The 57,671-nt window shown below is 68.4% G+C and carries 50 protein-coding genes, 3 tRNA genes and 1 pseudogene (1 of these 54 running past the window's edge); 39 read left to right on the top strand and 15 right to left on the bottom strand.

The window, feature by feature from the left end:
• Window positions 1-93, top strand: partial view of a DoxX family membrane protein gene (locus FHR84_RS23435; protein WP_179537374.1) — the final stretch only. The gene continues 663 nt to the left of window position 1, outside the view; 93 of the gene's 756 nt are visible here — the last part of the coding sequence; its start codon lies off the left edge, out of view; the stop codon is at window positions 91-93.
• Between the two features lie 49 nt (window positions 94-142).
• Here the strand turns inward: FHR84_RS23435 and ilvD are convergent, their stop codons facing one another.
• Window positions 143-1,987, bottom strand: coding sequence for a dihydroxy-acid dehydratase (gene ilvD / locus FHR84_RS21550; protein WP_179537373.1), 1,845 nt, complete (start codon window positions 1,985-1,987; stop codon window positions 143-145).
• A gap of 187 nt (window positions 1,988-2,174) precedes the next feature.
• Window positions 2,175-2,813, bottom strand: a complete 639-nt coding sequence (locus FHR84_RS23430; protein ID WP_179537372.1) for a PH domain-containing protein — start codon at window positions 2,811-2,813, stop codon at window positions 2,175-2,177.
• Window positions 2,814-3,122: 309 nt separating this feature from the next.
• Between FHR84_RS23430 and FHR84_RS21540 the strand changes: the two genes are divergently transcribed.
• The 8 genes from FHR84_RS21540 to FHR84_RS21505 all read left to right on the top strand — a co-directional run bounded on the left by FHR84_RS21540 (window position 3,123) and on the right by FHR84_RS21505 (window position 12,984).
• Window positions 3,123-4,955: an acetolactate synthase large subunit gene (locus tag FHR84_RS21540; protein WP_179537371.1), complete on the top strand. Its 1,833-nt coding sequence runs from the start codon at window positions 3,123-3,125 to the stop codon at window positions 4,953-4,955.
• Between the two features lie 8 nt (window positions 4,956-4,963).
• Complete coding sequence (gene ilvN / locus FHR84_RS21535; RefSeq protein ID WP_017973965.1) at window positions 4,964-5,470, top strand: acetolactate synthase small subunit; 507 nt, start codon at window positions 4,964-4,966, stop codon at window positions 5,468-5,470.
• A 42-nt stretch (window positions 5,471-5,512) separates the two neighbouring features.
• A complete protein-coding gene (gene ilvC / locus FHR84_RS21530; RefSeq protein ID WP_179537370.1) occupies window positions 5,513-6,508 on the top strand; it encodes a ketol-acid reductoisomerase in 996 nt (331 codons plus the stop codon).
• 232 nt (window positions 6,509-6,740) lie between these two features.
• On the top strand, window positions 6,741-6,986 hold the full coding sequence (locus FHR84_RS23425) for a DUF397 domain-containing protein (protein ID WP_017973967.1): 246 nt from the start codon (window positions 6,741-6,743) through the stop codon (window positions 6,984-6,986).
• Between the two features lie 240 nt (window positions 6,987-7,226).
• Window positions 7,227-8,822, top strand: coding sequence for a phosphoglycerate dehydrogenase (serA, locus tag FHR84_RS21520; RefSeq protein ID WP_179537369.1), 1,596 nt, complete (start codon window positions 7,227-7,229; stop codon window positions 8,820-8,822).
• A gap of 300 nt (window positions 8,823-9,122) precedes the next feature.
• Window positions 9,123-10,166, top strand: a complete 1,044-nt coding sequence (locus FHR84_RS21515; RefSeq protein WP_142075850.1) for a 3-isopropylmalate dehydrogenase — start codon at window positions 9,123-9,125, stop codon at window positions 10,164-10,166.
• Between the two features lie 280 nt (window positions 10,167-10,446).
• Window positions 10,447-12,135 (top strand): citramalate synthase, encoded by a 1,689-nt coding sequence (cimA, locus tag FHR84_RS21510; RefSeq protein WP_179537368.1) that lies wholly within the window; start codon window positions 10,447-10,449, stop codon window positions 12,133-12,135.
• Between the two features lie 66 nt (window positions 12,136-12,201).
• Window positions 12,202-12,984 carry a fumarylacetoacetate hydrolase family protein gene (locus tag FHR84_RS21505; RefSeq protein WP_142075854.1) on the top strand — a complete coding sequence of 261 codons (783 nt, stop codon included), beginning with the start codon at window positions 12,202-12,204 and terminating at the stop codon, window positions 12,982-12,984.
• Between the two features lie 282 nt (window positions 12,985-13,266).
• Here the strand turns inward: FHR84_RS21505 and FHR84_RS21500 are convergent, their stop codons facing one another.
• On the bottom strand, window positions 13,267-14,499 hold the full coding sequence (locus tag FHR84_RS21500; protein WP_179537367.1) for an FAD-dependent oxidoreductase: 1,233 nt from the start codon (window positions 14,497-14,499) through the stop codon (window positions 13,267-13,269).
• A 104-nt stretch (window positions 14,500-14,603) separates the two neighbouring features.
• Between FHR84_RS21500 and gltX the strand changes: the two genes are divergently transcribed.
• The 6 genes and pseudogenes from gltX to FHR84_RS21470 all read left to right on the top strand — a co-directional run.
• Window positions 14,604-16,118, top strand: coding sequence for a glutamate--tRNA ligase (gltX, locus tag FHR84_RS21495; RefSeq protein ID WP_179537366.1), 1,515 nt, complete (start codon window positions 14,604-14,606; stop codon window positions 16,116-16,118).
• A gap of 187 nt (window positions 16,119-16,305) precedes the next feature.
• Window positions 16,306-17,097: an HAD-IA family hydrolase gene (locus FHR84_RS21490; RefSeq protein ID WP_179537365.1), complete on the top strand. Its 792-nt coding sequence runs from the start codon at window positions 16,306-16,308 to the stop codon at window positions 17,095-17,097.
• Between the two features lie 202 nt (window positions 17,098-17,299).
• Window positions 17,300-17,371 (top strand) — tRNA-Gln (locus FHR84_RS21485).
• A gap of 41 nt (window positions 17,372-17,412) precedes the next feature.
• Window positions 17,413-17,485 (top strand) — tRNA-Glu (locus tag FHR84_RS21480).
• A 97-nt stretch (window positions 17,486-17,582) separates the two neighbouring features.
• A tRNA-Glu gene (locus tag FHR84_RS21475) sits at window positions 17,583-17,655 on the top strand.
• Between the two features lie 461 nt (window positions 17,656-18,116).
• Window positions 18,117-18,965 (top strand): annotated as a pseudogene (locus FHR84_RS21470) (glycine/sarcosine N-methyltransferase); the annotation flags it as partial.
• A 355-nt stretch (window positions 18,966-19,320) separates the two neighbouring features.
• Here FHR84_RS21470 and FHR84_RS21465 read toward each other — a convergent pair.
• On the bottom strand, window positions 19,321-20,100 hold the full coding sequence (locus tag FHR84_RS21465) for an IclR family transcriptional regulator domain-containing protein (protein ID WP_179537363.1): 780 nt from the start codon (window positions 20,098-20,100) through the stop codon (window positions 19,321-19,323).
• A 200-nt stretch (window positions 20,101-20,300) separates the two neighbouring features.
• The gene (locus tag FHR84_RS21460; RefSeq protein ID WP_169336088.1) at window positions 20,301-21,002 is read right to left on the bottom strand and encodes an IclR family transcriptional regulator domain-containing protein; all 702 of its coding nucleotides are present in this window, start codon (window positions 21,000-21,002) and stop codon (window positions 20,301-20,303) included.
• 86 nt (window positions 21,003-21,088) lie between these two features.
• On the opposite strand from FHR84_RS21460, the gene leuC reads away from it, so the two are divergent.
• The 3 genes from leuC (at window position 21,089) to FHR84_RS23035 (ending at window position 24,699) form a co-directional block, all read left to right on the top strand.
• Window positions 21,089-22,489: a 3-isopropylmalate dehydratase large subunit gene (gene leuC / locus FHR84_RS21455; RefSeq protein ID WP_179537362.1), complete on the top strand. Its 1,401-nt coding sequence runs from the start codon at window positions 21,089-21,091 to the stop codon at window positions 22,487-22,489.
• Window positions 22,490-22,790: 301 nt separating this feature from the next.
• Window positions 22,791-23,393 (top strand): 3-isopropylmalate dehydratase small subunit, encoded by a 603-nt coding sequence (gene leuD / locus FHR84_RS21450; RefSeq protein ID WP_179537361.1) that lies wholly within the window; start codon window positions 22,791-22,793, stop codon window positions 23,391-23,393.
• 214 nt (window positions 23,394-23,607) lie between these two features.
• A complete protein-coding gene (locus FHR84_RS23035; RefSeq protein ID WP_179537360.1) occupies window positions 23,608-24,699 on the top strand; it encodes an HU family DNA-binding protein in 1,092 nt (363 codons plus the stop codon).
• A gap of 101 nt (window positions 24,700-24,800) precedes the next feature.
• Here the strand turns inward: FHR84_RS23035 and FHR84_RS21440 are convergent, their stop codons facing one another.
• From FHR84_RS21440 to cofC, 3 genes are all read right to left on the bottom strand, one after another.
• Window positions 24,801-25,868, bottom strand: coding sequence for an NUDIX hydrolase (locus tag FHR84_RS21440; RefSeq protein WP_179537359.1), 1,068 nt, complete (start codon window positions 25,866-25,868; stop codon window positions 24,801-24,803).
• Window positions 25,869-25,874: 6 nt separating this feature from the next.
• Window positions 25,875-28,190 (bottom strand): RNA degradosome polyphosphate kinase, encoded by a 2,316-nt coding sequence (locus FHR84_RS21435; protein ID WP_218863628.1) that lies wholly within the window; start codon window positions 28,188-28,190, stop codon window positions 25,875-25,877.
• A gap of 252 nt (window positions 28,191-28,442) precedes the next feature.
• Window positions 28,443-29,099, bottom strand: coding sequence for a 2-phospho-L-lactate guanylyltransferase (cofC, locus tag FHR84_RS21430; RefSeq protein ID WP_179537357.1), 657 nt, complete (start codon window positions 29,097-29,099; stop codon window positions 28,443-28,445).
• A gap of 109 nt (window positions 29,100-29,208) precedes the next feature.
• Here cofC and FHR84_RS21425 point away from each other — a divergent pair, with 109 nt between their 5' ends.
• The 4 genes from FHR84_RS21425 (at window position 29,209) to FHR84_RS21410 (ending at window position 33,038) form a co-directional block, all read left to right on the top strand.
• Window positions 29,209-29,988, top strand: a complete 780-nt coding sequence (locus tag FHR84_RS21425; RefSeq protein ID WP_179537356.1) for a 1-acyl-sn-glycerol-3-phosphate acyltransferase — start codon at window positions 29,209-29,211, stop codon at window positions 29,986-29,988.
• The gene (locus FHR84_RS21420; RefSeq protein WP_179537355.1) at window positions 29,981-31,018 is read left to right on the top strand and encodes an NAD(P)H-dependent glycerol-3-phosphate dehydrogenase; all 1,038 of its coding nucleotides are present in this window, start codon (window positions 29,981-29,983) and stop codon (window positions 31,016-31,018) included. The genes FHR84_RS21425 and FHR84_RS21420 overlap by 8 nt, the downstream gene beginning before the upstream one ends.
• Window positions 31,019-31,152: 134 nt before the next feature.
• Entirely contained in the window at window positions 31,153-32,253 is a 1,101-nt protein-coding gene (locus FHR84_RS21415) for a cystathionine gamma-lyase (RefSeq protein ID WP_179537354.1), read from the top strand.
• 347 nt (window positions 32,254-32,600) lie between these two features.
• The gene (locus FHR84_RS21410; RefSeq protein WP_343075373.1) at window positions 32,601-33,038 is read left to right on the top strand and encodes a cysteine dioxygenase; all 438 of its coding nucleotides are present in this window, start codon (window positions 32,601-32,603) and stop codon (window positions 33,036-33,038) included.
• A gap of 87 nt (window positions 33,039-33,125) precedes the next feature.
• On the opposite strand, the gene FHR84_RS21405 is transcribed toward FHR84_RS21410, so the two are convergent.
• Window positions 33,126-33,323 carry a hypothetical protein gene (locus FHR84_RS21405; RefSeq protein WP_179537352.1) on the bottom strand — a complete coding sequence of 66 codons (198 nt, stop codon included), beginning with the start codon at window positions 33,321-33,323 and terminating at the stop codon, window positions 33,126-33,128.
• A gap of 71 nt (window positions 33,324-33,394) precedes the next feature.
• Complete coding sequence (locus tag FHR84_RS21400; protein ID WP_179537351.1) at window positions 33,395-33,817, bottom strand: GNAT family N-acetyltransferase; 423 nt, start codon at window positions 33,815-33,817, stop codon at window positions 33,395-33,397.
• A 166-nt stretch (window positions 33,818-33,983) separates the two neighbouring features.
• Here FHR84_RS21400 and FHR84_RS21395 point away from each other — a divergent pair, with 166 nt between their 5' ends.
• The gene (locus tag FHR84_RS21395; RefSeq protein ID WP_179537350.1) at window positions 33,984-35,396 is read left to right on the top strand and encodes an aminotransferase-like domain-containing protein; all 1,413 of its coding nucleotides are present in this window, start codon (window positions 33,984-33,986) and stop codon (window positions 35,394-35,396) included.
• A 46-nt stretch (window positions 35,397-35,442) separates the two neighbouring features.
• Entirely contained in the window at window positions 35,443-36,534 is a 1,092-nt protein-coding gene (locus FHR84_RS21390) for a D-alanine--D-alanine ligase family protein (protein WP_179537349.1), read from the top strand.
• Window positions 36,535-36,704: 170 nt separating this feature from the next.
• On the opposite strand, the gene FHR84_RS21385 is transcribed toward FHR84_RS21390, so the two are convergent.
• On the bottom strand, window positions 36,705-37,295 hold the full coding sequence (locus tag FHR84_RS21385) for a DUF3515 domain-containing protein (RefSeq protein WP_343075372.1): 591 nt from the start codon (window positions 37,293-37,295) through the stop codon (window positions 36,705-36,707).
• A gap of 91 nt (window positions 37,296-37,386) precedes the next feature.
• Window positions 37,387-37,620, bottom strand: a complete 234-nt coding sequence (locus FHR84_RS21380) for an Lrp/AsnC ligand binding domain-containing protein (RefSeq protein ID WP_017973992.1) — start codon at window positions 37,618-37,620, stop codon at window positions 37,387-37,389.
• A 100-nt stretch (window positions 37,621-37,720) separates the two neighbouring features.
• On the opposite strand from FHR84_RS21380, the gene FHR84_RS21375 reads away from it, so the two are divergent.
• Both FHR84_RS21375 and FHR84_RS21370 read left to right on the top strand, forming a co-directional pair.
• Window positions 37,721-38,686: a thiamine-phosphate kinase gene (locus tag FHR84_RS21375; RefSeq protein WP_179537348.1), complete on the top strand. Its 966-nt coding sequence runs from the start codon at window positions 37,721-37,723 to the stop codon at window positions 38,684-38,686.
• Window positions 38,687-38,784: 98 nt separating this feature from the next.
• Window positions 38,785-39,462: a uracil-DNA glycosylase gene (locus tag FHR84_RS21370; protein WP_179537347.1), complete on the top strand. Its 678-nt coding sequence runs from the start codon at window positions 38,785-38,787 to the stop codon at window positions 39,460-39,462.
• Between the two features lie 176 nt (window positions 39,463-39,638).
• Here FHR84_RS21370 and rpmB read toward each other — a convergent pair whose 3' ends face one another.
• Window positions 39,639-39,830 carry a 50S ribosomal protein L28 gene (gene rpmB / locus FHR84_RS21365; protein ID WP_017973995.1) on the bottom strand — a complete coding sequence of 64 codons (192 nt, stop codon included), beginning with the start codon at window positions 39,828-39,830 and terminating at the stop codon, window positions 39,639-39,641.
• Between the two features lie 330 nt (window positions 39,831-40,160).
• Between rpmB and FHR84_RS21360 the strand changes: the two genes are divergently transcribed.
• The 8 genes from FHR84_RS21360 to FHR84_RS21330 all read left to right on the top strand — a co-directional run bounded on the left by FHR84_RS21360 (window position 40,161) and on the right by FHR84_RS21330 (window position 50,718).
• Window positions 40,161-41,801, top strand: coding sequence for a DAK2 domain-containing protein (locus FHR84_RS21360; RefSeq protein WP_179537346.1), 1,641 nt, complete (start codon window positions 40,161-40,163; stop codon window positions 41,799-41,801).
• A gap of 226 nt (window positions 41,802-42,027) precedes the next feature.
• Window positions 42,028-44,217, top strand: coding sequence for an ATP-dependent DNA helicase RecG (recG, locus tag FHR84_RS21355; protein WP_179537345.1), 2,190 nt, complete (start codon window positions 42,028-42,030; stop codon window positions 44,215-44,217).
• 372 nt (window positions 44,218-44,589) lie between these two features.
• Complete coding sequence (locus tag FHR84_RS21350) at window positions 44,590-44,757, top strand: hypothetical protein (protein WP_179537344.1); 168 nt, start codon at window positions 44,590-44,592, stop codon at window positions 44,755-44,757.
• Between the two features lie 273 nt (window positions 44,758-45,030).
• Window positions 45,031-48,408, top strand: a complete 3,378-nt coding sequence (locus FHR84_RS21345) for a pyruvate carboxylase (protein WP_179537343.1) — start codon at window positions 45,031-45,033, stop codon at window positions 48,406-48,408.
• A 186-nt stretch (window positions 48,409-48,594) separates the two neighbouring features.
• Window positions 48,595-49,158 carry a 16S rRNA (guanine(966)-N(2))-methyltransferase RsmD gene (gene rsmD / locus FHR84_RS21340; RefSeq protein ID WP_179537342.1) on the top strand — a complete coding sequence of 188 codons (564 nt, stop codon included), beginning with the start codon at window positions 48,595-48,597 and terminating at the stop codon, window positions 49,156-49,158.
• A 128-nt stretch (window positions 49,159-49,286) separates the two neighbouring features.
• Window positions 49,287-49,772: a pantetheine-phosphate adenylyltransferase gene (gene coaD / locus FHR84_RS21335; RefSeq protein ID WP_026152207.1), complete on the top strand. Its 486-nt coding sequence runs from the start codon at window positions 49,287-49,289 to the stop codon at window positions 49,770-49,772.
• Between the two features lie 68 nt (window positions 49,773-49,840).
• Entirely contained in the window at window positions 49,841-49,972 is a 132-nt protein-coding gene (locus FHR84_RS23030; protein ID WP_281361449.1) for a hypothetical protein, read from the top strand.
• A 302-nt stretch (window positions 49,973-50,274) separates the two neighbouring features.
• Window positions 50,275-50,718, top strand: a complete 444-nt coding sequence (locus tag FHR84_RS21330) for a guanyl-specific ribonuclease (RefSeq protein ID WP_179537341.1) — start codon at window positions 50,275-50,277, stop codon at window positions 50,716-50,718.
• 80 nt (window positions 50,719-50,798) lie between these two features.
• On the opposite strand, the gene FHR84_RS21325 is transcribed toward FHR84_RS21330, so the two are convergent.
• Window positions 50,799-51,839: a potassium channel family protein gene (locus FHR84_RS21325; RefSeq protein WP_179537340.1), complete on the bottom strand. Its 1,041-nt coding sequence runs from the start codon at window positions 51,837-51,839 to the stop codon at window positions 50,799-50,801.
• 300 nt (window positions 51,840-52,139) lie between these two features.
• Here FHR84_RS21325 and FHR84_RS21320 point away from each other — a divergent pair, with 300 nt between their 5' ends.
• The 5 genes from FHR84_RS21320 (at window position 52,140) to mutM (ending at window position 55,647) form a co-directional block, all read left to right on the top strand.
• On the top strand, window positions 52,140-52,883 hold the full coding sequence (locus FHR84_RS21320; protein ID WP_179537339.1) for a DivIVA domain-containing protein: 744 nt from the start codon (window positions 52,140-52,142) through the stop codon (window positions 52,881-52,883).
• A 305-nt stretch (window positions 52,884-53,188) separates the two neighbouring features.
• Complete coding sequence (locus tag FHR84_RS21315; protein ID WP_343075371.1) at window positions 53,189-53,716, top strand: YceD family protein; 528 nt, start codon at window positions 53,189-53,191, stop codon at window positions 53,714-53,716.
• 2 nt (window positions 53,717-53,718) lie between these two features.
• Entirely contained in the window at window positions 53,719-53,901 is a 183-nt protein-coding gene (rpmF, locus tag FHR84_RS21310) for a 50S ribosomal protein L32 (RefSeq protein ID WP_092523022.1), read from the top strand.
• Window positions 53,902-53,913: 12 nt separating this feature from the next.
• Entirely contained in the window at window positions 53,914-54,678 is a 765-nt protein-coding gene (rnc, locus tag FHR84_RS21305) for a ribonuclease III (protein WP_179537337.1), read from the top strand.
• 54 nt (window positions 54,679-54,732) lie between these two features.
• Window positions 54,733-55,647, top strand: coding sequence for a bifunctional DNA-formamidopyrimidine glycosylase/DNA-(apurinic or apyrimidinic site) lyase (gene mutM, locus FHR84_RS21300; protein ID WP_179537336.1), 915 nt, complete (start codon window positions 54,733-54,735; stop codon window positions 55,645-55,647).
• 62 nt (window positions 55,648-55,709) lie between these two features.
• On the opposite strand, the gene asnB is transcribed toward mutM, so the two are convergent.
• Entirely contained in the window at window positions 55,710-57,548 is a 1,839-nt protein-coding gene (gene asnB, locus FHR84_RS21295; RefSeq protein ID WP_179537335.1) for an asparagine synthase (glutamine-hydrolyzing), read from the bottom strand.
• Window positions 57,549-57,671 lie beyond the last annotated feature (123 nt).

Below are 57,671 nucleotides of genomic sequence, written 5' to 3'. Positions count from 1 at the left end.
AGGGCGTGGTTCCGGCGCCCGGTTCTCAGCGCGAGCATCGGACTGCTGATCGCCGTGGCCGCTTCCGCGGTGGTGTTGCTGGGCATGCGTTGACAAGTCCGCGTTCCGCGGGTGCCGCGGCACCCGCGGAACGCGGACCCGATCAGTTCCCGAGAGCGCGTACCGCGCCGAACGAGGCCGAGGTCGCCAGGCTCGCGTAAGCGCGCAGAGCGGTGCTCACCTCCCGGCCCCTGGCGTTCGGCTGCCACGGGTGTTCGGAGCTTTCCATCTCGGCGCGCCGCTCGGCCAACGTCTCCTCGTCGACGAGGAGCTCCAGCTTGCGCTCGGCGACGTCGACGAGAATCCCGTCGCCGTCGTGCACCAGGCCGATGGTTCCGCCGTTGGCGGCCTCGGGGGAGATGTGCCCGATGGACAGACCCGAGGTTCCTCCGGAGAACCTCCCGTCGGTGATCAGTGCGCACTCCCGGTCCATCCCGGCGCCCTTCAGGAACGCCGTGGGGTGCAGCATCTCCTGCATACCCGGACCCCCCGAGGGGCCTTCGTAGCGGATGACCAGCACGTCACCGGAACGGATCTCCCTGTTGAGGATGGCGGAGACGGCCTGCTCCTGGCTTTCCAGCACTCGTGCGGTTCCGTGGAAGCGCTGGAGCTCCTCGTCCACGCCCGCCGTTTTGACGACAGCTCCGTCCGTGGCGAGGTTGCCCCGGAGCACGGCCAGACCACCGTCGGCCGTGTAGGCGTGCGGGACGGCGCGGATGCACCCTCCCTCGGAATCCGTGTCCAGGCCGGACCAGCGGTTGTCGGTGGAGAACGCCTCCGTGGTGCGAACTCCTCCGGGGGCGGCGTGGAAGAGCTCGACGGCGTGCGGAGCCGGATCGGCACCACGAACGTCCCATTCGGACAACCAGGAGGACAGGCTCGTGCTGTGCACCGGGCGAACCTCGCGGTGCAGCAGACCGCCCCGGTCGAGTTCGCCGAGGATCGCCGTGATTCCGCCCGCTCGGTGGACGTCCTCCATGTGGTACGAGGAGTTCGGGCTGACCTTGGCCAGGCAGGGAACCTTCCTGCTGATCTCCTCGATGTCGGAGAGCGTGAAGTCGATCTCCCCCTCGCGGGCCGCGGCGAGGGTGTGCAGCACGGTGTTCGTGGATCCGCCCATGGCCACGTCGAGGGCGAGCGCGTTCTCGAAGGCTTTTCTGCCGGCTATCGAGCGTGGCAGCGCCGTGGGATCGTCGTGCTCGTACCAGCGCTGTGCCAGCTGGACGACCGTGCGCCCCGCCCTTTCGAACAGTTCCCTGCGCTTGCGGTGGGTGGCCAGCGTCGAGCCGTTGCCCGGCAGCGCCAGTCCCAGCGCCTCCGTCAGGCAGTTCATCGAGTTCGCGGTGAACATTCCCGAGCACGAGCCGCAGGTGGGGCACGCCGAGCGTTCCACCTCGTTCAGCCCGTCCTCGTCGACCAGGGAGCTCGCCGAAGCGGCGATCGTGGTGACCAGGTCGGTGGGAGCGTGGGCCACACCGTCGACCACCACGGCCTTGCCCGCCTCCATCGGTCCGCCCGAGACGAACACGGTCGGGATGTTGAGCCGCATGGCCGCGTTGAGCATCCCCGGGGTGATCTTGTCGCAGTTCGACAGGCACACCAGCGCGTCCGCCCGGTGGCCGTTGACCATGTACTCCACCGAGTCCGCGATGAGCTCACGCGAGGGGAGCGAGTACAGCATCCCGTGGTGGCCCATCGCGATGCCGTCGTCGATCGCGACGGTGTGGAACTCGCGTGGGACGCCGCCTTCGGCTCGAACGGTGTCCGCGATCACCTCGCCCAGGTCGCGCAGGTGAACATGTCCCGGCACGAACTGGGTGTAGGAGTTGGCGATGGCCACGATCGGCTTGCCGAAGTCGCTGTCGGTCATGCCGGTGGCGCGCCACAGCGAGCGGGCGCCCGCGGCGTTGCGACCGTGCGTCGTGGTTCGGGAGCGCAACTCGGGCATGATTGTAAGCTCTCACTTCGTGGGATACCGCCTGAGGCGGAGAACGGGCCGCGCCTTGTGGACGCCGGGCATCAGCGGTGAACACGAGCCTACTCCGGCCTTCGTGTGGATATGGAGCGGCCTCCGCCGGGTTTGTTCCCACTTGGTGAGATAAAAGCGGACGATCTCGGGCGGGGCCCGGTAGGGGTCACTCCCGGGCGTGCTCTCCGTCGTTGTCGGTCGGAGCGAGCGGGTCGCGCAACCGTCCTCCGCTCGTGGCGGCCAGCCGTGGCACGTCCCGGACCCGGACGACGGGGAGGGGGATCTCCCGGCCCGAGTGCGTGATCGCGCGGACCCAGCGGCGCTCGTCGAGCCGCAGCGCCTTGATCTCCGTCCATTCCAGGGATTCGGTCCGGAACAGCGAACGGGTGGTCAGTCCGGAGGGGCCCGCGACCGTCCGCATGCGGATCACCCAGTAGAGCAGGCCGAGCGGAACCAGGTACAGCAGCGAGAGCCAGGGGATCGACGCGGCGACCGGGCTGATGCAGATCGCCACGATCAGGAGCACGAGCAGGCTCACGCGGGTGAAGCGGAAAACCAGCCGCGGTGCTCGCGCGGTGCCGCCGTCCGCACGGCTCTCCTCGGAGGGGCCTTCCCCGGAGGGGGTGTCCTCCGGGGTACCCGTTGGCGGGGTCGGGTCGGATGCCTCGACCGCGGGCCCCTCCCGTGAGTCGGCGGGCGCGGTACCGGTTTCGCCTCCCGAGGAGGAGGTCTGCTCGTCCGCCGTGCGGCTTCCGGAGGAAGTCGCGGTGTCCGGTTCCGTGGTCTCATCGCGGGTCTCACTCACCCCTCGATGGTCTCACCTGCGCAGCCGATGTTCTCACCGGAGCGTGCGCGGCAGCGCTCGCGCCGCGCGACCGGGGAGTCCCGTTCCCTCGTGGTCCACGATGCGGGAGAGCTTTCCCGTTGGTTTGACTTCCGTGCCCGGTGGGACTAATCTCCGAACCATGCTGCGCATCAACGACATTCTCGTACTTCCCGGGCGCGTCGACGCCTGAGAAGTACGCAGCGTCGACGCGCCAACCCTCGTTCGGCTATGTAGCCGGCGGGGGTTTTTTCGTGCCCGGCCCCATTCATCGACCGCGAGGCAGAATCGATGACCAGCGCCAATACCAGGCAGAACCCGGCCCCGGAAGCGTCCCCGGGGCAACGTCCGAAGCCGGCCCCGCCCAACGGCGCCCCGGTAAGAGCGACCGGCGCCCAAGCATTGGTCCGCTCGCTGGAAGCCGTGGGCTGCGAGGTGGTCTTCGGCATACCGGGCGGAACGATTCTTCCCACCTACGACCCACTCCTGGACTCGACCAAGGTGCGCCACGTGCTCGTTCGGCACGAGCAGGCCGCCGGTCACGCGGCGGCCGGATACGCGCAGGTCACGGGAAGTACCGGAGTCTGCATGGCCACCTCGGGGCCGGGGGCGACCAACCTGGTCACCGCGCTGGCCGACGCGCACATGGACTCGGTTCCGGTGGTGGCGATCACGGGGCAGCAGAGCACCGGCCTGATCGGTACCGACGCCTTCCAGGAAGCCGACATCTGCGGCATCACACTGCCCGTGACCAAGCACAACTTCCTGGTCACCGATCCGGCCGAGATCCCGCGCACCATCGCCGAGGCGTTCTACATCGCATCCAGCGGTCGTCCGGGACCGGTGCTGGTGGACATTCCCAAGGACGTCCAGCAGCTGACCATGTCCTTCTCCTGGCCACCGGAACAACGGTTGCCCGGCTACCGGCCCGTCGGCAAACCGCACGGCAAGCAGGTTCGCGAAGCGGCGCGGCTGATGAGCGAGGCCGAGCGTCCGGTGCTCTACGTCGGCGGCGGGGTGCTCAAGGCCGAGGCGTCCGCGGAACTGGCCAGGCTCGCCGAGCACACCGGGATCCCGGTGGTCACCACGCTGATGGCCCGGGGCGCGTTCCCCGACTCGCACCCTCTGCACCTGGGGATGCCGGGCATGCACGGGACGGTTCCCGCGGTGGCCGCGATGCAGCGGTCCGATCTGCTGATCGCGCTGGGGACCCGCTTCGACGACAGGGTCACCGGGCAGCTGTCGGGTTTCGCACCGGAGGCCAAGGTCGTGCACGCCGACATCGATCCGGCCGAGATCTCCAAGAACAGGGTCGCCGACGTGCCGATCGTGGGGGACTGCAAGGAGGTCCTGGCCGAGCTCCTCGAAGCCGTGGACAGCGCCTCCACCGAGCGGGGTCGCGGTGACCTGTCCGAGTGGTGGGAGCAGCTGGAGGACTGGCGCAGCCGCTTCCCCCTCGGCTACGACTGGCCGGCCGACGGCACGCTCTCGCCCGAGTACGTGATCGAGCGGATCGGGCAGCTCGCGGGACCGGAGGCGGTCTACAGCGCGGGAGTGGGGCAGCACCAGATGTGGGCGGCCCAGTTCATCGAGTACCAACGTCCGGGCAGCTGGCTCAACTCCGGTGGGCTCGGAACGATGGGCTACGCCGTTCCCGCGGCGATGGGCGCCAAGGCAGGGGCCCCCGACCGGCAGGTCTGGGCCATCGACGGGGACGGCTGTTTCCAGATGACCAACCAGGAACTGGCCACCTGCGCCATCGAGGGGCTGCCGATCAAGGTGGCGGTCATCAACAACGGCAACCTCGGTATGGTCCGGCAGTGGCAGAACCTCTTCTACGCCGAGCGTTACTCACAAAGTGATCTCGGCACCCACGGACACCGCATCCCCGATTTCTCGCTGCTGGCCGAGGCGCTCGGAGGCGTGGGGATGAGGTGCGAGTCCGCTGCCGACGTGGACAGCGTCATCGAGCGGGCGATGGAGATCGACGACCGACCCGTGGTCATCGATTTCGTGGTGGGCAAGGACGCGCAAGTGTGGCCGATGGTGGCCGCCGGAACCGGAAACGACGAAATCATGGCGGCGCGCGGAATCCGCCCGCTGTTCGACGACGACGAGGGGTGAGCGCGTCGATGAGCCGACACACACTCAGCGTGCTGGTGGAGAACGTTCCCGGTGTGCTCGCCAGGGTGTCGGGGTTGTTCTCCCGGCGCAGCTTCAACATCGAATCCCTGGCCGTCGGGCCGACGGAACACCCCGAGATCTCGCGGATGACGATCGTGGTCTCGGTGGAGGAGCAGCCGCTGGAACAGGTGACCAAACAGCTCAACAAGCTGGTCAACATCATCAAGATCGTCGAGCTGGACCCGGACTCGTCGGTGCAGCGCGAGCTGTTGTTGGTGAAGGTGCGGGCCGATGCCTCGGTGCGCAGCCAGGTCCTCGAGACGGTGCAGCTGTTCAGGGCGAAGGTGGTCGACGCTTCTCCGGAGGCGCTGACCATCGAGGCCACCGGCGATTCGGACAAGCTGGACGCGCTGCTGCGGATGCTCGAGCCCTACGGCGTTCGCGAGATGGTCCAGTCGGGAATGGTCGCCATCGGCCGAGGAGCACGTTCGATCACGGCAACCGCAGTGCGGTGACCCGCCCCGGCGGGCCCGCTACAGAAAGGAAAACGAGCAGCAATGGCAACCGAGATCTTCTACGAGTCCGATGCCGATCTCGGACTGGTGCAGTCGCGCAAGGTCGCGATCATCGGTTACGGCAGCCAGGGGCACGCCCACGCGTTGTCCCTCCGGGACAGCGGTGTCGACGTCCGGATCGGACTGCCGGAGAACTCCAAGTCGCGGGAGAAGGCCGCCGAGGAGGGACTGCGTGTGGTCACGCCCTCCGAAGCCGCTGCCGAAGCGGATCTCATCATGATCCTCGCCCCGGACACCAAGCAGCGGCAGATCTACTCCGAGGACGTCGCGGGCAACCTCAACAGCGGTGACGCGCTGTTCTTCGGTCACGGCTTCAACATCCGCTACGGCCTGATCCAGCCGCCCTCCGACGTGGACGTCGCCATGGTGGCTCCGAAGGGGCCGGGCCACCTCGTGCGGCGCCAGTTCGTCGACGGCAAGGGCGTGCCGTGCCTGATCGCGGTGGAGCAGAACCCCACCGGGAACGCACAGCAGCTCGCCCTCGCCTACGCGGCCGGGATCGGCGGAGCACGGGCCGGGGTCATCAGGACCACCTTCACCGAGGAGACCGAGACCGATCTCTTCGGTGAGCAGGCCGTCCTGTGCGGTGGAACCAGCGCCCTGGTGCAGACCGGGTTCGAGGTGCTCGTCGAGGCGGGCTACCAGCCGGAGATCGCCTACTTCGAGGTGCTGCACGAGCTGAAGTTGATCGTGGACCTGATGTGGGAGGGCGGTATCGCCGGTCAGCGGTACTCCTGCAGTGACACCGCCGAGTACGGTGACCTGACCCGTGGCCGGCGGGTCGTCGACGAGAACGTCAAGGAGTCGATGCGGCAGGTGCTGTCCGAGATCCGCGACGACTCCTTCGCCAAGGAGTGGGTCGCCGAGGACGAGGCGGGCAGGCCCGAGTTCAACCGGCTGCAGGCCGAGGGCAACGCGCATCAGATCGAGGAGGTCGGCAAGCGGCTGCGCTCGCTGATGTCCTGGACCAAGGGCTGACCGGTGCTTTCCGGCGGACTTGTTGGTGGGGGCGGGGTTCTCCCCTCGGTGCCGATGGCGCCGGGGCGCACCACCCGGGCGCCTGCGACGAGGGCGAACAGCGAGCACCAGTGAGTCCGAGCGGTCCGGCGGGCCGTCCGTCCGGTGTCGCTCCGGGCGGGCGACCCGTTCTCGCGCGGGGAGAAGCGCCCTTCCTGTCGGGGGAGTGGCCCGGATCGGTATTATCCGCTCCGTGAGCGAGGAAACGCAGCCGGTCGACGACAAAGCGCACATCAGGGATCAGCTCGACTTCAGCACGGCCGAGTGGATCACCAGTACCGACGACGATGACGAGCCCGGGGTGGAGATCGCCTTCGTGGACGGCTACATAGGCATGCGCAACGGTGCGGACCCGGAGGGGCCGGTGCTCGTGTTCACTCCTGAGGAGTGGGACGCGTTCGTCGCGGGCGCCAAGGACGGCGAGTTCGACGAACCGTGAATCCTCCACCGTAACCTGCCCGTGATGGTGACGGGCAGGTGCACCGCACTGTCCGCGAAGCTGTGTGCTGCGGTTTCATTGTTCGATGTCGTTTTCGACCGGAAAGTCCGAAGACGGCGTTACGGTGATACGTCCAACACTTGTGTGAACGGATTCTCATATCGGCGTTAAACTGCTGCACCGTCCGGCACAATGGCGTGCCTTTGCTTCGACCCTGATCTCTGTTACTGGAGCGCGCCCGTGACCAACGCAAGCCGTCCTGTCGTCCTGATCGCTGAGAAGCTGGCTCCTTCGGTGCTGGAAGCATTCGGAGACGAGGTCGAGATCCGCCACGTCGACGGTACCGATCGCCCCGCCCTACTCGAGGCCGTCGCCGACGCCGACGCGCTGCTGGTCCGTTCGGCGACGAAGGTCGACACCGAGGTTTACTCCGCGAGCACGCGGTTGAAGATCGTCGCCCGTGCGGGCGTGGGACTGGACAACGTCGAGGTTCCCGCCGCGACCGAACGCGGCATCATGGTGGTCAACGCCCCCACCTCCAACATCGTTTCGGCCGCCGAGCACGCCATCGCGCTGCTGCTGGCCGTCGCCCGCAACGTCGCAGTCGCGGACGCGAGCCTGCGCGAGGGCGAGTGGAAGCGCAGCGCCTTCAGCGGTGTGGAGCTCAACGGCAAGACCTTCGGTGTCATCGGTCTCGGCAAGATCGGTCAGCTCGTCGCGCAGCGACTCGAGGCGTTCGGTGCGAAGCTGATCGCCTACGACCCCTACGTCTCCGCGGCCCGCGCGGCCCAGCTCGGCATCGAACTGGTCAGCCTCGACGAGCTGCTGCAGCGCGCCGACGCGATGTCCATCCACCTGCCCAAGACGGCGGAGACCCTCGGACTCATCGGTGCCGAGGAACTCAAGAAGTGCAAGCAGGGCGCCATCGTCATCAACGCCGCCCGCGGTGGGCTCATCGACGAGGACGCGTTGGCCGACGCCCTGCGCAGCGGTCACCTCGGTGGCGCAGGCATCGACGTCTACAGCACCGAGCCCAACACCTCCAGCCCGCTGTTCGAGCTCTCCAACGTGGTCGCCACCCCGCACCTCGGGGCTTCCACGGCCGAGGCCCAGGACCGCGCGGGCACCGATGTCGCCCACTCCACGCTGCAGGCGCTGCGCGGAGAGTTCGTCCCCGACGCGGTCAACGTCCAGGGAGGGGCCGTCGGCGAGGAGGTGCGCCCGTACCTGCCCCTGACGCAGAAGCTCGGCTCCCTGCTCGCTGCCGTGCTGGGGTCGACCCCGACCTCGGTCACGGTCGAGGCCCGCGGCGAGCTCGCCGAGGAGGACGTGTCCGTGCTGCCGCTGGCGGCGCTGCGCGGGGTGTTCGCCGGTGCGGTGGAGAGCCAGGTCACCTTCGTGAACGCTCCGCAGCTCGCCGAGGACCTCGGAGTGGACATCGACGTGAAGACCTCTCCGGAGAGCGCGAGCCACCGCAGCGTCGTGTCGGTGCGCGCGGTGCTGTCCGACGGCCGTACCGGCGTGGTCTCGGGTGCTCTGGACGGGCCGGAGCAGGTCGAGAAGCTGGTCGAGGTCAACGGCAGGCACTTCGACCTGCGGGCCGAGGGCAGCGTCCTGCTGCTCGAGTACCCGGACCGCCCGGGCGTCATGGGCAAGGTCGGCACGCTGCTCGGCGAGGTCGGGATCAACATCGAGGCCGCGCAGATCAGCCAGACCTACGACGGCTCGGACGCGATCATGTTGCTGCGCGTGGATCGTCCGGTGGACGCGGGCGTCCTCGAGCCCATCGGAGCCGCGGTTGGGGCCAAGACGGTGCGCACCGTCAGCTTCGAGTGAGTCCTCGGGTGTGATCCGGTGGGATCCACACCGCTCGTTCCCGGAGGGGCCGTCGCGCGCAGCGGCGGCCCCTCTTTGCGGAACCGGGGGTGCCACCCCGCGTGGCTGATCGGATGCCGAAAGGTGGGACAGGGGTGCTGCCCTCGCTTGAACGGTGGATACTCACCCATTCGGGTGTCCCACTGCGCGGGAAGTGCTGTCCACTTGAAGGGTCCGGCGTGCCGCGGCGTGATCGAAGGACGGTAGTCTGCGGGGCGACGTTTCAGTCCCAGGTCGGGGCAGTACTCGGGAGGTGTGTGCATGCGGCTCGCTGTGATCCCAGGTGACGGGATCGGGCCGGAAGTGGTGGCCGAGGCTCTGAAGGTACTCGGAGAAGTGGTGCCCGAAACGGAGATCACGCGGTACGATCTGGGCGCTGCTCGCTGGCACAACACCGGGGAACTACTGCCCGAATCCGTGCTGGGGGAGATGCGGGAGCAGGACGGCATCCTGCTCGGTGCGGTGGGGGACCCGTCGGTGCCCAGCGGAATCCTCGAACGCGGGCTGTTGCTGCGGTTGCGTTTCGAGCTCGACCACCACGTGAACCTGCGTCCCGCGCGGTTGTATCCGGGAGTCCAGAGTCCGATCGCCGAACCGGGCGACATCGACATGGTGGTCGTGCGGGAGGGCACCGAGGGGCCCTACGCGGGAAACGGCGGCCTGCTGCGCAAGGACACCCCCCAGGAAGTCGCCACCGAGGTGAGCCTGAACACCGCGTTCGGTGTCGAGCGCGTGGTCAGGGATGCTTTCGCCAGGGCTTCGTCCCGTCCGCGCAAGCACCTGACCCTGGTGCACAAGACCAACGTGCTCAGTCACGCCGGATCCTTGTGGTCGCGTGTCGTCGAGGAGCTCTCGCTGCAGTACCCGGACGTCACCGTGGCCTACGAGCACGTCGACGCGACGACGATCCACCTGGTCCAGGACCCGAGCAGGTTCGACGTGATCGTCACCGACAATCTGTTCGGCGACATCATCACCGATCTCGCGGGGGCGGTGACGGGCGGTATCGGTCGGGCCGCCAGCGGAAACATCGACGCCACGAGGCGGAACCCGAGCATGTTCGAGCCAGTGCACGGCAGTGCGCCCGACATCGCCGGGCAGGGGACCGCCGACCCGACCGCCGCGGTGCTCTCCGTGGCGCTGCTGCTCGACCACGTGGGCTACACCGAGGCGGCGCGCCGGGTCCAGGCCTCCGTGTCGTTCGATCTGGCGACCCGGGACCATTCCGCCCCCGGGGCCACTCACGCCATCGGGGACCGGCTGGCCGCGCTCGTTTCCTCCAGGGAGGTCGTGCAGCAGACCTGACCGGGCGCGGTTCGTCCGGCGGAACGTCGACACGCCTCCTCGTGTCCGGATCATGGGAAAAAGGGCCCAGTGAGTGGAGCGAAAGCGGTGTGTGCGAGCATGGCCGCGTGTTCCGCCACGTGAAGGACATTATTGGCAAGCGCGTCGGGTGAATCGAGTTCCTTTCGCCCGACGCGCAGACCTCTCGCATCCGCGAGGGGTCTTTTTTTGTTTCCCAGTGGATCCGCCAAGCGTCCACAGCACGTTCCGGACCAACCGAACATCGTCCTTTGGAGGGACAGTGACCCGCACCAGCCCGGCAGGAACTCCGTCCGCGGACGCTTTTCACGTCTACGACACCACACTGCGTGACGGAGCCCAACGTGAAGGTATCTCCTACTCGGTGTCGGACAAGCTCGCCGTCGCGAGCACGTTGGACGCCCTCGGCGTGGGGTTCATCGAGGGAGGCTGGCCCGGGGCGCTGCCCAAGGACACCGAGTTCTTCCAACGAGCGGCGGAGGGCGAGCTCGAACTCAGGCACTCCGTACTCACAGCCTTCGGCTCCACGCGCAGGCCCGGCGCCTCCGTGCGGGAGGACGCGCAGGTGGCGGCGCTGCTCGAATCCCGGGCGCCCGTGGTGACCCTGGTCGCGAAGTCCGACAGCAGGCACATCGAGCACGCGTTGCGCACCGACGTGGCGGAGAACTGCGCGATGGTGGCGGACACCGTGCGCCACCTCGTCGAACACGGGCGGCGCGTGTTCCTGGATGCCGAGCACTTCTTCGACGGGTACGCCCACGACCCCGACACGGCGCTGCGCGTGCTGGAGTCGGCCGTGCACGCGGGGGCCGATCTGGTCTGCCTCTGCGACACCAACGGCGGACAGCTGCCCACCGGTCTGGCGCGAACGGTCGAGGAGGTCGTTCGGCGCACCGGTTTCCGAGTGGGAATCCACTGCCAGGACGACACCGGGTGTGCCGTGGCGAACACGCTGGCCGCGGTTCAGGCGGGGGCGAGTCACGTCCAGTGCACGGCCAACGGGTACGGCGAGCGCGCGGGAAACGCCGATCTGTTCTCCGTGATCGGCAACCTGGAGACCAAGCTCGACATCCCGGTGCTTCCCGAGGGCAACCTCGCCGAGCTCAGCCGCGTTTCGCACGCGCTGGCCGAGATCGCCAATCTCGCCCCGGACACGCACCAGGCCTATGTGGGCACCTCCACCTTCGCCCACAAGGCGGGACTGCACGCCAGCGCGATCAAGGTGGACCCGGAGCTGTACAACCACATCGATCCGGAACGGGTGGGCAACGGAATGCGCGTGCTGGTCACCGAGATGGCCGGACGCGCGAGCCTGGAACTCAAGGCGGCCGAGCTCGGGCTGGACCTGAGCGGTTCGCCCGATGCGGTGACCGGCGCGGTGCGCAGGGTGAAGGAGCTGGAAGCCCACGGGTGGTCGTTCGAGGGGGCTGACGCCTCGCTGGAGCTGCTGCTGCGTCGTGAACTCGCGATCGCCGGGGGAGGAGATGTCCGCGAGGGGAAGCCGGAGACCTCCGTCGGGGCCTCGTTCGGAGCTCCCTTCGAGCTGGAGTCCTACCGGGTCTCGCTCGACCACCGTCCGGACGGGCAGGTCGTGTCCGAGGTGACGGTCAAGTTGCACGTGGACGGTGAGCGGGTCATCGCCACGGCCGAGGGGAACGGCCCGGTCAACGCGTTGGACGCGGCGCTCCGCGCCGGGCTGGTTCCGCGGCTCCCCTGGCTCGACGAGGTCGAGCTGGTGGACTACAAGGTGCGGATCCTCACCGACACCTCGGGTACGGACGCGGTCACCCGGGTGCTCGTCGAATCGCGGGACGATTCCCTCGAGTGGACCACCGTGGGAGTCCACGGCAACATCGTCGAGGCCAGCTGGTACGCGCTGCGTGACGCGTTCGCCCACAAGGCGATACGGCGGGCCGGGATCGGCGAGGTGAGCCTGCCGGGCAGCGGGTGACCAGGCGAGTTGTTCGGGTGCGCGGCACGTAGGCTGTCCGGGGAAAGTAGATAACGGAGGTTTCGCTTGCGCCTGGCACGTGTTGCTCAACCCGAAGGGGTCTCGTTCGTCGCTCTGGAGCCGGATCCCAAGTCCCCCGGTGAGAAGGTGCTCGCCGTCGAGATCGACCAGCACCCGTTCGGGGAGCCGACGTTCACCGGCCGCAAATGGCCGATGGCCGATGTGCGGCTGCTGGCGCCGATCCTGCCGACCAAGGTGCTGTGCGTGGGGAAGAACTACGCCGAACACGCACGGGAGATGGGATCGGAGGTGCCGCCGAACCCGGTTCTGTTCATGAAACCGTCCACGGCGGTCGTCGGTCCGAGCGCGCCGATCAAGATGCCGCCCGATTCCGAGCGGGTGGACTACGAGGGTGAGCTCGCGGCGGTGATCGGACAGCCCTGCAAGGACGTTCCGGAGGCCCGCGGCACCGAGGTCGTGCTCGGCTACACGATCGCCAACGACGTGACCGCACGGGACCAGCAGCAGGCCGACGGGCAGTGGACGCGTTCCAAGAGCTACGACACCTTCTGCCCGCTCGGACCGTGGATCGACACGGCCGCGGATGCCTCGGACCTGGCGCTGCGCACGGAACTGGACCGCGAACCGGTGCAGGAGTCGCGGACCTCTTTGCTGGTACACGACGTGGCCGGTCTGGTTTCGTACATCTCCCGCGTCATGACCTTGCTGCCCGGCGATGTGATCCTGACCGGAACTCCTTCGGGGGTCGGTCCGCTGCAGCCGGGGCAGAAGGTCTCGGTTTCCATCGACGGGCTGGGAACTCTCACCAATCCGGTGCAGCAGGCCTGACCGGTTTTCGCTGCTCGGGTCGCCGCGGATGGTTCCGTGGCGGAACCTCCCGCGGCCTCGTGAGCGGGTGCCCCGGTACCGGGTGGCCACCTGCACGACCTCGGGACCGTCCTCGTGGGAGCAGCACGGGAGAACCCGCGGCGCCGGTTGCTCGGGTGGTGCGTCCCGACGCTGCCCGCGTCGAGGGAAAACCCGCACCGGCCGACAACTCGACGGGAAGACGTCGGTGAGCCGTCCCGGATCCGGTCGGGTACCGGGGTGTGGGAACGGTCGCCGCGGGCGTCAGTGAACGGCGCTCCTCGGCGGTCGTTCCCGGAAGGCTCCGTAGGCGAAGACGTACGGCGGTATCGCACGCAGCCACGGGACCTTCGGCGGCAGCCTCAGCGGTAGCGGTAGTCTCGCCCGGTCCTCGAAGTCGATGCTTCCGCGCAGTGCGGGTTCGATCACGTCTTCGTGGACGGTGCGCTGGAGCCGCTGCAGCAGCGCGGTGACCGGTTTCCGGCGGCGCTGTACCGCGGCCACGTGGTGCCTGCGCAGCCTTCCCGCGCGCAGGGGGCCGGCGAGGTGCCGTGCCGTGGCCACGGCGTCCTGAACCGCGAGGTTGATGCCGATTCCACCCACCGGTGACATCGCGTGTGCGGCGTCACCGATGCAGAGCAGCCCGGGGATGTGCCACTTGCGCATCCGGTCCAGGCTGACGTGCAGCAGCTTCACGTCCTCCCAGCTCCGTACGAGCTGCCGCCCGTCGTCCAGCCAGGGCAGGCGTCGTCGCAGGTCGCGGTTGAAGTTCTCGACGCCCCGGGCGCGTTCGGCCGCGTCGGTGCCCTTGGCGATTATCGAGGCGGCCTGGTAGTAGTCCCCCCGGTCGAGCAGGACGGTGAACGAGCCGCTGCGGATCGTTCCGAAGGCTCCGGCCGGGTCCCGCGCCGTTTTCGGCAGGCGGAACCACTGGACGTCCATCGGTGTGGGGAAGTCGCGCGGAACCAGTTCGGGAATTCCGCGTGCGAAGGAGTTCCTCCCGTCGCAGGCGACGGTCACGGTAGCCAGCAGCCGTTCCGTGCTTCCGTCGGGGGAGCGGTACTCGACGCCGGTCACTCTGCCGTGCTCCCGGACCGGCCCCGTCACCTCGGCGTCCGTCAGCAGCGTGAAGCTCGGTTCCCGCCGTCCCTCGTCCGCGAGCAGATCGAGCAGGTCCCACTGCGGGACCATGGCGATGTAGTTGTACTTGATCGGCAGTCGTCGGAAGTCTCCCACGGTGTGGAGCTCCCCGTCGGGGCCGACGGGGAGCCGTACCGTGTCGAGCCTGTTCTGCGGGAGCTCCGCGAACCGTTCGGCCAGGCCCAGGTCGTCCAGCAGGGCCATGGTCGTGGGATGCACCGTGTCACCCCGGAAGTCGCGCAGGAAGTCGGAGTGCTTCTCCAGCACGGTCACGCTCACGCCGGAGCGTGCCAGCAGCAGGCCGAGGACCATGCCCGCGGGGCCGCCCCCGACGATGCAACAGGTGGTTCGCCTCATCACGACCCTCCTAGCAAAATTCAACAACCGTTGAATAACTTCAGCATGCGCGGAGTGGACGCGCCGGTCAACCCGCGGAACACGATGGATAAGCTGAACCTGTCATGAGCACGCCAGATGTCACCACAGCCGCCGAGTCCGACCGTCCCGTGCGCGCCCGCTTCTGCCCGTCGCCCACGGGGACACCGCATGTCGGACTGATTCGCACCGCCCTGTTCAACTGGGCGTTCGCCAGACACAACAACGGATCCCTGATCTTTCGGCTCGAGGACACCGATGCGAGCAGGGACAGCGAGGACTCCTACCAGGCGCTGCTGGAAGCGCTCCGCTGGTTGGGGCTCGACTGGGACGAGGGCCCCGACGTGGGCGGGTCCCACGGGCCCTACCGGCAGAGCCTGCGCAGCGAGATCTACGCCGATGTGGCGCGCAGGCTCCTGGAAGCGGGGGAACTGTACGAGTCGTTCTCCACTCCTCAGGAGGTGGAGCAGCGTCACAGGGACGCGGGCCGCGACCCCAAGCTGGGGTACGACAACGCGGACCGCGAGCTGACGGAACAGCGCAAGTCCGAACTGCGCGCGGAGGGACGCAGCCCGGTGCTGCGGCTGCGCATGCCGGAACGGGACATAGGGTTCACCGACCTCATCCGTGGGGAGGTCACCTTCCCCGCGGGGAGTGTGCCGGATCCGGTGCTGGTGCGCGGCAGCGGTGATGCGCTGTACACGTTGACCAATCCGGTCGACGACGCCCTGATGGGGATCACGCATGTGCTGCGCGGCGAGGACCTGCTGTCCTCCACCCCGCGTCAGATCGCGCTCTACGAGGCGCTGCAGCGTGTCGGCATCACCGATGCCACCCCCCGCTTCGGACACCTTCCCTTCGTGATGGGCGAGGGCAACAAGAAGCTGTCCAAGCGTGATCCGCAGTCCGACGTGTTCCACCACAGGGAGCGCGGTTTCATCCCCGAGGGGTTGCTCAACTACCTGGCCCTGCTCGGGTGGTCCATCGCGGAGGACCGGGACGTCTTCGGCATCGACGAGATGGTGCGTGCCTTCGACATCGGCAGGGTCAGCGCCAACCCGGCCCGGTTCGACCAGAAGAAGGCGGACGCCATAAACGCAGCGCACCTGCGTGCCCTCTCGTTGGACGACTTCGTCGACAGGGTCGTTCCCCACCTGGTGCGCGGCGGGGTGCTGCCCGAGCAGCCCAGCGCGGAGCAGCGGGAACTCGTGCGGCAGGCCGCGCCGCTGGTTCAGGAGAGGGTGGTGGTCCTGTCGGACGCCGTGGGCATGATGGGCTTCCTGTTCGCGGGCTCCGAGTTCGCTCCGGAGCAGGCCGCGGCGGAGAAGGCCCTCGGCGCCGATGCGGCCCCCGTGCTCTCCGCGGCCGTCGAAGCGCTCGAAGGTGTCACCGAATGGGTGACTTCGGAGATCGAGAACGCGTTGAAGGCGGCGATCGTGGAGGGGCTGGGGATCAAACCCCGCAAGGCCTTCACGCCCGTGCGCGTGGCGATCACCGGCCGTACCGTTTCACCGCCGCTGTTCGAGTCCATGGAGCTGCTCGGCAGGCAGACCAGCCTCCGCAGGCTGCGTACCGCTCTGGAGTACGGCTCCGAGCGGTGAGCCCGGAGCGCGTGTTCCCGCCGGGGAGCGGGGTAGAACGCCCGAACCGTGTCGGTTTCGTCCGGCGAAACCGACACGGTGGTCGGGTTCATGTGCTGATGCACGCGCGAGCTGAATCGCGACAGTGATTTAAGTATCACCAAATTGGTCGAGTCGGCCACTCCGGGTGGGGGCCTAGCCTCACGGGGTGACATCCGCACGTGAGGTACCGATACCCGGTGAATTTCGCAGGATCAAAGCCGTCTGCCTGGACATCGACGACACCCTGTTGGACAGTCAGCGCTCCGCCAGGCGCGCTTTCATGGCGCTGACCGGCAACGACGCCGCGTGGCCGATGTGGCAGCGGATAACGGCCGAGTACCACGCGCGCATGATGGCGGGAGAGATCGACTTCGAGACGATGTGCCTCAGCCGGACGCGTGACTTCTTCGCGGCTTTCGGGGAGCACTTGGGTGAGGACGAGGTCCGCGCTCGTGAACGGCGGCGCATGAGTGCGATGCGGGACTCCTGGGAGCTTTTCGACGACGTCACCGATTGCCTGGACTGGTTGCGGGCCAGCGGTCTGGCAGTGGCGGTCATCACCAACGCACCGGGGGCGTACCAACGGCACAAACTCGCGGCCGTGGGGCTGGCGGACACGTTCGACGCGATGTTGATCTCGGGTGAGTGCGGTGTCTCCAAACCGTCGGAGGGGATCTTCTACGCCGCCTGCGCGGCCCTGGACCTCGCGCCGCACGAAGTGGCACACGTGGGTAACAGCTTGGACGTGGACGCGGAGGGGGCCGCTCGGGCCGGGATGCACGGGGTGTGGTTGGACAGGGAGGCGCGTGCGAGCGCCGGGCTCTCCGTCTCCGGTGATCCGGTTTCGGTGATCGCGAACCTGTACGAGCTGCCGGAGCTGCTGGTGTGTGACCTGCCTTACCTCGGCGGTGAGGTCGGGGTTTCCGCGCGGTGTGACAGCCTCGCCGGGTCCGGCTGATCGGGAAAGTGCGGCGGGGCTGTTCCCGCTTTCGGGGTCCCGCCGCTTTCACCTGCGAAATCGTCGTGATCGGGGGGTGGTTTCAAAGGGGGCGCGGGCATGGTCTAGTATATTAACCAACGCGATGAACAGAGGTCATCAAGTGAAGGACCCCGGGGCTTCGGGGAACTTCGTAGGGTGATACGATGTTCAGCGGTGCCGATGGGGTATGGTGTAATCGGCAGCACGACTGATTCTGGTTCAGTTAGTCTAGGTTCGAATCCTGGTACCCCAGCTGGAAGACCCGCTTCAGTCATGAAGTGGGAGTCTTCGCCCGGTCCCGTCGTCTAGAGGCCTAGGACGCCGCCCTCTCAAGGCGGTAACGTGGGTTCGAATCCCATCGGGACTACGAAATCGGGTGGAACTCCACGGGAGTTCTCATCCGTGCGAACATGGGGACTGCACAGTGGTCTCCGGGTTTACTAGAATAATCATTCGAAAAGTGCGGTCCCGTCGTCTAGAGGCCTAGGACGCCGCCCTCTCAAGGCGGTAACGTGGGTTCGAATCCCATCGGGACTACTCCGAAACCAAGCCGATGTGCGTTCGCACATCGGCTTTTTCTTTTCCCCACGTGCTTCCGTGCCGAACCGCGGCGGGCCCGTGCTTCGGCCGTGGGGAGTGCTCCGGGGAGCTTTCGGGCTGCGGCGAGGAGGCGGTGCCGGTCGGACGTCCGTCTCACGGCGGCTCGTCCGTCCACCGGTTCGGGACAGCGTGCCGAGCACCACGTGAACCGCGTGGTCGCATGGTGAACATGTGACGTGGCCGTCCTCCGTGCCCGTTCACACCCCGCCCCGCTCGGCGGGCGTTCGTGAACTTCCTGGTGGGGAGGGGTGTTTTTCGGGAGCTCGCCGCGCTGGGGCCGGAACCGGTCGAAGCGGGCCTCGATCTCGGTACTTGATTTCCGGGGGGAAGTGCCTAGCGTCCCCCGGGTGCGGTGCAGGAGCGCCGAACGTGGCATCGACGAACGAGAGGTGAGGACCATGACGGCCGATGCGGGAACGACGCGGGACGAACGGGAACCGGCGATGCTGGATCAACAGGTGTTCGGGGACAATCCGACCGAGGTTCGCGACACCGACCACTACACCAGGGAGTACGTCGGCGGCCTGGTGGACAAGTGGGACGAGCTGATCGACTGGAGCAAGCGCTACGAGACGGAGGGGCGCTTCTTCACGGAACAGCTGCGTGCTCGTTCGGCCCGCACCGTGCTGGATGTGGCGACCGGGACGGGCTTCCACTCCGTGCGTTTGCTCGAAGAGGGATTCGACACCGTGAGCGCGGACGGAAGTCCGCAGATGTTGGCGCGGGCCTTCCGGAACGGGTTCGACTACGGCGGGCACGTCCTGCGGGTGGTGAACGCCGACTGGCGCTGGCTCAACCGTGATGTCCACGGTGAGTTCGACGCGATCATCTGCCTCGGGAATTCCTTCACACACCTGTTCTCCGAGCACGACCGCCGCAAGGCGTTGGCCGAGTTCTACGCCAAGCTGCGCTACGACGGTGTTCTGATCATCGATCAGCGCAATTACGACGCGCTCCTCGACGGGGAGTCCTCCAACAGCCACACCTATTACTACTGTGGCGCCCAGGTCGCCGCCGAGCCCGATCACGTCGATCAGGGGCTCGCCCGCTACAAGTACACCTTCCCGGACGAAAGCGAGTACTTCCTGAACATGTACCCGCTGCGCAAGAACTACATGCGTGGTCTGCTGCGGGACGTGGGGTTCCAGCGGTTGGAGACCTTCGGGGACTTCCAGGCGAGCTACGCCGATTCGGAACCGGACTTCTTCATCCACGTGGCGGAGAAGCTGTACCGGGAAGAAGACGAGCTCGATCCGGTCGACGAGTGACGGCTGGTACCGCTGACCCGCCCCGCGGGCAGGAGGGACCCGGTCCGCGGGGCGGGAACCGTTCCTGGGACTCGCAACGGAGCTCTGCCCAGGGGCCGGTCAGTCACGTGAGTCGGTGCCTCGGCAGCGTTGGGGCGTGTAGAGCAGCGGCACGCCGCGTGCCCTGCCGCCTCGCGACGCATCCGACTCACGCGCTCCGATCCACGCGCTCCGCGTGGGCTGAGCACCCGGGTCGGACGAAGCCTTTCGTCGGAGCTGTCCTGTCCTGCCCCTGTCCGGGACGAGGAGGTGTGTACCGGGGTGCGGGGTTCCCGCGCGGAGCGGGGCCCGAGCGTCAGCCCCCGCTTTTCAGCCGCAGGTCGGACTCTATGCGCGCGGCCGTCGTGAGCAGCGGAGGTACGATCCTCTCCCGCGCCGTCCCGGGGGTGGTTCCGCGTGCGTCCAGCGAAACGTTGACGGCCGCGTGGACCTCGCCCGCTGCGTCCCGCAGCGGGGCGGCCACCCCCCGCAGCCCTGCTTCGAGCTCGTCGTCGCATACGACGAACCCCCGGTTGCGGATCTCGGTCAGCTCGGCGCGCAGGGCCTCCCTGGAGGCGGTCGTGCTCTCGGTGAGCCTGCGCAGTGTCATGGAGCCGAGACGTGCCTCCAGCTGCTCGGGTGGAAACCCGGCCAGCAGTACTTTGCCCATCGAAGTGGCGTGGGCGGGGAAGCGGGCCCCCACCGGAATCGCGACCGAGAGCAGCTTCGGACTCGGAACCCGCAGGACGTAGCGGATGTCGTCGCCGTCGAGTACCGCCACGGCGGTCATCTCCCCCAGCTGCTCGGTGAGTTTGCGCAGGTGGGGACGTGCGAGTTCGGGCAGGGACCTGCCGGACAGGTAGGAGTAGCCGAATTCGAGGACCCGGGGTGTCAGCGTGAACAGCCGCCCGTCGTGGGAGACGTAGCCGAGGTCCACGAGGGTGAGCAGGAAGCGGCGGGCTCCGGAGCGGTCGAGACCGGTGCGTTGGACGACCTCGCTGAGGGTCAGTTCCTGCTGCTCGGGAGTGAAGGCGCGCAGCACGGCCAGCGTCTTCTCGGCCGATCGGACGAAGTGCGTTCCGTGTGGCTCACTCATCGGTACTTTGTCGACCCGGTTCGCGTGGGTGGTCGTTTCGGCGCTGCCGGTGCCGAAGGGCGTCGGCCGGGGTGCCGCAGCCGAACGGGTGCACGGGAGCTTGGCGAAGTCCGGTCATGGGCATGGTTCGGGAGACTCCCCCGCGCCGGGATCCTACCGGCGCGGGAGGGGCTCGAGGGCCGCGGCGGGCGCGAGTCCGCTCACAGCCTGTTTTGCAGGCCGTCGGCCGCGGCGAGCAGGTCCGCGGCCCATCTGCTTCCCGGGCGGCGCCCCATGCGGTCGATGGGGCCGGAGACCGAGATGGCCGCCACTACGGTGCCCGCGGAGTCCCGCACCGGAGCGGACACGCTCGCCACCCCGGACTCGCGTTCGGCGACACTCTGCGCCCAGCCACGGCGCCGTACCTCCATCAGGGTTCGTTCGCCGAAGACGGCCTCGGCCAGCACGGCTCGCTGCGTGGACGAGTCGGCCCATGAGGCGAGAACCTTCGCGCCGGATCCCGCTGTCATGGGAAGCGCCGTGTTGACGGGGACGGTGTCGCGCAGCCCGCTGGGCGGTTCGGCCGTGGCCACGCAGGTGCGCTGCATGCCGTCGCGCCGGTAGAGCTGCACGCTCTCCCCGGTGATGTCGCGGAGTTTGGGCAGCACGGCAGCGGCCGCTTCCAGGAGCGGATCGACGGCGCCTCCCGCGAGTTCTCCGAGGGCGGGCCCGGAGCGCCAGCGGCCGTCCGAACCGCGCCGCAGCATCCGGTGCGTTTCCAGTCCCACTGCCAGTCTGTGTGCCGTTGCCCTGGGCAAACCCGTACGCTCGCAGAGTTCGGCGAGGCCGCACGGTTCCTCGGCGGCCGCCTGAAGGACGGCCACTGCTTTGTCCAGAACACCTATACCGCTATGCTCTCCCACGGGGCGATATTAACGTCCCGTCATATGGGATGTCCACAAAGTGGGAGCCGTGCCACTCGGGTCCCACGTCCACGAGGGGAGGAGCGATGGGTAGCACGCTCGCCGAGAAGGTATGGAACGAGCACCTGGTGCGTCGTGGGACCGGACACGAGCCCGATCTGCTCTACATCGACCTTCACCTCGTGCACGAGGTGACCAGTCCCCAGGCGTTCGAGGGACTGCGACTCGCGGGTCGGGAAGTGCGTCGTCCCGATCTGACCCTGGCCACCGAGGACCACAACGTTCCCACGGAGGGGGCCGAACTCCCCATCGCGGATCCGGTCTCACGGACCCAGGTGGACACCCTGCGCAAGAACTGCGCCGAATTCGGGGTACGCCTGCACTCGATGGGCGACACCGAGCAGGGCATCGTGCACGTCGTGGGACCACAGCTCGGACTGACCCAACCGGGGACCACCGTTGTCTGCGGGGACAGCCACACTTCCACGCACGGGGCGTTCGGGGCGCTGGCCTTCGGCATCGGCACTTCGGAGGTCGAGCACGTGCTCGCCACCCAGACGTTGCCGCTGCGCCCCTTCCGCACCATGGCCATCAATGTGGAGGGAACTCTGCGCCCCGGCGTGACGAGCAAGGACGTCATCCTCGCCGTCATCTCCCGGATCGGCACCGGTGGCGGACAGGGCTACGTGCTCGAGTACCGCGGTTCCGCGGTGGAGTCCATGAGCATGGAAGCCCGGATGACCATGTGCAACATGTCGATCGAGGCCGGTGCGCGCGCGGGGATGATAGCGCCGGACGAGACCACCTTCGAATACCTCAAGGGCAGGTCCCACGCGCCGCGGGACGCAGACTGGGACGCGGCCGTCGAGTACTGGAAGTCGTTGCGCACCGACTCGGACGCCGTCTACGACGCGGAGGTGACGATCGACGCGGACACGCTCACCCCGTTCGTGACCTGGGGGACCAACCCGGGGCAGGGCGTCCCGCTCGGGGAGCGGGTGCCCGATCCCGAGGAGATCGCCGACGAGGAGGCGAGGGCGGCGACGGAGAAGGCCCTGGAGTACATGGACCTCACCGCCGGAACCCCGCTGCGCGACGTGGCAGTGGACACGGTCTTCCTCGGCTCCTGCACCAACGGCAGGATCGAGGACCTGCGCAGCGCCGCCGAGCTCCTGCGGGACCGCGAGGTGTCCTCGGACGTGCGGATGCTCGTGGTCCCCGGATCGATGCGGGTGCGCCAACAGGCGGAGGAAGAGGGGCTGAACGAGGTGTTCACCGCAGCGGGAGCCGAGTGGCGTTCCGCCGGGTGCTCCATGTGCCTGGGCATGAATCCCGATCAGCTGAGCCCCGGGGAGCGCGCGGCCTCGACGTCCAACCGCAACTTCGAGGGGCGCCAGGGCAAGGGGGGACGCACTCATCTGGTCTCGCCCGTGGTCGCGGCCGCGACAGCGGTGCGGGGCACGCTGTCCTCGCCGGAGGACCTCTGATCGAGGTCTTCCGCCCGCTCTTGACGAGGTGGTTGCTCGGCGGAACCTCTCGCGAGCTGGTGCCTCGACGTCGGGCGGGTGCCACACGACGTGGGGCCGTTTCGGCGCTGCCGGGGCGCCGAAGCGCCACACCGATCACCAACACGACAGGAGAGCATCGGTGAGTGACCGGGTGAGGCCCCGGTCTTCCGGTGCGGGGACCGGCGGTCCGGGCACGTGACCCCGTCCGTCGAACTCGAGAACGTACCCGAGAAGTCCTCCGGCCGCGTAGCTCGCGGTCTCGCGACACAGGGAGCCAAACATGGAACCGTTCACCACACACACCGGCATCGGCGTGCCGTTGCGGCGGTCCAACGTGGATACGGATCAGATCATTCCGGCCGTTTACCTCAAGCGGGTCGCGCGTACCGGATTCGAGGACGCGTTGTTCGCCGCCTGGCGTTCCGATGAGAATTTCATTCTGAACACCGAGCCGTTCGATCGGGGAAGCGTGCTGGTGGCCGGCCCCGACTTCGGTACCGGTTCGTCACGGGAACACGCCGTCTGGGCGTTGAAGGACTACGGGTTCCGCGTGATCATTTCTTCGCGGTTCGCCGATATATTCCGCGGCAACGCGGGTAAGCAGGGATTGTTGGCGGCGCAGTGCGAACAGTCCGATGTGGAGTTGCTGTGGAAGCTGCTCGAATCCGAGCCCGGAACCGAGGTCACGGTGGATTTGAGCGCCCGGACGGTGCAGGCCAAGGACCTGACCATCGGTTTCGAGGTGGACGACTACACGCGTTGGCGTCTGCTGGAGGGGCTGGACGACATCGGTCTGACGATGCGTTCGGAGGAGGCCATCGAGACCTTCGAGCGTTCCAGGCCGGGCTTTTTGCCACGCACTCTGTCCGCTCCGACGGCATGACCCCTTCTTCGTGGGCGCGTTTTCGTCGGTGCTTTCCGGGAAAACGCGCCCACGGGAAGTAGGAGCGCGGACACCTCGTAGTCCGCTCCTCCCGGAGGCAACGGCGCGGCGCCGTGGGGAAAACGGGCGTGGCGAATGGCATCGGCTGGTGCGGAGATTTACCGTGGCCCTTGAGTCGGCCCGACGGGCCGTAGTTGTCCTGGGAGGGACTGACGTGAACAAGGCGCAACTAATCGAGGAACTGGCCGAACGCCTCGGTGACAAAAAGACCGCGAGTCAGGCAGTGGACAACGTCGTCGACCTTATCGTCCGCAACGTCAACAAGGGCGAGAAGGTGAACATTACCGGCTTCGGCGTTTTCGAGAAACGTGCCCGCGCCGCCCGCACGGCGCGCAACCCCCGCACCGGCGAGGCGGTGCGGGTCAAGAAGACGAACGTGCCTGCTTTCCGGGCGGGGACCCAGTTCAAGGAAGTCGTGGGAGGACAGCGGAAACTTCCCAGGGCCGGTTCCGCCAGGGCGGGGACCACCGCGAGCCGAGGGACTTCCACCACCGCGAAGAGCGGCTCCGGAAGCACACGCACGACGGCGACGGGTGGCGCTCGCGCCACCGCGAAGTCGTCGGCCCCCGCAGCCGGTACGAAGTCGCGTACTTCGCGGTCGACGGGGACCACGGCGTCCAAGTCCGGTGGGGCGGCCACCAAGTCGGGCGGCACGGCCACCAAGTCGACCACCACGGCGTCCAAGTCCGGTGGGGCGGCCACCAAGTCCGGTGGGACGGCGTCCAAGTCGACCACCACGGCGTCCAAGTCCGGTGGGGCGGCCACCAAGTCCGGTGGGACGGCGTCCAAGTCGACCACCACGGCGTCCAAGTCCGGTGGGGCGGCCACCAAGTCGGGCGGCACGGCCACCAAGTCCGGTGGGGCGGCGTCCAAGTCGGGGACGAGCAAGTCGGCTTCGTCGAAGACGAGCACCGGTGGCACCTCACGCGGCACCGGCAAGACGGCTGCCGCGAGCACCACGACGAGTCGTGCCACGGCTTCCGCCGGTACGAAGTCGCGTACTTCGCGGTCGACGGGGACCACGGCGTCCAAGTCCGGTGGGGCGGCCACCAAGTCGGGCGGCACGGCCACCAAGTCCGGTGGGGCGGCGTCCAAGTCGGGGACGAGCAAGTCGGCTTCGTCGAAGACGAGCACCGGTGGCACCTCACGCGGCACCGAGAAGAGCGGCACGAGCAAAGCGGCGAGCGGCAAGAGTTCCACCGCTTCGAGCCGCAAGTCCACCACCGGGCGTGGAACCAAGAAGTGACGCGTCAGGCCGTCCGCACGGTCGTGACCAGCTGCCTGCCGGGCGGTTCGGAGACGGCCCGAGTAGTCGGCCGAAGGGAACGAATCCGGCGGTTGTCGTGTTCAGGCGGCCTCCGGGGCCGGCTCGGGAAAGTAGTCCGCCGCGACCAGCCGTGGTGTGGGACCGGTCCCGTTGCCCTCATGCGTTCCGGGGAGGAAGGAGAGCACCCAGACGCTGGCCTTGCGGCTGTTGACCTCACCGAGATCGACTCCCGCTGATTTCGCCAGTCGGCCGATCAGATCGGGAATCACACCGCCCTGGCTGCACACGACGGCGGTCTCGCCCGCGGAAGCGATCCGCAGCAGGCGTTGCCTCCCGGCTTCCGGATCGGCGCGGTAGGTTTCCTCGGACAGCGCGGGCTCGGACTCCACACGTTCTCCGAGCTCCTCCGCGACGGAAGCCACGGTCTGTTCGCACCGGACTCGTGGAGCGGAGTGCACCCTTTCGGGGCCGAACAGCGACAGCAGGGAGTGCAACGCGTGCTGTTGGACCCACCCCTGGCCGCTCAGCGGCCGCAGGCTGTCGTCCTCCTCGAAGTCCGCACGCTTGCCCGCCCTGGCGTGCCGTACCAACAGCACGGTGCTCAACGAGGGGGGAAGGCTCCGAAAGGAGTCCAGCACGCTGTTGTCGTCAGTGTAGGTGAGCCATTCGTGAGCCTGGGTGACGGGGACCCAGTGCATCCGGTCCACTTCTTCGTTGGCGACGAACTCGCCGGGGCGGGCTCGCGCGGCGAAGTAGTGGACGAACTTGCGAGCCCGGCCTCCGTCGGAGGTGGGGACCGTGTAACTGATCCGGCGCAGGTGCCGGGACAGCACGGAGTCCAACCCGGTCTCCTCGGAGACCTCGCGCGCCGCTGCGTGGGCCGGCGTTTCGCCCGGGTCGAGCTTGCCCTTCGGTAGCGACCAGTCCCCGTAACGGGGGCGGTGAACCACGGCGACCTCCGGGTCCCCCTCCCGCGCCGCACGCCACAGCACCGTTCCGGCCGCGTGAACCGTGGGCGCCTGTTCGTCGACCAGGTGGTCGGCCGGGGTCGCGTCCCGAGCGTCGTTCACGGTGTCGTCGGGGGCAGTGGTCGGCACCGTCGAAAAACTCGCGAATCCGGTATCGGAGTCCGATTCGCCGCGGGGCATCTCACCTCACACCTTCGCGCCGTGCTGCCGAAGCATCTCCACCTGGTGGTCCTTGACGTGCTGGTCCTGACGAGGAGAGGCCTCCCAGTCGCCCTTCTCGTTGAGCACCCAACAGCGGGTTTGCGGGTGCAGCGCGGAATCCAGCAACGCGTCCAACTCGGCGGTCAGCCTGGGGTCGGTCACCTGTACCTGTGCCTCGATGCGTCGATCGAGGTTACGGTGCATCATATCGGCGCTGCCGATCCAATGTTCGTCCGTGCCCCGGAAGTGGAACACCCGCGAATGCTCCAGGAAACGGCCGAGAATCGACCTGACCTCGATGTTCTCGCTGAGACCTCGTACTCCCGCCTGCAGGGCGCAGATCCCGCGGACCACGATCCGAACCCGCACGCCCGCGAGCGAAGCCCGGTAGAGCGCGTCGATGATCTGTTCGTCGACCAGCGAGTTCACCTTCATCCGGATGCCGGCCTGTCTGCCCGCCCGGGCCAGGGCGATCTCCGCCTCGATCCGCTCGACGATCCCGGTGCGGATCCCCTGGGGCGAAACCAGGACGCGGCGGTAGGTGTCGTGCCTGGCGTATCCGGTGAGCACGTTGAACAGGTCGGTGAGGTCGGCACCTATGTCGTCGTCGGCTGTGAGCAGGCCGAGGTCCTCGTACATGCGGGCGGTTTTCGGGTTGTAGTTGCCCGTCCCGAGGTGGCAGTAGCGGCGTAACGTGGAACCCTCCTGGCGCACCACCAACGCGGTTTTGCAGTGCGTCTTCAGGCCCACCAGGCCGTAAACCACGTGGACACCGGAACGTTCCAGCGCACGTGCCCACTGAATGTTCGCCTGCTCGTCGAAGCGAGCCTTGAGCTCGACCAGGGCCACCACCTGCTTGCCCGCTTCGGCCGCGTCTATCAGCGAGTTGACGACCGGGGAGTCCCCCGAGGTGCGGTAGAGGGTCTGCTTGATCGCCAGCACCTGCGGGTCCAGTGCCGCCTGCTCGACGAACTTCTGCACCGAGGTGGAGAAGGCGTGGTACGGGTGATGCACCAGCACGTCCCCCTCGCGGAGGGTGGCGAAGATGCTCTTGGAAGTGTTGCCCTCGGCGAAGGCCGGGTGCGTGGCGGGGACGAACGGGCCCCCCTTCAGATCGGGGCGCTGCAGCTTTTCGAGCTGGAACAGGCAGGACACGTCGAGCAGTCCGCGCACCTCGACCACGTCGTGGGGATCGACGTCGAGTTCGCGCAGCAGCAGTTCGAGCATGGTGCGACTCATCGTGTCGGCTATCTCGAGCCGCACCGGAGGGCCGAAGCGACGACGGGAGAGCTCACGTTCCATCGCCTGGAGCAGGTCCTCGTCGCGGTCCTCCTCGACCTCGAGGTCGGCATTGCGCGTCACGCGGAAGATGTGGTGCTCGGTGACCTCCATGCCGGGGAAGAGCTTGTCCAGGTGGGCGGCTATGATCTCCTCGAGCGGCACGAACGTGATGCGCTGCTGATCGCGTTCCTCCTCCACCCGGATCAGTCTGGACACGTTGTCCGGCACCTTGACCCGTGCGAACCGTTTGATCCCGGCGTCCGGATCGGTGACCATCACCGCGAGATTCAGCGACAGCCCGGAGATGTAGGGGAACGGGTGCGCGGGATCGACCGCGAGCGGGGTCAGTACCGGAAAGACGTGGTCCTGGAAATAGCGGGTGAGCTTGGCCTTGTCCGCGTCGTCGAGCTGGGCCCAGCGCAGAATCCGGATGCCGTTGGACTCGAACTCGGGGAGGAGCTCGTCCAACAGCACACGGTCGAGCTTCTCCACCAGGTCCTGGTTCCGTGCCGCGATGCGCGCGAGCTGTTCGTGCGGCGTGAGTCCGTCCGTGCTGCGCACGGACAGCCCGGTTTCCTCACGTCTTTTGAGGCCCGCCACGCGCACCATGTAGAACTCGTCCAGGTTCGAGGCGAAGATGGCCAGGAACTTGGCTCGTTCCAGGGGAGGCTGGGACTGGTCCTCGGCAACGGCCAGAACTCGCGCGTTGAAATCCAGCCAGGACAGCTCGCGGTTGAGGTAGCGGTTCTCCGGCAGGTCGGTGCTCGCGGCGGCTCTGGTCACGGCGGGTGGGGCGGCGGGAACGCGTGCTCCTTCCGGTGCCCCGTCCGGGCGAGTGCGCTGCTCGGCCGATTCGGTGGGGGCTTCCGAAGGCGTGGAGGAGTGGCTGGTCTCCTCCGCGCTTCCGTCGGACGGCCCTTGTTGCCGCGGCCGATGGGGGCCGTCTTCGTTGCCTTGCTGTGGGACCGTCCCGAAAAGCCGATCGTCGCCGTCCGTGCTCACGCCCCCATTCTCACCCATGGAGCAGGGGAAACGCTCACCCGATCGGATGCCTGCCATGTGATTTCGCTCGTCCTCCGATCGGTTGCTGAACGGGTAACGGAGGCTCTCGGCCGGGCATTCGCGATCGTGGGGAGTGCCCGCCCGGTCATTCGGGTGCGCTCGAGTTTTGCGGAACGTTGCCGGGGCGGCTCCCGTCGGCGGGCTCGTCGGGCGGGTGCGGGCTGGAGATACCGGCCGACGAACCCCGCCGCCCCGAACGGGCAACCTCGATCAGACGGGGCCGCGGACGGATTCCGGGCTCTCGGCCTCACGGACGTGCGTGCTCGTGTGCGCCCCCAGGCCCAGTGCCGCCGCCGCCTCCAGATCGGCCGGCAGGTCCACGTCGCGACGCAGGGACTCCAGCGGGGCGCGCAGTTCACGGGCGCCGCCGTTCCGGTGCGCCCGCGCCGATTCGGGGCCGAACTCCGGGCGCAACGCGCTTCCCCGACGTGCGAGCAGCAGGGTCGTTCCGGTGCCCTGCCCGTCGGAGCAGAAGGCCCGGTCGGTGCCGGCCTCGGAAATCGCCGTGTCCAGATCAGCGGGTCTCAGCGCGGGGAGGTCGGCCTGCAGAGCGCCCACCCGAGCTTCGGGGTTCCGCCGCCGCAGCACCTGGTCGCCGTACCGCAGGGCCGCGTTGAGTCCCGCGACGGGAGAATCGTCGAGAACTTCCACACCGCGTCCGCGGAACCGGGCGGCCAGCTCGGCGTCCGAGGTGACTACGACGACTTCCACCGCGTGTGTGGCGGAGATCGCGGCGACGACCGTGTCCGAAGCCAGTGCCGCTACCAGTTCGGAGTGGCGCTCCTCGGGTTCGCTCACGCCGCGAAGGCGGGTCTTGGCCAGGTGCAACGGCTTGATCGGGACGAGCAGCTGAACTCCGGGTGTCACTCCACCATGTTGCGCCCCCGGAACGATGTTTTGCCACGCTGCCGGTCGTTCCCGGTCGAATCACGGCAAGGGGTATGTTGGCTGTCGCCGGAAACGAAAAGGAGTTGGGGTGTCCGATCCGAAGAGCCTGCGGCGTTCTCGCAGCGGAACGAGGGAACGCGGACGTGGTGTACTGGGCAGGATCTGGCTGGGGACCGCCGTGGCCGTGTTCTACCCGATCAAGGCACTGCTGGCCCGCACTCGCCTGGTCGGGCTGCGCAACGTCCCGGCCGAGGGTTCCGCGCTGTTGGTGTTGAACCACGTGTCGCATCTCGACCCGGTCTACGACGCCGTGGCGGTGCACCGCGCGGGAAGGCTCCCGCGCTTCCTCGCCAAGAACACGCTCTGGAACGTTCCGGTGTTGCGCGGTGTCCTGCGCGGCGTCGAGCAGATACCGGTCTACCGGGGGACGGTGGACGCGCGGAAGAGCCTGCGCGAGGCGCACGAGGCCCTCGAGAACGGCAAGATCGTGCTGATCTACCCGGACGGGACCATCACCAGGGATCCCGACGGTTGGCCCATGACCCCCAAGATCGGGGTGGCGCGGTTGGCGCTGGAACACGACGTTCCGGTGATCCCGGTGGCTCGCTGGGGCACCAGGGAGATCTACGACGGTTACAACAAGCGCTTCCGCCCCCTGCCGCGCAAACAGGTCACCCTGAGCTTCGGCGAGCCGGTCGACCTGTCCGAGTACCGCGACCGCGAGGTGGACAACCGGACACTGCGGGAGGTGACCGAACTGGTCATGTCGCGCGTGCGCGATCTGCTCGGGGAGGTGCGGGGCGAGCAACCGCCGGTTTCGTTCTACTCGGGTCGGAAACGCGCGAGCGGAAAAGAGGACCATGTCTGAGCGGCTCGTCACGGCGTCCGGGGGGCGGAGGATCGAAAGGGTGGCCGTGCTGGGGGCCGGTTCCTGGGGAACCACCTTCGCGAAGGTCCTGGCCGATGCGGGCACCGAGGTGTGCCTCTGGGCCAGGCGGGCGCACGTGGCCGAGGCGGTGGAGCGGAAACGGGTCAACGAGGAGTACCTGCCGGGGATCACCCTTCCCGGGCCCCTCAAGGCCACGGACGACTCCGCCGAGGCCCTGAGCGGCGCCGATGCCGTCGTGCTCGCGGTGCCCAGCCAGACGCTGCGGGAGAACCTCGCCGGCTGGCGACCGCTGCTCCCCGAGGGGGCGACCCTGGTCAGCCTCGCCAAGGGGGTGGAGCTGAGCACGCTGAAGCGGATGAGCCAGGTCGTCGCTGAAGTGGCCGATGTGGCCGACGACCGGGTGGCCGTCGTCTCCGGCCCCAATCTCGCCAAGGAGATAGCCGTCGAGCAACCGACGGCCACGGTCGTCGCGTGTTCCGACCACGACAGGGCCGTCGCGCTGCAGCGGGCCTGCTCCACCGGGTACTTCCGGCCGTACACCAACACCGATCTCGTCGGGGTGGAGGTGGCCGGTGCCTGCAAGAACGTGATCGCCCTCGCCTGCGGCGTGGCGTCCGGTCTGGGATACGGATCCAACACGATGTCCACCCTGATCACCAGAGGTCTTGCCGAGACGACCAGGCTGGGAGCGGCTCTCGACGCGGAGCCCATGACCTTCGCGGGGCTGGCAGGCATGGGGGATCTGGCGGCCACCTGCATCTCACCGCTGTCGCGCAACCGCACTTTCGGGGAACGACTGGGCCGGGGGGAATCGATCACCGAGGCGCAGCGGGCCGCGCACGGACAGGTCGCGGAGGGGGTCAAGTCCTGTACCGCGCTGCGCGAGCTCGCGAAGAGGCACGGGGTGGAGATGCCGATCGCGGAGATCGTCCACCGCGTGTGCCACGAGGGCCTGGAACCCGTTCCCGCCGCTGTCGAGCTGCTGGGGCGGGAGCGCAAGCCCGAATGAGTCGCCTCGGTGCCCGCTTTCGTGCCTGCTCCTCGTGAGTCCGGCCCGCAGCGGTGCACGGATGCGGCTTCCGAAAGGGCCGGTGGGGCCCGGAACGAGGACGAACGAACGGATCGCGAAGAAGGAGCTCTTCCTTGCTCGGTGACGGTACGCGTTGTGTGCACGGCGGTGAGTCGGAACCGGCTGTGGCCGAGCCGCTCATGCCGGGACCGGTGTTCGCCGCGCCGTACCACCTGGGCGGTGCCGACCGGGTGGGGGACGCGGACTTCTACGGACGGGCCGGGAACCCGGGATGGCGTGCTCTGGAACGGGCTCTCGGTGAACTGGACGGCGGCCACTGTGTGCTGCTGCCGTCCGGAATGGCCGCCATCGGCACGCTGCTGCGGACGGTGTTGCACGCGGGGGACGCGCTCGTGCTCCCCTCGGACGGCTACTACGCCACGCGGGACCTCGTCCGCACGGAGCTGTCCGAGCTGAACCTCGACGTTCGCGAGGTGCCCACTTCGGGGCCGTTTCCGCCGGAGGTGTTCGACGACGCGCGTCTGGTGCTGTTGGAGACCCCGTCCAATCCGGGGTTGGACGTCTGCGACATCGCGGAGCTGGCCGAGCGCGCCCACGCCGCGGGTGCGCTGGTCGCCGTCGACAACACGACCGCCACACCGCTCGGGCAGCGTCCGCTGGAGCTGGGCGCCGACGCGGTGGTCGCCAGTGACACCAAGGCGGTTTGCGGACACAGCGATCTGCTGCTCGGGCACGTCAGTACCGCCGACGAGGAACTGGCACGACGACTGACCGGGACCCGCACTCTCTCGGGCGCCATACCCGCGCCGTTCGAAACCTGGTTGGCGCATCGGAGTCTGGCCACCCTGGATCTCCGGTTGGAGAGGCAGGCCGCCAACGCGGCCGCGCTGGCCGAGGCGCTGGCTGAGCACACCGCCGTTTCGGGGCTGCGTTGGCCGGGGGCGTCCTCCGACCCCGCCCATGGGCCGGCGAGTCGGCAGATGCGGCGCTGGGGTGGAGTGCTGCGGTTCGAGCTGCGGGACGCGGAAGCCGTGCGGCGGCTGCTGGAACGCAGCCGGTTGGTTTCGGGAACCACCAGTTTCGGAGGGGTGCACAGCACGGCCGATCGACGGGCGCAGTGGGGGGACCCGGTTCCCGAGGGGTTCGTACGGTTCTCCGCGGGCTGCGAGGACACCGCCGATCTGGTGGCGGACGTTCTCGGTGCCCTGGACTGAGCGCGTGTCCGGCCCGGGTGGTGCGGAGAGCGCGCACGAGGCGTGACCCGCGGCGGTGACCACGACCGTGTGAGATCTTGCCTTCCCACTGGTACGGGGCTTGACGGTGCTGAGCAGCGTTGCTTGACTCGGAATCGTGTTGTTGCGCGCTGTGAAGACTTTGTCGGCGACGGTCCGGGCATCTCGTGGCCCGCGTCGCCACGTCGAACTGCGCCTGGTGGCCAGCGCGTTGTGTCCGTCGTGCTGAAGGCTCTCCCGGTCGGCGATCGAAAAGGTCGTTGATCGCTTCCGTCGCGTGTCGTTTTCCGCTCGTTCGATCACGAAGGACTGTTCAACCGTTGTTCGCCGTGCCACCCAATACTGTCGCGAACGCGTCCGACCTCGCTCGGGCGCATCCCGTACGAATCGCCCGCGAGACGGCGTACACCCGCCGTTCCTGGGCACATCTGGTGCGCTACGACAGGGAGCGGCGCTGGGCCGTGCTGTTGCGCCGCACCGCCGATTACGAGGTCTGGATACTGAGCTGGTTGCCGGGCCAGCACACCGAGCTGCACGACCACGGCGGAGCCGACGGGGCCTTCACCGTGGTCTCCGGTGTGCTGAACGAACGAGCCGTGCGCTCCGATTCGGGGCACCACCCGGCCGAGGCGCTGCACACCCTCGTCGCGGGGCAGTCCAGGGTTTTCGGTCCGAACTACGCCCACCAGGTGCACAACGAGGGCCCCGATCCGGCGATAAGCATCCACGTGTACCGGCCGTGGCGCGCGGTCAACCCGTCCTCCTGAACGGCCGGCCGACGCTGAGAAGCCCGCGAGGGGACAGGGGACTCCTGTCGGAGTCCTCTCCCGGCTCTCCTGTTCCCGACGGAGTGCTCAGTCGCGTGCTGGGTGGGAAGAGCTGGCGGCGACCAGGACCGCCGAGATCACCAGCAGTCCGGCCAGCCGCACCAGCAGGATGGCGTCGGTGGCCAAGACCGGAACGTGCTTGCAGCAGGGGCCCAGCGTGGAGTGCAGTGCCACGAACGCCGTGGACGCCGCGCCGATACCGGTCGAGCGCCAGCGCGGCGGCAACACCTCCTCGTTCGCTCGGTGCGCCGCGTCCGGTCCCGGCCGTTCCTCGCTTCCGGGAGTAGGGAATCCGCTCAGAGCTTCTTGGCGAAGTGCAGCGAGGGCGTGGTGAACCCGGCACTCGCGTAGAGCCGGTGCGCGGAACGGCGTCCCAGCCCCGAGTCGAGGTGGATCTGCCGTGCTCCGAGCCGGAGGGCCTCGTGCTCGACCCACTCCAGCAGGAGGGTGGCGTAGCCGTTCCCGCGAGCGCTCGGAAGGGTGCACAGGTCGTCGATGTACAGATGCCGTCCCCAGGCCAGGCAGTCGGCCACGCGGAAACCGAGGACCGCGCGGGCCTCGTCGTCGGCAGCGAGTGCGCCGATCAGCCGGTATCCCTGGTCGAGCTGGGGTTCCAACGCCTCGAGGAAAGCCGTTACCGAGGTCAGGTGCGGGCGCAGCTCGCGCAGCACCGGATAGGCTCTCCGGAGCTCCTCCCGCCCGAGTTCCCGTACGTTCAAAGTGGTCTCCGTGCGCCGACGTGTTCGGGACGGGGACACCCGGTGGGACGTCCGGCTCCGCGCGGCACCGTGCCGCGCTCGGCCCGGCCAGGGTGTCCGTGGGTCACACGTTCAAGATCGCTCCCGAACTGGCAGTATTGAAGGTCCAATCAGGGAGTGTTTCGAGATGCCACCCAGTATTCCCGGCCCGGCCTCCCCACTGCTGGAGCTGGCGATCGAACTCGATCGAACGGGCCCCAGGCCCCTGGCCGTGCAGCTCGCGGACGCGTTGCGGCTCGCGGCCACGCGCGGGCAGTTGCGCCGTGGTGACCGACTGCCTTCCACGCGTGCCCTGGCGCGGCACCTGGCCGTCAGTCGTACGGTCACCGCGGCCGCCTACGAGCAACTGCACGCCGAGGGATGGATAGCGGGCCGTCACGGTTCCGGAACCTATGTGACGGCGGCCCCGCCGGGTGCCGAAGGTGTCTCCAGGGGCGGAGAGGTGCACGAGGACGAGTCGGCCTCCTTCCGGGGGACGTTGTTGACTCCGGGGGCGCCCTGGGCCGAAGGCATCGACCGCGCCGCGTGGCGGCGTGCCTGGCGAGCCGCTGGGGACAACGCTCCGGCGACCCTGCCCCACCGCGCCGGCGTCCCCGAGTACCGTGCCGCCGTGGTGGAGCACCTGCTTCGGCACCGCGGACTGGTCGTCGAGGGGCCCGCGGAGAACTCGGTGCTGGCCACGGGGGGAACCACGAGCGCTCTGGCCGAGCTCGCCGCTTCCGTGCTGCCGAGGGGAGCCGCGGTGGCGGTGGAGGAACCGGGGTACCAGCGTGCCGTGGAAGCGTTGCACGCCTCCGGACTCGAGGTCGTCCCCGCGCCGGTGGACTACTCCGGAGTCGTGGTGGACAGCATTCCCGAGCACGTCAGCGCCCTCTACTGCTCACCGGCCCACCAGTACCCGATCGGTGGCAGGCTGCCCGCTCAACGCCGGATCGCGTTGATCGAACGCGCCCGTGCGGCGGGCTGGCTGATCGTGGAGGACGACTACGACGGCGAACTGCGCTACGACGTGTCCCCGTTGCCGGTGCTGGCCTCGATGGCACCGGATGTGGTGGTCCACCTCGGGACCACCAGCAAGATCCTCACCCCCACCCTCGGAGTGGGGTGGCTGCTGGCCCCCGAGTGGGTGAGCCAGGCGATCCTGGAGTACCGCGAGCTGACCGGGACCCGGCCTGCGCCAGCGGGGCAGTGGTTGCTCACCGAACTCGCCAGGAACGGGGACCTGGGACGGCATCTGCGCAGGCTGCGCCGTGAGCTTTCCGGACGCAGGGAACTGCTCGTGGCGACCCTGGCCGGGGCGGGGATCGAATCGGCCGGCGACCGGGCCGGTGCGCACATCCTGGTCCCGCTGGGCGGTGCCGACTCCGAACGCGAGGTGCTGGCGAGACTGCGTGCCCGTGGGGTGCTGGTCGACGGCCTGAGCAGGCACCATCGGTTCGAGCAGCAGTGGTACGGGGTGGCGCTCGGTTACGCGGCGTGTTCCCGGGAGGAACTGCGCGCGACGCTTCCGACGCTGGTGCGGGAACTGGGCGGGGAGTGATCGGCCGCCCGCCGCGTGAGCGGTTCCGAAGAGGTATCGTCTGCGTATGGCAGAACGCAAGATCCGGGTGGCCGTCGTTTTCGGCGGGCGGAACAACGAGCACGGCATCTCCTGCGTGTCAGGGGGGAGTGCGCTGGCCCATCTGGATCGGGAGCGTTTCGAGGTGGTCCCGGTGGGGATCACCCGCGAAGGCAGCTGGGTGCTGGGCCCGGAGGACTCCGAGCAGCTGCGGATCCGGGACAGGCAGGAGCCCGAGATCACGGACGGTGCGGCCCTGACGCTGCCCGCCGACCCGGTACGCAACGAACTGATCTCCCTGCAGGCAGGCAGCGTGGGGGAGGGGCTGTCCGCGGTCGACGTCGTGCTGCCGATGTTGCACGGTGCCTACGGCGAGGACGGCACCATCCAGGGGCTGCTGGAGATGGCCGGGCTGCCCTACGCGGGTCCCGGGGTGCTGGCGAGTTCCGTGGCCATGGACAAGGAGTTCGCGAAGAAACTCCTCACCGCCGAGGGGCTTGCCGTGGGCGACTACGAGGTGCTCCGGCGCGACGAGGAGACCCTGGACGAGTCACGCAGGCAGCGGCTCGGTCTGCCCGTGTTCGTCAAACCGGCCCGCGCCGGTTCCTCGCTCGGGATCACGAAGGTGACCGACTTCGCCGACCTCGACGAGGCCGTCGCCGAGGCACGGAAGATCGATCCCAAGGTGATAGTCGAGTCGGCCGTTTCCGGCCGCGAGATCGAGTGCGGCGTGCTGGAGTTCCCCGACGGCCGTGTAGCCGCTTCCGAACCCGCGGAACTCCGTGTCGACGGTGGAACCGGGTGGTACGACTTCGAGTCGAAGTACCTCGACGACGTCACGGAGTTCGACATCCCCGCCAAGGCTTCCGACGAGGAGACGGAACGACTGCGCGAGGCAGCGGTAACGGCCTTCCGCGCGTTGGACTGCCAGGGCCTGGCCAGGGTCGACGTCTTCCTCACGGAGCAGGGCCGGGTGATCGTCAACGAGGTGAACACCATGCCGGGATTCACCCCGATCTCGCTGTACCCGAGGATGTGGGCCCATTCGGGGATCGAGTACTCCGAACTGCTGAGCACGTTGATCGACACGGCGCTGGCGCGCGGTACCGGTCTGCGCTGAGCGAGCGAACCGCTCCGAGCAGGGGCTTCCGGAACGCCCGCCGCGGCTGGAGTGCGCAGCCGAGCGGGGCGTACCGGCAGGTGCCTGCCCGATGCCGGGGTGCCCGCTCGCGAGGTCGCGGAGGTTCCGCTCAGCGACCACCCGAGCCGGGAGAGGGCGAGAGACACCGGTCAGGGGGAGACCTCCTGCTTGGGAAGGGTGCCGCGCAGTGTCTCGGACAGCCTCTGCACGGGCCCGAGACCGATCGTCTCCGAAGCGGAGAGCGCCACGTACACGGGGCGATCGACCGCTATCCAGCTCGTGTCGTCACCGCTGTTGATCGGCAACCAGTCGACCCCGGAGACGTTCATCAGCTCGGACGTCTTCGTCAACTCGGCCGGAGCCGTGATCCCGCAGCGCACGGTGATCGGGTTGTGCTCGGCATCCCCCCACGCGACGGTTCCGGGAGGCGCGGGCCGGGCCAGTTCGCGACGCGGTACGGGAGTGTCGTCGACGCTCAGCTCGTCGGGAAGGGCGTCGAGGACCTTCCGGCACGCGGAGGACTCGGCGTCCGGCGCCTTGACCGGGGGCAGGGCGACCGGTCCGTTCCCGGCCCGTGCGCTGTTCGCCGAGGTGTCCGCGCCTGCCCGTCCCGTTTCGGACGTGGTCCCTCCGCGGAGCACGCCGAGGGTGGCGACCCCGAGCGCCAACAGGACACCCAGTGAGACGGCCACGATCAGCACACCCTTGGGCAGGCCTCCTGAACCGGATTGTTTCTGCACGTCACCAACTACAGCACGGACTGGTTCCGCCGCCGCAACGGGTCCGGCCCGCCAGGCGGTCCCCACGGAGGGGGAGAGCGGAAAGCACCGCTCAGAGGTGCACGACGGGACAGGTGAGTGTGCGGGTGATCCCCTCGACGTTCTGGATGTTGGCCACCACCATCTTTCCCAGCTGGTCCACGTTCTCGGCCTCGGCACGCACGATGACGTCGTACGGCCCCGTAACGTCCTCGGCGCTGATGATGCCGGTGCCGCCGGAGATCTCACCGGCGACGGCGGCGGCTTTGCCGACTTCGGTCTGGATGAGGATGTAAGCCTGAACCACGAGGATCGCCCCTTCGTCTGGTCGAGTGCGCCCGGCATAGGAAACTAAACGGGCAAGTTACCGCATTGTCCCGAGCTGACGCTCAGGAAAGGAAGGTCCATTGGATCCCGAGCAGAGACAGGACGGGCGGACCGTCTCCGAGCTCGGTGAGTTCGGCCTCATTCGGCGGGTCACCGAAGGCGGTTCTCGGGCGAGGAACACACTGCTCGGGCCGGGGGACGATGCGGCCGTTCTCTCGGCGCCGGACAACCGGGTGGTGGCCACCACCGACGTCCTCGTTCAGGACGTGCACTTCCGGCTGGACTGGTCCAGCCCACATCAGGTGGGACGCAAGGCGGTGGCGGTGAACCTCTCCGACATAGCGGCCATGGGCGCGGTGCCCACCGGTCTGCTCGTCGGGCTGGGGTGCGCGCCCGATGCCTCCGCCGAGCTGGTCGACGGTCTGGCGGCGGGCATGTGGGAGGAGGCCGAAACGGTCGGGATCGACCTGGCCGGTGGCGACATGGCGACCTCGCCGACCCTGACGATCTCCGTGACCGCGCTGGGCGATCTCCAGGGGCGTCCCCCCGTCACGAGGAGCGGGGCCGCCCCGGGGGACGTCGTGGCCTGTGCGGGCAGGTTGGGGTGGTCGGCGGCGGGGCTGGCAGTGCTCGCCCGCGGTTTCCGCTCCCCCCTGGCCGTGGTCGGGGCGCACCGGGTGCCCGAACCGCCCTACTCGGCTGGGCCGGAGGCGGCGGAGGCAGGGGCCACCTCGATGATCGACGTGTCGGACGGGCTGCTGGCCGATCTCGGCCACATCGCCGAGTCCTCCGGGGTCTCCGTCGACGTGCGCACCGACTGGTTGGAGGTGCCCCAGCGGCTCTCGGAGGTCGCCTCCGCACTCGGGGCGAACCCGTGGCAGTGGGTGCTGACCGGAGGGGAGGACCAGGCCCTGGTGGCGACCTTCCCCGAGGGGGCCGTCCCCGCGGGGTGGCGTGCTGTGGGCCGGACAGGCGAGGGAACGGGAGTGACCGTGGACGGAGCCGAGTACGAACAGCAGTCCGGCTGGCAGCACTGGAGACAGTGATCCGGGCATCGCGGAGCGGACCGGGCCGTGAGCACCACACGCTCGTCCGGTCAGGGGGTCGGCATCGTTGATCAAGGCGGTAGCTAGGGTCATGGTCCGTGACCAGGAGCCCGTTGAATGAGATTGTGGAACCAGGCTGGGCCGAAGCGCTCGCGCCGGTGGCGGACCAGATAGCCACTATGGGTGACTTTCTGCGTTCGGAAGTCGCCGCGGGGCGCGAGTACTTGCCTGCGGGAGAGCACGTGCTGCGCGCGTTTCAGCAACCGTTCGAGGACGTGCGGGTGCTCATAGTCGGCCAGGATCCGTATCCCACGCCGGGACATCCCGTGGGGTTGAGTTTCTCGGTCGCTCCGGACGTCGACCCGGTTCCGCGGAGTTTGACCAACATCTTCCGGGAGTACAGCGACGATCTCGGGCTTCCGCAGCCGTCGAACGGTGACCTGACCCCGTGGGCCGAACGCGGTGTGCTGCTGTTGAACCGCGTGCTCACGGTGCAGCCGGGCAAGTCGGCCTCGCACCGCGGCAAGGGTTGGGAGGTGATCACGGACCAGGCCATCAGGGCTCTGGCCCAACGCTCCCAGCCGATGGTGGCGATCCTGTGGGGAAGGGACGCTCGGAGCCTGCGCCAACTGATGCCCGGTGTGGGATGCGTCGAGTCGCCCCACCCGAGCCCGATGTCGGCGGACCGCGGCTTTTTCGGCTCGCGCCCCTTCAGCAGGACGAACGAGATGCTGCGCGAGCGCGGCGCGGAACCGATCGACTGGAAACTGTCCTGATCGTTCGGTCGGGAGGATGACCTCGCCGGGGACGAGTTCCACGCGGGAGCTCGCCCCGGTTTTTCGTTTTCGCGCACTCCGTGGTGCGGATCGCCCTTCGAACACGAACGCTCGGCCGGGATCGTCCGGCCGAGCGTTCGTAGGGTCACGGGGACCCGTCGGCTGGCAGGGCCGACTCAGCCACGTGCGACCTTGCCCGCCTTCAGGCAGGAGGTGCACACATTCAGCCGCTTGCGCTGGGTCGAGCTGACCTTGGCGCGTACGGTCTGGATGTTCGGGTTCCACCGGCGCTTGGTACGCCGATGCGAGTGCGAGACAGCCATACCGAAACCCGGTCCCTTGTTGCAGACGTCGCAGACGGCAGCCACGTCAGACACCCCTAACTTCGCTCGAATGTCCACCCCGCGCCGCCCGGCGCGGGCCATGCTCGTGCGGTGACAGCGCTGAGAGGCCACGCGGCGACCCCACGTTGGTGAAGCCGTCCACCCAGGGGTGACTGCGTGCCTGTGCACCGCTCTTCCGGCGGCACCCACCGACCCGGTGAATCGGTACACGACCTCCGGGAACCGCCACAGTCTAACCCACCGAGTGTGACAGGCCGCGCTCACCTCGGGTGCCGCGCCCTTGCGGGGTCTTTCCGAGGCGGGGGCTATTCTCGACGGCACTCGCGGCGAGGTGGCCGAGTCTTTGGAGGAACCGTGCTGCATGCGCTGGACGGATCCGCCGCACGCAGGTGGGGCGAGGTCTCCGTGCTCGCGTTGACAGCGAACCGCGCGGCGATCGATCGCATCAACGTGTACCCGGTCGCGGACAACGACACCGGTACGAACCTGCTGCAGACCATGCGTTCCGCGCTGGAAGCGGCCGATCGCGTGCGCGCGGCGGAGGCGCACGTCGTGCTGACCGCGCTCTCCGAGGGAGCGCTGCACGGCGCCGCGGGCAATTCGGGGCTGCTGCTGTCGCAGATGCTGCGCGGCATGGCCCAGCACGCGGGTGCGGGGCAGCGCATGTCCGGACGGTGCTTCGGGGGTGCGTTGGAACGCGGATGCGAGCTGGCCGCGGGTGCGGTCGCCGAACCGGCGGAAGGGACCATGCTCACGGTTCTGCGGGCGGCAGCCGGTGCCTGCCGCGAGCAGGCGGAGCTTCCCGACGCCGTGCACGCCGCCACGTTCGCGGCCGTCACGGCCCTGAGCGCCACGACGGCGCAGCGTCCCGAACTGGCCTCGGCCGGTGTGGTGGACGCGGGTGGGCGCGGCGTGGTGTTGATACTGGACGCGCTGTACGCCGTCGTCTGCGACGGTCAGCGGCTCGTCCCCGAGGTTCCGGAGGAACCGGCCGGGGAGGGCGCGCCGTTCCCGCGACACGACTCCGGCTACGACTACGAGGTCATGTACCTGTTGTCGGGGGCGCCCTTCTCCGTCGCCCGTGAACTGCGCGAACGGTTGGTCGGCATCGGTGACTGCGTCTCCGTCGCGGATGCGGGCGAGGACGGGCGAGACGCCGGGGGAACTACCTGGGCAGTGCATGTGCACTGCGATGACATCGGTGCCGCGATCGAGTCCGGGGTCGAGGTCGGGCGGGTCCACGGAATTCGGGTCACCCGTTTCGCCGATCAGCTCGACGAGGGACGTGGCCGGGGAGACGTCCAGCAGTACGGAGCGGAGGGCTCCGTCCCGGCCGGGCGAGCGGTGCTCGCGATCGTTCGTGGAACCGAACTGGCGGAGCTGTTCCGCGCGGAAGGGGCCGGGGTCCTCACGATCGACGGTGCGGAACATCCCGGCGCACGGGAGATGCTGGAAGCGGTCCTGGGGACCGGCCGGCGGGACGTACTGTTGCTGCCCAACGACGAGCGGCTCGTGGAGGAGGCCGACAACGCCGCGGCCGCGGCCGTTCGGGCGGGCATCGACGCCGTGGTGATCCCGACCGCCGCCCCCGTCCAGGGGCTGGCCGCGCTGGCCGTGCACGACCCGGAGAGGCGTACCGCGGAGGACACGGTCGCCCTCGCGGAGGCGGCCGCGGCGACGCGGCGCGGTGAACTGGTCGTGGCTTCGGGGGAGGCGCTCACGTGGGCGGGGCGCTGTCGTGGAGGTGATCTGCTCGGGATGCTCGACGGCGAGGTCGTGCTGATCGGCAGCGACCGCGCGAAAGCCGCTCGCGACCTCGCCGACCGCATGCTCTCGGCCGGTGGTGAGTTGGTGACGGCGCTCGTGCCGGAGCACGCCCCGGCGGCGTTGCCCGAGAGCCTGGCCGAGCACCTGCGGCGCACCCATCCCGAGGTGGAGCTGACCTGCTACCCCTGTGGGGAGTCCTCCACCGAGCTGATGCTGGGTGTGGAGTGACTGTCCCGTCCGCGTGAGCGGGTCGCGTGCGTGGAGCCGACCCGGAACGGGGCCGTCGGAGGGGTCGGATAACTTGACCCCCGAGTCCTTCGGCCACGGGTGTGCCCGCGCTTCCGGGAGGGGTGAGCTCTTCCGGGCGAGGGAAGGCGCGGGCAACGGCGGTGCGGACGGCTCGCCCGATGTCGACGAACAGCGACCACACCGCCGTGGCGCGACTGGTGAAGCGATGACCGGCTGGGACAGCGAACTCGACCGAGTGCTCGGGGCCAAAACGGCCAAGGCGCTGAACGGCGCATTCGGTATGACCACAGTGGGCGACCTGCTGCGGCACTACCCACGGCGTTACGCCGAGCGCGGTGAGCTCACTCCGATCGGCGGACTGGAGACCGGGGAGCACGCCACGGTGCTCGCCCGGGTGGAACGCGTCAGCAAGCGCAGGATGCGCTCGCGGAAGGGGACGATCCTGCAGGCGCGCATCACCGACGGCACGCGTTCCATGTCCTGCACGTTCTTCAACCAGGCTTGGCGTGAGCGGGAGTTGCTGCCCGGCCGGAGAGGGATGTTCGCGGGCAAGGTGACCGCCTACCGCAGCGAGTTGCAACTGGCGCATCCCGAGTACCAGCTGTTCACCGAGGACGAGGACTCCGACGAGCAGGGTGCCGCGCGGGAGTTCGCCGGCGCGCTCATCCCGGTTTACCCGGCTTCCCAGGGGGTCCCCTCGTGGTCGCTGGCGCGTTGTGTCGATCAGGTCCTGAGCGGCTGGGACGGGGTCGTGGATCCGCTGCCCGAGTCGTTGCGCGAGCGGATCGACGCGCTCGGGTTGGACGAGGCGTTGCGCCGGATTCACCAGCCGGAGGACCTCGCCCAGGTGGAACGGGCCAAGCACCGGCTGAAGTGGGACGAGGCCCTGGGGGTGCAGTTGTCGCTGGCGCAGTCGCGCGAGCAGCGCGGCACGCGCCCGGCCCCGGCCTGTCCGCGCAGGCAGGACGGATTGGGCGCGGCCTTCGAGGCCGACCTGCCCTTCACGCTGACCGCGGGACAGCTCGAGGTGGGGGAGCGGATCGCGGAGGACCTGGCCCACGAGCACCCGATGAACCGACTGGTGCAGGGCGAGGTCGGTTCGGGCAAGACCGTCGTCGCGCTCCGGGCGATGCTGCAGGTGATCGATTCGGGAAGGCAGGCGGCGATGCTCGCCCCCACCGAGGTGCTGGCGGCCCAGCACGCGCGCTCCCTGCGGGAGCTGCTGGGTGAGTTCGCCGGAGCCGGTGAGCTGGGGGCGTCCGACCGGGCGACGAAGGTCACCCTGTTGACCGGATCGCTTTCCGCGGCGCAGCGCAAACAGGCTCTGCTGGACGTTGCCTCCGGTGCCGCGGGCGTAGTCGTCGGTACGCACGCCCTGATCCAGGACGGGGTCTCGTTCGCGGATCTCGGGATGGTGGTGGTGGACGAGCAGCACAGGTTCGGCGTCGAGCAGCGGGACGCGTTGCGCGTTCGTGCCGGGGAGCGAAGCTGCCCTCACTTGCTGGTGATGACGGCCACTCCCATACCGCGCACGGTGGCCATGACGGTTTTCGGGGATCTGCGCACGTCCGCGCTGCGCGAGTTGCCCAACGGGCGTTCCCCGATCAGCACCACGGTGGTGCCCACCGCCGAGAAGCCGGCCTGGTTGGAACGCGCCTGGCAGCGCGTTCGCGAGGAGGTCGACGCGGGCCACCAGGTCTACGTCGTCTGTTCGAGGGTGGGGGACGAGTCGAACTCGGGCTCTCGGGAGGAGACCACGAGCGGGGAGGACGGCGAGCAGCGGTCTCCCGTCGCGGTCCTGGAACTCGCCGAGGAGTTGAGGGGCGGCCCCTTGGAGGGACTCCGGATCGGTGCGCTGCACGGCAGGCTCGCCTCCGAGGACAAGGACTCGGTCATGCGCAGCTTCGCCGCGGCCGAGATCGACGTTCTGGTCGCCACGACCGTCGTGGAGGTCGGGGTGGACGTCCCGAACGCCACGATGATGGTGATCATGGACGCGGACCGCTTCGGCACGAGTCAGCTGCACCAGCTGCGGGGCAGGGTCGGACGTGGCGCTTCCCCGGGGCTGTGCTTGCTGGTCAGCGAGGCCGTGTCGCAGACACCGGCGCGGAACCGGCTCGAAGCGGTCGCGTCCACGACGGACGGGTTCGAACTGGCTCGACTGGACCTGCAGCAGCGCAGGGAGGGTGACGTGCTCGGGGCGGCGCAGTCCGGCAAGAAGTCCACGCTGCGTGTGCTGTCCCTGGTGCACGACGAGGAGCTGATCGCTCGGGCGAGGGCGGAGGCGGAGGAGTTCGTCCGGGAGGATCCCGAACTGAACTCGTACCCGGGGCTGGCCGCGATGGTCGCCGATCTGGTGGCCGAGGAGCGGGCCGACTTCCTGGAGAAGGCCTGACCTGGGGTCTCGTTCGCCCCTCCGGCCGGAAAACATCGGTCAGGTGCTCACGGGGGTTTCGCCTCCTCGCCTCACCTCGTTCGACGCCCCGGAGGAACGCGTTTCCCGTTCGTGGGCTGTTCGACGGCTGTCGTCGTCGCGCTGATCAGCGTTGTTCACCGTCACTCGTTGCCCGTTCCCATCGAGAGTCTCCCGTTTCGTGAGGAAAATTTTGCACACAGTGGGAAGAACGGCCTGGCTCTCCCCGTGGGATCCGGCGAAGCGGAATGCGGGAAGGGGCACGCGGAGGGCGTGGTCCGTTCGCAGTACTGGCGTGTTGTGGACAACTCGGTGTGGTGCCACGTGACCCCCGAGGAACGTGCCTGACGGGAAGTGCGGGCCGAACGCGTCACGGACTCGCGGACCGCGGAGCAGGCGGTCGACGGTGGGCACGCCACCCCGGAGGAGCTGGGGGAGATCCCCGAGGCGTGGCGGGAGCGGGCGAGCCATCCGGACGGCTGGCTCGTCCTGCTGCACGGCGAGGTGCTGTGCCGTGTGTGACACTCGTCATGCGGGGTGCGGGTGAGGTCGGTCAAGGCCTCCGGCGGGGAGGGGTACCGCCTGACCGAAAGAAAAAATCACCCGGAAGCCACTTTCGTGAAATTTTGTATTATTTCTTTTGGTCGATCCTTGTCGTGAACTTTCGAACGAGCAGGTCACCCGCGCCTCACTGGGTGATCATGAGTTCCATCACGCGGGAGGAGCTCCCGAAGAGGAGAATTTTCGGGGTAGTGTTCGCAGGCGATCCGACACCTGCCCCAGGAGGTAGCCGGCATGTTCCGCAAGGTCCTCGTCGCCAACCGCGGCGAGATCGCGATCCGCGCGTTCCGCGCCGGATACGAACTCGGCGCGAAAACCGTCGCCGTGTTCCCCCACGAGGATCGCAACTCACTGCACCGGCTCAAGGCGGACGAGTCCTACGAGATCGGCGAACCGGGACACCCGGTCCGCGCCTACCTGTCCGTCGAGGAAATCATCCGGGCGGCCAGAACGGCCGGTGCCGATGCGATCTACCCCGGTTACGGCTTTCTCTCCGAGAACCCCGACCTCGCCGAGGCGTGCCAGCAGGCGGGCATCACGTTCATCGGCCCCTCGCACGAGATCCTCCAGCTCACCGGGAACAAGGCCAGCGCCGTCCAGGCCGCCCGCTCCGCGGGAGTTCCGGTGCTGGAGTCCTCGGCCCCGTCCAGCCACATCGACGAGCTGCTGGCAACAGCGGCGGACATGACCTTCCCCGTGTTCGTCAAAGCCGTGGCCGGGGGCGGCGGTCGTGGTATGCGCAGGGTCAACGAGCTCGACTCCCTGCGCGAGGCCCTCGAAGCGGCGATGCGCGAGGCGGAGTCGGCCTTCGGCGATCCCACGGTCTTCCTGGAACAGGCCGTGGTCAACCCGCGCCACATCGAGGTGCAGATCCTCGCGGACTCGACGGGCAACGTCGTACACCTCTACGAGCGCGACTGCTCGCTGCAGCGCAGGCACCAGAAGGTCATCGAGATCGCGCCGGCCCCGAGCCTGGATCCGGACCTGCGCGAGCGGATCTGCGCCGACGCCGTCGCGTTCGCCGAACAGATCGGCTACGCCAACGCGGGCACCGTGGAGTTCCTCGTCGACGAGAACGGAAACCACGTCTTCATCGAGATGAACCCGCGCATCCAGGTGGAGCACACGGTCACCGAGGAAGTGACCGACGCCGACCTGGTCCAGTCCCAGGTGCGCATCGCGGCGGGGGAAACGCTCGGCGAACTCGGCATGTCCCAGGACAACATCGGGCTGCGCGGTGCCGCTCTGCAGTGCCGAATCACCACCGAGGACCCGGCCAACGGTTTCCGGCCGGACACCGGGATGATCAGCGCCTACCGCTCACCCGGAGGCGCGGGAGTCCGGCTGGACGGGGGAACCTCCTTCGCGGGGACCAGCGTCAGCGCCCACTTCGACTCGATGCTGGTGAAACTCACCTGCCGCGGACGCGACTTCGGGACGGCCGTGGCACGGGCGCGGCGTGCCGTGGCCGAGTTCCGCATCCGAGGGGTCGCCACGAACATCCCCTTCCTGCAGGCCGTGCTCGACGATCCCGACTTCGGCGCGGGAAGGATCACCACATCCTTCATCGACGAGCGCCCGCAGCTGCTGACGGCGCGCCACTCGGCCGACCGGGGAACCCGGTTGCTGAGCTATCTCGCCGATGTGACCGTCAACCGTCCCTACGGAGAGCGTCCCGCCACGCCCGAGCCGCGGGAGAAGCTGCCCTCCGCCGACCTCGGGACTCCGCCGCCGGCCGGGTCGAAGGACAGGCTGGACCGGCTGGGGCCGGAAGGGTTCGCGAAGTGGCTGCGCGAATCCGACGCGGTCGGGGTCACCGAGACCACCTTCAGGGACGCGCACCAGTCCCTGCTGGCCACCCGGGTGCGCACCAAGGACCTCACCGCGGTCGCGCCGCACGTGGCCCGCACCACCCCGGAGATGCTGTCCCTGGAGTGCTGGGGCGGGGCGACCTACGACGTGGCGCTGCGCTTTCTGGCCGAGGACCCCTGGGAGCGGCTGGCCGCGCTCCGGGCCGCCGTGCCGAACATCTGCCTGCAGATGTTGCTGCGCGGACGCAACACCGTCGGATACACGCCCTATCCCACCGAGGTGACCGAGCACTTCGTCGCGGAGGCCACCGACACCGGGATCGACATCTTCCGCATCTTCGACGCGCTCAACGACGTCGAACAGATGCGTCCGGCGATCGAGGCCGTCCGGAACACCGGCCGTTCGGTCGCCGAAGTGGCGCTCTGCTACACGGGTGATCTGTCCGATCCGGACGAGCAGGTGTACACGCTGGACTACTACCTGCGCCTGGCGGAACGGATCGTCGAGGCGGGGGCGCACGTGCTGGCCATCAAGGACATGGCCGGGCTGTTGCGGCCACCGGCCGCCGAACGGCTCGTCTCCGCCCTGCGGAGCGAGTTCGACCTGCCCGTGCACCTGCACACCCACGACACCCCCGGCGGACAGCTGGCGACCTACCACGCCGCGATCGGGGCCGGAGTGGACGCGGTGGACGGCGCCTCCGCCTCGCTGGCCGGAACCACCTCGCAGCCCGCTCTCTCCTCGATCGTGGCGGCCACGGACCACACCGAGCGGGAAACCGGGCTCGACCTGGACTCCGTCTGCGACCTGGAGCCCTACTGGGAGTCGGTCCGCAAGATCTACAAGCCCTTCGAGGCGGGGCTCGCCGCTCCCACCGGACGCGTCTACCGGCACGAGATCCCCGGTGGACAGCTGTCCAATCTGCGCACCCAGGCCGTCGCTCTCGGACTCGGCGACAAGTTCGAGGAGATCGAGGCGATGTACGCCGCGGCGGACCGGATGCTGGGGCGGCTGGTCAAGGTGACCCCCTCCTCGAAGGTGGTCGGCGATCTCGCGCTGCACCTGGTGGGTGCCGGTGTGGATCCGGCCGAGTTCGAGGCCGAGCCGCACAAGTTCGACATCCCGGACTCGGTCATCGGATTCCTGCAGGGCGAGCTCGGGGATCCGCCCGCGGGGTGGCCGGAGCCGTTCCGCACCCGTGCGCTGCAGGGGCGCTCCGAGGGAAGGCACCTGGTCGACCTCTCCGAGGAGGACCGCAAGGGCCTGGTCACGGAGCGGCGCGCCACGTTGAACCGCTTGCTGTTCGCCAAACCGACCAAGAACTTCGCCGAACACCGCCACGCCTACGGCGACACCTCGCTGCTGAGCAGCAAGGACTTCTTCTACGGTCTGCGTCCCGGCGAGGAGTACGCGGTGGACCTGGACCAGGGCGTGCGGCTGCTGATCGGGGTGGAGGCCATCAGCGAGGCCGACGAACGCGGCGTGCGCACCGTCATGGCGATCCTGAACGGTCAGATGCGTCCGATCCAGGTTCGGGACAGGTCGGTCGCCTCCGAACTGCCCGTGGCGGAGAAGGCCGAGCGCACGAACCCCGACCACGTGGCGGCCCCGTTCTCCGGAGTGGTCACGCTGTCCGCCTCCGAGGGCGACGCGGTCGAGAGCGGGCAGACGGTCGCCACGATCGAGGCGATGAAGATGGAGGCCGCGATCACCGCGCAGCGGAGCGGGACGGTCAAACGCGTGGCGATCGGCTCGATCCAACAGGTCGAAGGCGGTGACCTGATCATCGAGCTCGGCTGAACGGCTCTTCCCGAGCGACTCCGTGCGGGTGGCCGGGCGGTCGGTGCGGGAACCGCTGCCCGGCCCCTCCCCGGAGGGGCCCGACCGGAGGGACGAAGCGGGTCGGCGGACCGGCCGGGAGCGCGTGTCGTCCTCGCGGCCCACCCTCCGTGTTCGCGGTACGCCCGAATGGGCGAGGATGGAGCGGTGACCAGAATCGTTGCGGGAAGCGCCGGTGGACGTCGGATCGAGGTTCCGCAGCGCGGGACGAGGCCAGTCACCGAACGGGTGCGGGAGGCCTTGTTCAGCGCGCTAGAGGCGATGACCGATCTGTCCGGCATGCGCGTGCTGGACCTGTTCTCCGGGTCCGGCGGATTCGGCTTCGAGGCCCTGTCCCGGGGGGCTGCGCACACCACGTTCGTCGAGTCGGACCGGAAGGCCGCCGCAGTGCTGCGCCGCAACGCGGCGGGGCTGGGGTTCGACTCCTTCGAAGTGCGCCAGGCCCCGGTGCGTTCGGTGTTGTCCGGCACACCACGTGAACCCTATGACCTGGTTTTCGCCGATCCGCCCTTCGCGATGGACCCTGCCGAGCTGGACGAGTGCTGGACGGCGCTGGTGCTCAACCAGTGGTTGAGCACGGACGGGCTGGTCATAGTCGAGAGGTTCTGGAACACCCCGGCTCCGGAGTGGCCGCGAGGGCTGGAACCGCTGCGGAGCAAGCGTTACGGCGACGCGGCCGTGTACTGGGCCGAACACGTCGTGCGGCAGTGAAGGCCGCGACGTCCGCGCAGGTGAGCACTCGCCCGAGCCGCCGGGCACCGGGATGCTGCCCGGCGGGCGCGGTGAATCACGCCACCTCGACCTGAGTCCCTCCGGAGGATACTGCTAAGTTGCCGCTCATGAGGCGTGCCGTCTGTCCAGGCTCTTATGATCCGGTCACCAATGGCCATTTGGACATAATCGAGCGAGCTGCCGGTCTGTTCGACGAGGTGACCGTCGCCGTCCTCGTGAACAAGAGCAAGAAGAGCCTGTTCGACGTCGACGAGCGAATCGAGATGCTGCGCGAGGTCAGCAAGCCGTGGCCGAACGTGGTCGTGGATTCCTGGCACGGTCTGCTGGTGGACTACTGCAAGGCGAACGGTATCGGCGCCATCGTCAAGGGACTGCGCGCCGTCAGCGACTTCGACTACGAGTTGCAGATGGCTCAGATGAACCAGCGGCTCTCGGGAGTCGAGACGCTTTTCATGTCGACCAACCCGCTGTACAGCTTCCTGGCCAGCTCCCTGGTCAAGGAGGTGGCCACCTACGGCGGCGACGTGTCCAACCTGCTTCCCCCCAAGATCGAGCGGCGCTTGCTGGACCGGTTGGCCGAAACGGCCGAGTGAGGCCGGCCTCCGCGGCGTCGCGCGGCGAAGGGGCGGGAGGAGCCGGTCCGGAGCATCTTCGTGCCCGCGTGAGCGGCTCTGAACCCGAGTCCCTCGTGGAGGCGGTGCGCGTCGGCGCGGCCGCGCTCGGAGGTCGGCTGGAGCTGTCCGGCACCGCGCTGCCGCGCCGCGGAGATCGCCGGTTCGCGCATGCGTTCTGAGCTCCGGGCCGCGCAGGTCCGAACGCACCCGAACCGCCTCGAGCCGGGCCCGTTCGGTGCCGAGGTGCGCCAGGCCCGCGATCAGGCTCGGCTGCAGGGGGCCGACGATCTCCCCGCCCGCTCCGCGACGATCAGCAGCTGGTTCGGGTCGGCGTCGCGCGGCGGAAGCTCACTTCGCCGCCCACGTCGTCCATCGGGCGATCAGTGGAGCGGTTCCCGTTGCCTCAGCGTGGAACAGCTCGCCACCGGGGATTAACGGAAACGCTAGCCCGCGGCCACGTGTCGGATTTAACGTGGCGATCATGCGCGAACACACTGCGAAAACCCCGAAGGCGTTGCTGGCCGGTCTGTTCGCCGTGCTGGGACTGCTGGTTCCCGCCACGGTCGCCTCGGCGGAGCCCGCCCCGTCGCACTCGGTGGGGAGCTCGGCCGCCCTGCCCGCCGAGTGCGGCAACACCTCCGGTTTCGAACGGGTCGCACTGTCCGATCTTCCTCCCGAGGCGACCGACACCGTGCGGTTGATCCAGCAGGGAGGGCCCTACCCGTACCCCGAGGACGGCGGGGTCTTCCACAACTGGGAAGGCATTCTGCCCGACTGCTCGGAGGGCTACTACCACGAGTACACCGTCGACACCCCGGGAGTCGATCACAGGGGTGCCCGGCGCTTCGTGGTCGGCTCCGAGGGCGAGTACTTCTACACCGACGACCACTACGAGAGTTTCCGGCTCACCGACATCAACTCCTGAGCAGCGGGTCGTTCGACGACCGGTTCCTCCGCGCGGGAACGGTGCTCCCACCGCCGCTCCCCGCGGTGGGAGCGGGGCGGTCACGCGTTCTCCTCCTCGCGGATCGCGCGGGCGATCCTGTCCGGGGAGACCCGTTGCCTGGCGATGTAGTACAGCGTGCTGCCCGCGGGTAGCCGGGTTTCCCACGACGGGCTGATCAACAGGTCGTTCTGGGTGCGGACGGCCAGTACCGTCGCGCCGTACCGCCTGCCCAGGGCGACCTGGCACTCGCCGTAGGTCGCCCTGTCGAGCGAGTCGGGCAGCCGGCACGAGTAGGTGTTCCCACCGCCGTGGGTGGCGAGTTCGGCGTAGACCTGGGTGATCCCGGGGTCCAGCAGCTCCTCGGTGATCATCTGCGGGGTGTGCCACTGGACGCACCTGATGGAGCTGTTCACGTAGCGCAGGTGCTCGGCCCTGCTCATGTCCCGCAGGGCGACCACGGGGGCCAGCTCGGGATTGACGTGGTCGACGGTGACGGCTATGGCGAGTGCCTCGTTGTCGTCGTGGGCGTCGATGAGGACCGAACGGGCTCGTTGCAGTCCCGCTCGGTGCAGCACTTCGTCGGTGCTGATGTCACCGCGGACGAAGCCGATACCGCGGTCCGGCACGGGGTTCCTGTCCACTTCGTCCCAGGCGGCGAGCACGACCGAGTGACGTCCGTCGGCCAGCAGTTCGTCGAGGATGCGTTCACTGCGCCCCGAGTGATATCCCAGCATCAGCACGTGTCCGGACACGTGCAGCGTGGCGGTCCCGCTCATTCGCTTGCCCCTAGCCGTTTCCAGTTTCGTCGCCAGATGCGTGAACAGGGTCGTCAACGTCGCGATCCCTCCGACGATCACGTACACGCCGACGATGTGCCCTCCGGTGGTCTCCGGATAGAAGTCCCCGTAGCCCACGGTGGACGTGGTGACCAGGAACCACCACCAGTAGTTGGCCGGCCGAACGAGCGCGCTGTCGGCGGGTTCGAACAGTGCCATCAGCGGCCAGCTCGTGAAGAACACGAAGACGATCACGACGGCGGGGGTGGCCCACGAACGAATGCCGACGAAGCGCTGCAGCAGGCGGAACAGCACGGTGTACAAGCCGACCTCCGGGATCAGCGGTCCTCATCGGGGAGAGTTGCGATGCCGTGGGCCGGGCGCGTGGCCTTCGGCGCGTTCCGGCCCGGGAGGGGACGATACCCGCGGACCGTGGACACGCGGTGTCCCATATCCCGCGTACCGGCTGCTCAGCCGGGCAGACTGGATCGCGAGTCGGAACCCGCGGTGACCGGTTCGAAACGCCCGGTTCCGGGGTGATCCACGACAGGTGCCGCTTGCTCTGAGAAGCTGACCCGGCCGGGCAAGTATCCTTCGGGTGAACACAACTGCAGGGAGATCGACGTGTACCGGGTGTTCGAGGCGCTCGACGAGCTCGTCACGATCGTTGAGGAAGCGCGAAGTGTTCCGATGACCTCTGGATGCGTCGTGCCGCGTGGCGACGTCCTGGAGCTGCTCGACGAGGTGCGGGATTCGTACCCCTCCGAGCTCGACGATGCTCAGGACGTGCTCGATCACCGGGACGAACTGGTCAACAAGGCCAAGACAGAGGCCGATCAGAGTTTGAGCAGCGCGCGTTCGGAGGCCGACAAGACCTCCTCCGAGGCGCGTGCCGAGGCGGAGAAGATGCTCGCCGACGCGCGGGAGCGTGCCGACGAGATCATCGCGCAGGCTCGTTCCGAGGCCGAGCAGACCATCAACAACGCGCGGCGTGAGTACGAGGAGTACGTGGCCAGAGCGCAGTCCGAGTCCGACCGAATGGTCCAGGCGGGGCGTGCCGCCTACGACCAGTCGCTCCACGAGGGGCGTTCGGAGCAGGCGCGGTTGGTTTCCGAGACCGAGGTGGTGCAGCAGTCCCAGCACGAGGCCAGGCGTCTGGTCGAGGAGGCCAAGGAGGAGGCGGAGCGTTTGCGCGGTGACTGCGACGCCTACGTCGACTCGCGGTTGGCCGATTTCGAGGAGTTGCTCGGTCGGACGCTGCGTACCGTGGGGAAGGGCAGGCAGCAGCTGCGTCGCCCCATCAGCGCGCCGTTCGACTACGAGGAGTGGCAGCCCTCGGAGAACGGTTCGCCCGCGGGCGAGCACTGAGAGCCCCGGCCGCGCGGTTCCGCTCCGAGGGGCGGGGCTCCTCGGCGCGGTTTCGTCCTCGTTCCGGTGGTCGCGTAGCCTGGAGAGGGTGGCCTGCCTGGTTCCGTACTCGTCGGCGCGCCAGAGCCGCGAAGTACGATCACGTGATGCGCTGCCGTTCGTTCGTCGGGGTCCGTTGCGGCGGGCGGCCGGTGGCGTGAACCTTCCGGTCGGGTGTGCAGGCCCGTCAACCGTGGAATGCCGAGCCGAAACCACAGATGTCTCAGAAACAAGAAGTTGCGCAGCCTTCCGGGGACAGCCCCTGGGTGATCGATACTCGCGAGTTCGGTCGTAGTCCGGGCAGCAGCCGCAGCTACACCCTCCACCCTCCGGCTCCCGCCGGTTTCGGTCTCGATATGATCCGGGTGCCCGAGGGTGAGCCACTCGAACTCGATCTGCTGCTGGAGGCAGTGGTCGAGGGTGTGCTGGTATCCGGTACCGTCAGGGTGAAAGCCAGCGGTGAGTGCGCGCGGTGTCTCGACCCGGTTTCCGAGGAGGCCGACGTCGAGTTTCGGGAGTTGTTCGCCTATCCGGACAGCGCTACCGACAGCAGCACCGATGAGGACGAGGTCAGCCGTGTTTCCGGTGATCTGATCGATCTCGAACCGGTGGTTCGGGATACGGTGCTGACGTCGTTGTCCACCGCTCCGCTGTGCTCGCCGGATTGTCCGGGGCTGTGTCCCGGATGCGGTGCCAAGTGGGTCGAGCTCGACCCGGAGCACCATCATGAGACGATTGACCCTCGCTGGGCCGCGTTGCGTGAGCGGTTCGGTGGGACCGAGGAGGAGAAGTAGTCGTGGCTGTCCCCAAGCACAAGGTTTCCCGGTCGAACACCCGTACGCGTCGTTCGCAGTGGAAGGCGTCCGCGCCGACACTGGTGGCGTGCCCCAACCGGGCTTGCAGTGAGAAGAAGCCGCCGCACGTGGTCTGCCCCTCTTGCGGACAGTACGGCGGTCGTCAGATCGTCAGCCCTGCCTGATAGGCGTCGGCCGTGGGGGGAAAGCAGCAGTCCCGAGGCCGCACGTCGGACCGGTCTTCGTTGGTTGAGGCACTCGGCGTCGACTTCGACGCCGAGATGCTCACGCTTGCTCTGACGCACCGCTCGTACGCGTACGAGAACGGTGGCCTCGAACCCAACGAGCGGCTGGAGTTCCTCGGTGACGCCGTGCTCGGGCTGGTCGTTACCGATCGTCTCTACCGGGATCATCCGGACCTGCCGGAAGGGCAGCTCGCGAAGCTGCGGGCGAGCGTGGTCAACATGCACGCTCTCGCCGGAGTGGCTCGTGAACTGGGCGAGGGCGGACTCGGCCAGTACTTGTTGCTCGGACGCGGGGAGGAACTGACCGGAGGTCGGGACAAGGCCAGCATCCTGGCCGACTCGCTCGAGGCCGTTCTCGGTGCTGTTTATCTGCAGCACGGAGTGGAAACGGCCAGCCGGGTGATTCACCGGCTGTTCGATTCGTTGCTCACCGAGGCTCCGATGCTCGGTGCGGGCCTCGACTGGAAGACGAGTCTGCAGGAACTGACCGCCTCGGCCGGTCTCGGGGTTCCCGACTACCGTGTCGAGGAACAGGGCCCGGATCACCGCAAGGAGTTCAGCGCCTACGCCGTCATCAACGGTGAGGTCTTCGGCCAGGGGGACGGCGGTACGAAGAAGGACGCGGAGCAGAAGGCCGCGCAGACGGCTTGGCGGGCCCTTTCCGAACAGCTCAACAGTGGTTCCGCGGATTCGGGTGGCTCCACTTCCGAGGAGTGACTCCACGGGTGGCCCCGTGCACGTGTTCCGCGAGGCGTGTTCGAGGATGGTCGGGTGCCCGAACTACCCGAAGTCGAGGTAATCCGTAGCGGTCTGGTCGAGTACGTGCGTGGCCGTGCTCTCTCGAAGGTCGAAGTGCTGCATCCGCGTGCCGTGCGCAAGCACGATCGCGGAGCGGAGCACTTCGAGTCCGAGTTGAGCGGGCGCGTGTTCCTGGACGTCCGCAGGCGGGGGAAGTACCTGTGGTTGGACCTGGGGGAAGCGCGTTCCACGGAGGTCTCCCGCCCCGAGGGTGAGTCGGCCCGTTCGGAACAGGCGGTGCTCGCGCATCTCGGGATGAGCGGCCAGTTGCTGGTGCAGCCTCCCTCGGCGCCGGACGAGAAACACCTGCGAGTCAGATTCGTATTCGACGACGGCGGCCCCGAGCTCCGCTTCGTCGATCAGCGCACTTTCGGCGGTTTGAGCCTCACCGATCTCGTGCGGTCCAGCGGAGCCCTCGTTCCCGACCCCATCGGGCACATAGCCGCCGACCCCATGGAACCCGCGTTCGACAGGGACGCCGTGGTCGAGCTCATACGCTCCCGCAGGACCGGGATCAAGCGGGCGCTGCTCGACCAGAGCCTGGTTTCCGGGGTCGGCAACATCTACGCGGACGAGGCGCTCTGGCGGGCCGGGCTGCACTGGGCACAGTCCACGGGGAAACTCGCTCGTGAGGACGGGAGTGCCCTGCTGGAGGCCGTCGGCGAGGTCATGCGGGACGCCCTCGACGCGGGCGGAACCTCCTTCGACGCGCTCTACGTGAACGTCAACGGGCGGTCCGGCTACTTCGGTCGTTCGTTGGCGGTGTACGGACGAACCGGTTCACCCTGTTCGCGCTGTGGTGCCGCGATTCGCAGGGACGTGTTCATGAAGCGTTCGGCGTACTCCTGCCCCGGTTGCCAGCCCCTTCCCGCCGCACCGCACTGGTGAGACGGGACCCGGCGGCGGGCCCGACCCCTCGGAGCCGGGCCCGCCGCCGGGAGGGCGAAGTGCTACTGGACCTTGATCGTCGGGTTGTGCTGCTGCATCCAGATCGAGACGTCCAGCAGGCGTTCGAGCGAGTTGCGCATGTTCGTGTCCACCTGTTCGGCCGGCTGATCCACGACCTTCCTGAGCCAATCCCCGTTGAGCAGGTCGACCGCGGGGTCGTTCGCGGTGAGCAGCTCCTTGGACTGGCGTTGCAGTTCGGCCGCGTAGTTCGGGTCCTGGGTGGACGGGTAGGGACTCTTCACCCTTTCGGAAACCGAGCGCGGCAGCACGTCGGACGTGGCCCGCCGCAGCAGGCTCTTCTCCCTGCCGTCGTGGGTCTTGAGTGACCAGGGCGCGTTGAACACGTACTCCACCAGCCGGTGGTCGCAGAACGGCACGCGGACCTCGAGTCCCACGGCCATGCTCATCCGGTCCTTGCGGTCCAGGAGCATGCGGACGAACCGGGTCAGGTGCAGGTGGTTCATCTCGCGCATCTTGCGTTCGAACGAGCTCTCCCCGGCGAGCTCCGGGAGGTCGCGCACGGCGTTCCGGTACTCCGCGTCGACGTACTCGGGCAGGTCGAGAGTCTTGGCCAGGGAGGGGTCCAGCACGCTCTCCCCGCCGGGGTGCTCCTCTCCGAGCGCGGCCAGCCACGGGAAGGTGTCCGCCTCGCGGGCCCGCTGGTCGAAGAACCACTTGTAGCCCCCGAAGATCTCGTCCGCCGACTCGCCGGACAGGGCGACCGTGGAGTGCTCACGAATGGACTTGAACAACAGGTACAGCGAGTTGTCCATGTCGCCCAGGCCGAGCGGGATGTCCCGTGCGCCGACCGCCGCGCGCCGTACGGCCGGATCGGCCAGTGTCCGGGGATCCAGCACGATGTCCCGATGCTGCGAGTCCACGTGCTGGGCGACGTCGTGCACGTAGGGACCGTCGGGTGTGTCCCGCAGCGAGTCGGCGACGAAGTTCTCGGTCTGTCCCAGGAAGTCCACCGCGAAGCTGCGAACCCGCTCTCCGGACGACTCGAGCTGCTTGGCCGCGAGCGCGGTTATGACACTCGAATCGAGTCCTCCGGACAACAGCACACAGCGCGGGACGTCCGAGATCAGCTGGCGGGCGACGATGTCGTCGAGCAGCTCGCGAACGTGCTCGCTGGTCTCCGCCGCGTCGGCGGTGTGCTCCCGGGCCTCGAGCTTCCAGTAGGTGTGCTGGTGTGTGCCGTCGCGGTCGACGGTCAGCACGGTACCCGGCTCCACCTCGGCCATGCCCGACCAGACCGCGTGCCCCGGTTTCTTGGTCATGGCGAACATCTCGCGCAGACCGTCGGTGCCGACGACCTTCTCGGCCAGCGGGTTGGCCAGTATGGCCTTCGGTTCGGAGCCGAACAGCACGCCGTGCTCGGTCGGGTAGTAGTACAGCGGTTTGATGCCCATTCTGTCCCTGATCAGGACGAGCTTGTCCGACCTCGCGTCCCAGATGGCGAAGGCGTACATGCCGTTGAGCCGCTCGGCCACGCCCTCGCCCCATTCGAGGTAGCCGTTCAGCACCACTTCGGTGTCGCTGTCGGTGTCGAAGCGGTGTCCACGGGTGCGCAGCTCGCTGCGCAGCTCGGTGAAGTTGTAGGTTTCGCCGCTGTAGACCAGGGAGACCTTCCCGTCGGGGGTCTCGGTGGTCATGGGCTGGTTCCCCCCGGGGAGGTCGATGATCGCCAGCCTGCGGTGTGCCAGGGCCGCATTGCGGTGGAAGCTCGTTCCCCCGGCGTCGGGGCCCCGGCAGGCCATGGTCTCGCACATGGCGTCGAGGGTTTCGCGTTGTTGGTCCAGGTGGCCCCGGAAGTCCACCCAGCCGCAGATACCGCACATGGTGCGCTCCGTCCGCAGGGAATATTTCCTTAGGGGTGCTTTCAGAATGCGGGGTGTTTGCGGGCGAGGATCATGCAGTGGGCGAGTTGGAGGAGGGCTTGGTGCATGTCGTCGCGGGTTTCC

Origin of the sequence: Actinopolyspora biskrensis, assembly GCF_013408175.1 — a bacterium.
Classification (GTDB): Bacteria; Actinomycetota; Actinomycetes; order Mycobacteriales; family Pseudonocardiaceae; genus Actinopolyspora; species Actinopolyspora biskrensis.
The sequence above is the reverse complement of the archived record's forward strand: the minus strand, read 5'-3'. Positions and strand labels throughout refer to the sequence as shown.

Coding starts and splice junctions, on each gene's coding strand:
- ilvD (WP_179537373.1), bottom strand. CDS start 1,987: ATGCCCGAGTTGCGCTCCCGAACCACGACGCACGGTCGCAACGCCGCG.
- FHR84_RS21540 (WP_179537371.1), top strand. CDS start 3,123: ATGACCAGCGCCAATACCAGGCAGAACCCGGCCCCGGAAGCGTCCCCG.
- ilvN (WP_017973965.1), top strand. CDS start 4,964: ATGAGCCGACACACACTCAGCGTGCTGGTGGAGAACGTTCCCGGTGTG.
- ilvC (WP_179537370.1), top strand. CDS start 5,513: ATGGCAACCGAGATCTTCTACGAGTCCGATGCCGATCTCGGACTGGTG.
- FHR84_RS21515 (WP_142075850.1), top strand. CDS start 9,123: ATGCGGCTCGCTGTGATCCCAGGTGACGGGATCGGGCCGGAAGTGGTG.
- FHR84_RS21500 (WP_179537367.1), bottom strand. CDS start 14,499: ATGAGGCGAACCACCTGTTGCATCGTCGGGGGCGGCCCCGCGGGCATG.
- gltX (WP_179537366.1), top strand. CDS start 14,604: ATGAGCACGCCAGATGTCACCACAGCCGCCGAGTCCGACCGTCCCGTG.
- FHR84_RS21465 (WP_179537363.1), bottom strand. CDS start 20,100: ATGAGTGAGCCACACGGAACGCACTTCGTCCGATCGGCCGAGAAGACG.
- leuC (WP_179537362.1), top strand. CDS start 21,089: ATGGGTAGCACGCTCGCCGAGAAGGTATGGAACGAGCACCTGGTGCGT.
- leuD (WP_179537361.1), top strand. CDS start 22,791: ATGGAACCGTTCACCACACACACCGGCATCGGCGTGCCGTTGCGGCGG.
- FHR84_RS21440 (WP_179537359.1), bottom strand. CDS start 25,868: ATGCCCCGCGGCGAATCGGACTCCGATACCGGATTCGCGAGTTTTTCG.
- FHR84_RS21435 (WP_218863628.1), bottom strand. CDS start 28,190: ATGGGTGAGAATGGGGGCGTGAGCACGGACGGCGACGATCGGCTTTTC.
- FHR84_RS21420 (WP_179537355.1), top strand. CDS start 29,981: ATGTCTGAGCGGCTCGTCACGGCGTCCGGGGGGCGGAGGATCGAAAGG.
- FHR84_RS21395 (WP_179537350.1), top strand. CDS start 33,984: ATGCCACCCAGTATTCCCGGCCCGGCCTCCCCACTGCTGGAGCTGGCG.
- FHR84_RS21390 (WP_179537349.1), top strand. CDS start 35,443: ATGGCAGAACGCAAGATCCGGGTGGCCGTCGTTTTCGGCGGGCGGAAC.
- recG (WP_179537345.1), top strand. CDS start 42,028: ATGACCGGCTGGGACAGCGAACTCGACCGAGTGCTCGGGGCCAAAACG.
- FHR84_RS21345 (WP_179537343.1), top strand. CDS start 45,031: ATGTTCCGCAAGGTCCTCGTCGCCAACCGCGGCGAGATCGCGATCCGC.
- coaD (WP_026152207.1), top strand. CDS start 49,287: ATGAGGCGTGCCGTCTGTCCAGGCTCTTATGATCCGGTCACCAATGGC.
- FHR84_RS21330 (WP_179537341.1), top strand. CDS start 50,275: ATGCGCGAACACACTGCGAAAACCCCGAAGGCGTTGCTGGCCGGTCTG.
- asnB (WP_179537335.1), bottom strand. CDS start 57,548: ATGTGCGGTATCTGCGGCTGGGTGGACTTCCGGGGCCACCTGGACCAA.